This is a genomic window from Mangrovibacter plantisponsor (assembly GCF_003182475.1).
GTDB lineage: Bacteria > Pseudomonadota > Gammaproteobacteria > Enterobacterales > Enterobacteriaceae > Mangrovibacter > Mangrovibacter plantisponsor.
This window is the reverse complement of the sequence record NZ_QGTS01000001.1, coordinates 56,575-114,245: the sequence shown is the minus strand read 5'-3', so window position 1 is coordinate 114,245 and position 57,671 is coordinate 56,575. Positions and strand designations below refer to the sequence as shown.

Genomic DNA, 57,671 nt, shown 5'->3' with positions numbered 1-57,671 from the left:
CCCACCAGGCGGTGGGCAAAGTCAACTTATTGGTTAGGAATGAAAATCCCAGAATAAACAATTTACCTCCCTTTGTTGTTAAACAGGTTAAAACCAAAACCGGGGGCAGGTTTTAACCAGGACAGGTAAGTTAATTTGCTCTGGTGATGTATACCATAGCGGGGAATAGTGATGAGAAAACGGAGGAAATATGAATCTGCTTTATGGTGTTATATATTAGCCCCAATCATTTTTCAGAATTGGGGTGGGTTAAAAAGAATGTGTGAATTATTAATGCAGGGTGGCAATGTAAGAAAAGGGTGGAACCACTCAGCCATAATTTGCAATAGTTGTAAATCAGGAATTTATTTCCTGACTATTTATGCGGGCAATAAGTGCATTGGCATGGGTGATTGCGTGGCGAGCCTGAATATTATCAGCCGCGCAGGCCTGCAATAACTGGCAGGTGAGTTCCAGTGATTCAACCAGTTCCGGGGCCGAGAGGCAAAGTAAGGTATTGGCGGCTGTTCCCCCCCCGGGAAGCCCACTGGAAAAACCTTGTATCAGTACACAATTTCCACTGGCATCAGTCACTTTTCCTTCTTTGGTCAACGACCAGGGACCGGGTTGGTACAACATTGTTATATCTCCAGTAATATTTAATACAAGGGTGTTTTTTAAACGATAATGCTTTTGTACCGCATGGCTAATGTCTGCCAGTGGTATCCTTTCATCTGAAAAACTCGCCCGGAAAATTAGTTTGAGCGATAAACAGGTATTTTTGCGCCATGGCAAGTAAAGTGGTTAATGGCGATTCACTTTGTAAACGGTGTTGAGACAAATCTGTAAGGTGAAAGTTCACTGATGTTTGATAAAATGTTTTTTTGTTTGAAATAATTTTATAACTATTATTTCATTCATTTTTTCTTCATTGTTTCACCATTTTTCCTCGCTACTTTTCGGCTTCATGAAACTGTGAGTATTTCCTCTCTCGCCACCAATAAATAACTTTGCTGGCAGGTTGATTTGCTGTGTACAGAAAACCCATTGCTGGATAGTGAAGAGATTATGCAAATTAGGCATTACTGGCTTCTGAGTTTATTGTTGCCGACAATGACTGTCTGGGCTACAGAAGGCACCATCGTGAACGATATTCAGTTCACAGGATTACAGAGAGTAACGCCTGGAGCTGCATTACTGAGTATGCCTGTTCATCAGGGAGATGACGTCAGCAACCAGGACATCAGCAATGCGATTCGCGCGCTCTATGCGACCGGTTATTTTGAAGATGTATCCATCTCCCGCGATGGCAGTACCTTACTGGTGCAGGTGAAAGAGAAACCGACCATTGCCAGCATCAGTTTTGCCGGGAACAAGTCGGTTAAAGACGAGCTGTTGAAGCAAAATTTGGATGCATCGGGTATTACAGTTGGCAGTGCGCTTGACCGCAATACACTCTCTGATATGGAGCAGGCGTTGCAGTCGTTTTACTACAGTGTGGGGAAATACAGCGCAACAGTAAAAGCGGTGGTTACGCCGTTGCCCCGTAACCGGGTGGATTTGAAATTCGTGTTTCAGGAAGGGGTTTCAGCGAAAATAACCCAGATAAACCTGATTGGTAACCACGCTTTCAGCACGCAAACATTGCTGGATAATTTTCAGTTGCGTGACGACGTGCCCTGGTGGAACGTGCTGGCAGACCAGAAATACCAGAAAGAAAAACTGGCCGGTGATTTAGAGATATTGCGCAGTTATTACCTCGACCGTGGTTACGCCCGCTTTGCCATCGACAGCACCCAGGTCAGTATGACCCCGGATAAAAAATCACTCTATATCACCATTAACCTGCATGAAGGTGCCCGCTACCAGATTGGCAGCACCCAGCTGACAGGCAACCTGGCAGGGCATAGCAACGAAATTGAGAAGCTTGCCACCTTTCCCAAAGGTTCTTTATACAGTGGTGCGAAAATTACCCAGGCTGAAGAGGCCATTAAAAAACTGTTGGGGAAATATGGCTACGCTTCCCCTGTTGTCCGAACTCAGCCAGAGATTGATGACACCTCTCACCGGGTGGTGCTGCATATGCAAGTGGATGCCGGGCGGCGATTTACTGTGCGCCGTATCATTTTCAAAGGTAATGATATAACCCGCGATTCAGTGCTGCGCCGGGAAATGCGGCAAATGGAAGGTGGGTGGCTGAACAGCGAGAGTGTTGAACAGGGAAAAGCACGGCTCGACCGGACTGGCTTTTTCGAGAAAGTCGATACTGAAACTCGCCCGGTTCCTGGCACCGCAGACCAGGTGGACGTTATCTACACCGTGAAAGAGCGTAATACTGGCTCATTTAATGTGGGGCTGGGATATGGAACAGACAGCGGTGTGAGCTACCAACTGGGCGTGACCCAGGATAACTGGCTGGGTACAGGTAACACCGTGAGTTTTAATGGCACAAGAAACAGTTACCAGTCGTATGTCGAATTATCTGCTACTGACCCTTATTTTACTCCGGATGGCGTCAGCCTCGGCGGGAAGATTTTTTATAATAGCTACGATGCCTCTGATTCTGATGAAGCCAGTTATAACCTGCAAAGTTACGGCCTGGGCAGCAATCTGGGGTTTCCCATCAGTGAGAATAACCGCCTGAACCTGGGGCTGGATTATGTTCATAACCGTTTAACGAACATGGATCCGGAACTGACTATCTGGAATTACCTCAGTTCGCAAAATATTAACCCGAAGGTGGTGACAAAAGATGGCGACAGCGGGGCAAGTTATAGCGGCAATGATTACTTTGCCAGCCTTGGCTGGCAATACAACGATCTGAACCGGGGCTATTTCCCGCAGTCGGGTAATAAAACCAGCCTGACCGGTAAAGTGACAGTGCCGGGGTCTGATAACAGTTATTACAAACTGTCTTTTGATACTACTCAGTATGTCCCGTTATCCGCCAGTAAAACCTGGGTGTGGATGGAGCGGCTGCGTGCTGGTTACGCGGCGGGCCTGAATGGGCATGTTGTGCCGTTCTATGACAATTTCTATGCGGGTGGTTCGTCTTCTGTACGCGGGTTTTCTTCCAACACGATTGGGCCAAAGGCGGCTTATTACCGGTGTAATGGTTCCGAAAGTAGCTACAGTGCGTGCCCGCTTGATTCTTCATCAGATGCTGTGGGCGGCAATGCCATGGCTGTACTGAACACGGAATTGATTGTACCTACGCCATTTGTGAATGACCGTTACGCGGATTCCCTGCGTACCTCGCTATTTGTTGATGCCGGTTCGGTATGGAGTACCACCTGGAAAAATACCGCACAAACCGAAAGTGCCGGGATCCCGGATTACAGCGACCCGGGTGACATCCGTGTTTCTGCCGGGGTGGCGTTGCAATGGATGTCTCCGCTCGGGCCTTTGGTGTTTTCTTATGCCGAGCCGGTGAAAAAATACAGTGGCGATAAATCAGAGCAGTTCCAGTTTAACATCGGAAAAACCTGGTAATTATAGCGGGGGATACGTGATGAATAATGAGGAGAGTGCGATGACACGTTATGAACAACTTTATGCGTTTTTACGGGAACATCCTGCTTCTGATGCCCAGGCGATTAATCATGCTCTGGGTACGTCCGGCAAAGTTATTTATTACGAGATAAAAAAAGGGATGCAGTCGGGGGAAATTCAGGCTCGGAAAATTGCCGGGCGCTACCGTTACTCTACCCGGGCTGGGGTGTGTTTCGGTTGCGCTAACCCACTGACAGCACTCTTTAACCGCTACCTGATGACGGCGCGGCGCAATAGCACAGCGGCGTAAAAATTATACCTCTGCAGAGGAGTCGGGTTCACCACCAGACCAGGTCGTGATGCGGTTGCGGCCATCGCTTTTGCTTTGGTACAAAGCCTGGTCTGAGTGGTTAAGCAAATCCTCTTCGCCTGTATCCTGTTCCGGGGTGGTACAGGCTATACCAATGCTGATGGTAACGAACGGGCTTACCCGTGACGTGGCATGGGGAATTTTGAGTGCTTTTATGGCACTCAGAATGGCGCTGGCACGTTCCTGTGCTCCCGCGAGATCAGTCAAAGGCAGCAGGCAAGTGAACTCTTCGCCACCATAACGGAACACCATATCCATCGGGCGGCGCAGCGAACCTTTCAGTGCGACGGCAATCGCCCGCAGGCAGTCATCGCCTTTTTGGTGCCCATAGTTATCGTTAAAGCGTTTAAAAAAATCCACATCCAGCATAATAATAGCCAGAGGGCGCTGTTCACGGCGGCATAACAGCCAGTTTTGCTTTAACATTTCATCAAACCGCCGCCGGTTATACAGGCCGGTCAGCCCATCAAGCCAGGCTATTTCGCGCATATTATCCATATACAGCTTGAGCATCAGCTGTGTCATGACCCGTGCACGAACAATCGCCGGGTTAATGGGTTTGGCAATAAAATCGACCGCGCCAATTTCAAAACCGTATGCTTCCACATCGGCCTCAGTTTCGGCGGTGACAAAAATAATCGGGATCCATTCGGTAATGGGATCATTTTTTAGCCGCCGGCACACTTCATAGCCATCAATATCCGGCATGACGATATCCAGCAGGATCAGATCAGGTTTCTGGTTCAGCGCCAGGTGCAGTGCTTTTTCACCACTGGTAGCGACGATGACATCCAGTTCACCATGGAACACGGCGCTCAAGGTATGAATATTGACGGGCTGATCATCGACGATCAGGACGCGGGGTTTGTAGCCACGCAGGGCATATTCGTCCAGAACCTTATTCCACATGTGCCTGCTCCTGTATCTTTATTAAGAAGTGTTTTGCCTGTTCAAAATCCAGAGCATCTGTAGCCTGTATCAGTTGGTTAAGCTCCGGGATTAACTCCGGCTGTTCTGCCAGCGCATGGCGCAATAATTTCGCCACTTCCAGAGCTTCCATATTGCTGTTATCCAGGTGGCGGTGTAATAACTGAATTATCTCCCCGATTGGGAGCGTGGTTTCTGTATCGCTGTGACTGGCTTCTTTTTCCTGGGCAATAAGCGCAGTAATTTGCTCCATAAGTGCGGCATATTCACTTTGGGCACGTTGTTCAATTTCATCAGGCAGTGTGGCAAACAGGCTGGCTTTCCCGGCATTGTCAGCTGTTTTCAGCGCGGCTTCCTGCTCAACCAGCCAGGCCCACAGTTTATCCAGCCCGGCGGAACCACTGGTTCCTTTCATGGTGTGTATTACCACCATTGCTGCAGGCCAGTTCTCTGCCTGGCAGGCACTACGTAGCTCGTTCTGTAATGAAATAAACGATGGCATAAAGGCATTGAGCAATGTTTGATACATGCCCGTATTTCCGCCAGTGCGTTGCAAAAAACCTGGGGTGTTACCGGGTACTGCAAGGGGTAATGTGTTATCGCGCCCTAATACCCGGGAAAGCGTGGCAATAACGTTATTAAAATCCAGCGGTTTCCCGATGTGGTCATTCATGCCGGCATCAAGACAGTTTTGCCGGTCGGATGCGCTGACATTGGCAGTCATGGCAATAATCGGCAGGTTGGCGAAACGCGGGTTGGCGCGAATACGCCGGGTGGCTTCCAGGCCATCAATGTCTGGCATTTGGACATCCATCAGCACCACATCAAACGTTTTTCTTCCGGAAAGCACTGCACGCACACCATCTTCACCGCCACTGGCGATACGGGTGTGCGCACCTTCACTGGTTAAAAACTCACTGATAACCATTTGGTTAAACGGGTTATCTTCCACAACCAGAATATTTACACCGGCAAGGCGGTGCTTTTGGGGTTGTGTGATGGCATCTGCGTGTGTTCTGCCGACATTCATTGCATTAAACAGCTGTTCCGGTGTTAATGGCTTGGTCAGCACGTTATCCAGCATTGGGAAATTGTGGGTGTCGGGCAGATCAGCATGGTTCGCCGCACTGACCAGAATAAGCGTGGGAACTTTGGCCAGGTTCATTTGGTAGCGAATATGTTCCGCTAAAGCCAGACCATCCATTTCGGGCATGATCCAGTCCAGTAACACGGTGTCGAAGGGAGCGCCTTCCTGAGCTGCCTTAGCAATAAGCTGTATTGCTTCATCCGGGTTGTTGGTACTGGTTGCCGGAATCTGCATCGTGGTTAACTGGTGTTCCAGAAGTGCTCTGGCGACCGGGTTATCATCAACGACCAGGGTTTTGGGCGCCGGAGAAGGGAAGGTAAGTGGATGCCAATTTGTTTTATTTGAACGCGGCAGTGTCAGGCTGAATGAAAAGTCACTGCCTTTGCCCTCAGTACTTTGTACTGCCAGTTCGCCACCCATTTGCTCAACTAACCGGCGGCTGATTACCAGGCCTAACCCGGTGCCACCATAACGGCGGGATGTGGACGCTTCTGCCTGGGTAAACACATCAAAAATACGCGCCAGTTGGTTCTCGCTAATCCCTATACCGGTATCAGACACGTTGAACCGGAGTGTGACATCCTGCTGAGTCAGTGACAGCAGGTGTGTTTTCACTACCACTTCACCTTGCTCAGTAAATTTGATGGCATTACTGATCAGGTTGATTAGCACTTGTTGCAGGCGCATTTCATCGCCAGTCAGGTCGGGGGGCAATTGGTTATCGAGGTCGAAAAGTAACTCAATAGATTTGTTGTTAAGGTTACCTGACATCACAATGGCCAGGTGCTCCATCAGTTTGTTCAGGTTAAAAGGTTGGTTATCCAGCTCCAGTTTACCGGCATCTATTTTTGAATAGTCCAGAATATCGTTCAGTAAACCCAACAGCGATTTTGCAGCAATATGCGCTTTCTCGGCAAAATCGTGCTGGCGTGGCGCCAGTTGGGTTTTAAGTAACAGTTGCAGCATACCCAGCACCGCATTCATTGGTGTGCGTATTTCATGGCTCATATTGGCCAGAAACAGGGATTTAGCGGCATTTGCTGCATCCGCCTGTTCTTTGGCTTCAATCAGCTTGCCACGTAACATATGGTCTTCTGTTACATCGAGGTTTATTCCTGTCACCCGGGTTGCCTGGCCGTGATTGTCACGTTCGATATATGCGCCTGCCTGCAGGTAACGTACTTCGCCATCTTGCTGAACCACCCGAAATGCCGGGGTGTATTCCTGGTGCAAACTAACGGCATCATGCAATTGCTGGATAGCCATAACCCGGTCATCCGGGTGAATACGTGATTCCCAGTGGTTAAGTGATAACCCATTACCTTCCAGTGATGGCGGCAAGTCGTAAAAGCTGTACATCAGGTCATTCCACTCCAGCGAGTTGTCTGCCAGATTCCAGCGCCAGATACCAAGCCCCGCTGTTTTTGAGGCAGTCAGTAACGTTTGGGTGGTGCTGAGAAGTTGGTCTCTTGCCGTTTCAAGAGCCTGTTGTGCCTGGCGCTGCTGGGTAATATCCATGGAAATGCCCAGGTAACCGGTCAGTTCGCCATCGGCGTTGTGCATGGTTGTTACCACCAGGCGTACCGGAAAACGGCTGCCATCTTTGCGCACATAGGTCCACTCGCGTTGTTCAGGGAGCCCCCTGCGTGCGTGGTAAACGAAGGCGTCAAAGCCGTTAATTTTCTCGTGATGTTCTGCGCTGAGTTGTTGGCTGTAGTGTTCAACTTCTTCCGGTACATGAATAATTACTGGGGTAACTTTGCCAACAACCTCTGCTTCGCTGTAACCCAGCATACGTTCAGCGCCTTTGTTAAACAGCTGGATGGTGCCGTTTAAATCGGTCGCGATAATAGTAAATTCATAGGTGGCAGACATAACGGTACTGAGCAGGGTATTCAGCCCGGCCAGTTCCGCGGTGCGCTCACGCACCTGTTGTTCCAGGTTGTGGTTCAGTTCATGAATGCGTTTTTCATTCTCTTTTTGTTGCGAGATATCGCGCACTGTGGTCGAAGCACCAATAACGTCGCCGCCAGCATCCAGAATAGGGGACACCGTGGCAGATACCTGAAGCTCGCAACCATCTTTACGCCGCCGTACAGTTTCCAGATGATGAATGGTTTCTTTATTGACAACCCGCTTCAGGGTTGTCACTTCTTCATCCTGCAGGCGTATGGGGACAATCAAGTCTGCCAGGTAATGGCCTGTAGCTTCTTGCCGGGTGTAGCCAAACATGTGCTCTGCTCCGCTATTCCAGCTGATTATTTTGCCCGTGGTATCTTTACCAATAATCGCATCGGCCGAACTTTCCACTATCATGGTCAGTTTGCTTTGCTCTACAGATAACCGCCTGCGGTCACTGGTGCGCGAAACGGCAATATTGACCAGCAAGGCCAGAATCGCCGAAAACAGGGTACCAATTAAAGCAGTCCCAGGAATGGAAAAAAGATTAAGCCCATTGAGCCATGCAGGGGTTGCGGAAATGGAAAAGCGCCAGGTACGGCCCAGAATGTCACTATCCTGGTACCAGGTGTACAACCCGGTTTCAGTGCTGCTGTGGTAGAAAGTTTCGTGATTTTCCGGGTCTGTGACATCGCTTAGCGTGAGGATCAGGTTGGGGTCATGAAAGCGTTGCGACTGCATAATATCGGCAATGCTTAACGGCGCGAATGCCCAGCCAAAACACTGGTTAACCCGCTCATTTTCTGTTTTTGGAATGGTCGCTTCCAGGTAAATTGGGAGTAAAATCAGGAAGGAATTATGGTTCACACTATTGGAGTATTGCAGCGCCAGGGGCCGGGTGATCGCCGCATTGCCGGTTTTCATTGCTTTGATGGCCGCTTCCCGGCGTTGCGTTTCCGACGCAATATCCAGCCCGATAGCTTTGGCATTGGTGCTGACATGTTGCGGTTCTAAATATTCAATAATAAAGTGTTCACCCTGCCAGGGGGCAATGTAATTCACAGAGAAATCAGGCCAGGTTTCCCGGCGCTCTTCTTCGACAAAATCAGAAAGTGCGGCATGGGGAACCCGGCGCACAAAACCAAATCCACGCGCACCAGGAAAATTCTTTCCCAAATCCAGTGTTTTGGAAAATGCATAAAACCCAGAGCTTTCAACGTCTTTTCCACCACCACTCAGTACTGCTGTACGCGCTTCAAATAACCCATACTGGTAGCGGCTCATCGAGGCGATAACAGCACTGAACTCAGGCTGAGCACTGTTAATCAATGCCTGGCGGATATATTCCTGGTTGAGGTGATGCACAGTGACCGTAATGCCGGCCGTCAGCAACAGACTCACTAAAAAAGTGATAACGGTGGCGAATTGCAGATGCAACAATTTACTTACGTGCTGTGCCAGCATGCTGTCGTCCCGAGTTATGCGCAGTTGAAGGCGCGATACACCAAACAGCGATTACCCTGCATTTGTAGTAATACCTGCTGTATTACAGTATCGGCACTGTTACACATTTAATTTATGAATGACCTCCACGAATCCATTTACGCCACTGTTGATTTCACTCAGACTGCGGGACAGATCACTTATTTTGTCGTGCTCCGTTTTCAGGAACTGATTGATTTCATCCAGTTGGCGGTACATATCGGCAATCAGTGCGTTATTTTTTTCTACCACCTGGGTAATTTTGCGGGTGGCATCGGAAGTTGAAGCGGCCAGGCGGCGGACTTCTTCGGCAACCACCGAAAACCCGCGCCCGGATTCCCCTGCACGGGCCGCTTCAATGGCCGCATTCAGTGCCAGAATATTGGTTTGTGAAGCAATGGCATCAATTGTACCCACAATGGTGTTGATATCCTGGGCCGATTCCGTGAGCTGGCTGCCAATACGTGAGGCGGCCTGCACTTGCCCGGCAATGCGCTCGGAGTTCTCAACGGTTTCATCCAGTACCTGGTTGGCATTATGGGTAATTTGCGATGTTTGTTCTGATGTGGTAACAGCAATGTCTGCAATACGTTTGGCGTTCTCTACACGTGCAGTAATATTTGAGGCGAATTTAATGACTTTATACACCTCGCCATGGCTGTCGATGATTGGGTTATAACTGGCCTCCAGCCACACGCGCTCGCCATCAGCTGTTTTACGCTCAAAACGGCCGACAAAAGACTGGCCATTTTGCAAATTATCCCAAAAGTGTGGGTTTTCCTTATAAAAACTGTCATAGCAAAATAAGCGGTGATGTTTTCCCTGAAGGTCGTTTGCCTGGTACCCCATGGTTTTAAGGAAATTATTATTCGCCCAAAGAATATGTCCGTCAGGCGTGAACTCAATCACTGCCAGTGAACGGTGTAAGGCGGATATAATGGCTTCTTTATCTTCCAGTTCCTGGTGTTGCCCGGTAATATCCGAGGCCAGTTTTATCACCTTGATTACCACGCCCTGCTGATTTTTTACCGGGAAGTAAGTGGCGCGCAGGAAAAAAGGCTGGTGGTTTTTGTTGTAGCGTTCAAACGTTCCGTCTACAGCGTTGCCAGCCGCCAGCTGTTGCCAGAAAGCGCTATATTCTGGAGTCTGAGTGTAATCTTGCCGGCAGAACATACGGTGGTGGCGGCCCTGGATTTCACTCAGTGAATAGCCAGATACCGCCAGGAAAAGATCATTGGCATGTAAAATAGTGCCATCGGGCAGAAACTCTATCCAGGCAACGAAAGATTTAATTGCATTTAAGTCAAGAGATTGCAGGTTGCTTTTCAGCCCCGAAATGGCACCTTTTTTTAACCCCTGAGGCTTCGATAATCCAAACATAATTTTCTCCGCTGTGACAGTGGCGAATGTTTTTATTCTTTCTTTGTATAGGAAAGTATTAGCCTGGAGTTGCCCAAATAGCAGATATTCAGGTGGTTTATTTTTTTATTAAGCAGGGCTAATTATTATTTTTATCAATGGTTAATTATTGGCGGGGAATAACGGCCTGTTATTTGTGATTGTGGCAATAAATAATGCGCCATAAGTAAAAATAACAGATGGCGCATTGATTATTACCGGGTTTCAGGCAGCGCTGAAAACATGCTTTCCAGAACCTGTTCGCCAGCAGGCAGGCGGGTTAACAGGAAAGGTACCGCTGAGCGCGGTGACAGCAGGTTAGTGTGTGCCCGTACCGCAATGTGGGGGTCTTTGGCGTGGTCATCAAGGCTGGTTACCCGGGATTGCCCATTCTCACCGGCCAGTGCAATTTGTGCGCCGGTACCAGAGGTATTCACCAGGCAAGTATGCGCCTGATGCCATTGATGCATGGCAAACCCGGTTTCAGCCACCAGGGTGGGTTTATGCAGCATAAAGCGGTGCCGCCGGCGGCAATAGCCCTGCTCCAACACGGTAATCAGCGTTTCGACTTCAATATCACCAGCCAGCCAGAGGATTTGCATTGTATTCCCCTCAACCTGAACCGATTTATTGGTATGGCGCATGTGCCAGTGAATGCCGTTATCCTGGCTGAATGCGAGAATATTATCCCCTAAATTGAGCAGGTGGCCGTATGCAGTACTTTCCATCTCTGGCCCAAAGGCAGTGGAGTAGGCAAATTTATTGTATTTATCCCACTGGAATTTGGTTTCAATAAACCCGGCGAAATGCACAATGCTGTGGCCATTTACCCGTTGAGCAATGCTGTTGGCCGCTGGCATGGCAAATATTGGGCCGGGTGCACAAGCCGGGGCTTCTTCAGTAAGCCAGAATGGATGTGTTTCAGGTAACAGTAGTGGTAAAAAGGCTTTCATTGCCCACCAGGGCGAAGTGGGTGAATTGTACCATTCTGCCATGAGTAAGTTCGGATACCGGTAGCCCCGGGTTAACAAACCGCTTTCGCTGAATATCGGGCTGGGTTGCCAACTGCGGATATGGCGTGCCCACTGGCCTTTTACCTGGGCCATTTCGCGCTGTTCTAAAGGCAGCATGGCGGCGGCTCCCCAAAAACTGGCACTGGCGAAACGGTAACAGCCGGAACGCCCAACCGGCAGGGTTTCGCCGCTATCCGCAAACCAGGTGGAGAAGGGCACAATGAAATCCCGGGCATGCTGTACAAACAGTTGTGCATACTCTTGATTGGGGTTATCCAGCAGGCAGGCGTAAATCAACCCATAAAAATGCATGGCGAAGCCGCCATAGTGGTCAATTGCCTGGTCGTTACCATCACCGTACCAGCCTTCCCCCCGGTACCAGCCAGCAATTTGTTCCAGGTAGCGCTGGCGTAGTGCTTCGTCTACCAGGTCTTCCCGGCCAACCCTTGTGAGCCCGGCCTGCACCAGCAGGGTAAAAAACAGCCAGTTGTTTTGTGGCATAGCGTGGCGCTGGATACCGGCAAGCCAGGCCGCCAGTTGATTCTGTGTGGTGGTGGAAAGTGGTTGCCAGCCCTGTTCTGGCAACACCGCCAGCAAAAAACCAAAAGCAGCCATTTCCACACTGCGCTGATTGATATCACCCGTTGGCCCCCAGTAGCGGGGGTGTGCCGGGTCAACGCCTTCGCGAATCGCGTTATGCAACAGCGGCCACCAGGGAAACTCACCACCACCGAGTACCAGTGGAATAATTCCCCACAGCGGGCGAGCCACGCCTTCAAGCGCGCTTGCCTGCATATCGAAAATAGCGCCACCTTCATTGAGATCCAGCGCGGCTCCCTGGCAGGATAGGTAAGGAATAAGCGGAGTAAACAGGTCGAGTACCATCTGTTGAGCGTCCGCTCGAGTTTTTAGTGGGTTGTTCTTAAAGGGTAAGTAATATGCCATGGCGTGACTCCTTTCAGTTACAGGCCAAACAGCCCGGGTAGCCAGAGGGTAAAGAACGGGAACCAGGTAATAAGCAGCAGCCCCACCAGTTGCATGGCAAAAATTGGCAACAACGGGCGGATCACCCGGGTGACTTTCTCACCGGTGATACTGCAGGAAACAAACAACACGGTTCCGACTGGTGGGGTGACAATGCCAATTGCCAGGTTGTAGGTGAGCACAACACCGAACTGCACCGGGCTCATGCCCAGTTCTGTCACTACCGGGTACAGAATTGGGGTGAAAATCAGCATGGCCGGGGTCATATCCATAAATACGCCAACCACCAATAAAGTCAGGGTTATCAACAATAAAATAACGAATTTGTTGTCACTGACACTGATTAACAGTTCGCCAATGGTGTCGGGGATATTGGCAAAGGTCATTGACCAGCTCATTAACCCTGAACAGGCGATAAGAAACAAAATCACTGCGGAAGTGATTGCCGACTCTGCCAGTACTTTCACCAGCTTTTTCATGCTGAGAGTACGGTAGACAAGCCCCAGCATCAGGCTCCAGGCAACGGCCACACCGGCACCTTCTGTTGCGGTGAATACGCCGCCAATAATACCGCCAATAATCACAACAACCAGGGAAAGGCTGGGTAATGCCCGTATGAGCACCTGCGATATTTCCTGCCACACCCAGGGGGATTTATCTACCGGGTAGTTATGCCGCCGGGCCCAAATCCCGGCAACAATCATCACTGCCAGCCCCATCATGATGCCGGGCAAGTAACCGGCCAGGAACAGGGCGGCAATAGATGCGCTGCCACCGGTTATCAGGGAGTACATGATAAACACACCAGTGGGCGGGATAAGCATACCCGTGGGGGCTGAGCTGGCATTGACGGCAGTAGTAAAAGCCATGTCATAGCCTTTTTCTTTCGCCATGGGGGCGACAATGCCGCCAATTGCAGTGGAAGCCGCAATGGCGGAGCCTGACAATGAACCAAACAACATATTGGCGATGATATTTGACTGCCACAGGTTGCCAGGGATGCGTTTACCCAGCAATAACGCGAGGTCGAGCAGGCGGCGGGCAATACCGCCCTGGTTCATAATATTCCCTGCCAGAATAAAAAAGGGCAGTGCCAGAAAACCAAAGCTGTCCAGCCCGGAAAACATCTTTTCGCCGACGACTGCCAGCAGGTCTCCGGGGGCAATTTGCAGAGCCAGAGTGAATAAACCAGAGAGAGCCAGGCCAATGGCGATGGGGGTGTTCATTGCCAGAAACAGAAAGAATGTACTGAATAAAATCAGCAGTGAAGTGGCTTCCAGATGGTCGTAAACCAGTGATTCCCACAGTGATGTGGTGGCAAACTGGCTGATGGCGAACAGGATTACAGCCAGGCTTAGAGCACACACCAGGCTTTCCAGTAAGGTACGCCGTGAGCAGCCTAATTCGCGCAGGGCAAATAATCCACGGTGGATAATCATGAATGCCCCACACAGCACAACAGCACCATGCAGCATACCAACGGAAACTTTGAGCATGGGTGTCAGCATCTGGCCGTTTTTTTCCATTGCCAGCCAGCCGCCAGCCAGCAAAATCACCCCAAAGGCGATAACCAGCAGGTTATTAAATTGCATCATCCAGCGCTGGGTTGTGGCACCGGCCCGGTCAAATAGTATCGGCAGGCTGAGGTGACGAGTGCCGTTAAAACACAGCGCTGCGCCAATTAACCCCAGCCAGATAAGTGAAAAGCGCAGCAATTCTTCCGACAGGCTGCTGGGTGACTGAAAAAAATAGCGGGTAATAACACTGTAAATAATCAACAGGCTCATGGCGGCTAACAGGCACACCATAAAACAGCTGAGTACCCGCGACAATATTTGCTCAATACGTTGCAACCTGCTTGCAGCAAGCGACGCAGGCGGTACTGCCAGGCTCGGGGTCGTTGTCTGGTTCATGCGGTGGTCACTCATAGTAAGCCTGGCGTGCGTGGGGGACGCACGCCGGCCTGTCAGGTTAAACATCCAGTTCGCGGTCTTCTATAGCGAAAATACGTTCCAGTGCTTCACGTTTTTCCGGGGTTTGCATGGCATCGCGCCACAGCGGTTTCATGGCTTCAATCAGTGGAGCTTTGTCGATATCGGTAATCACGACGCCCATCTTCTCTTCTGCCAGTTTTTCGGATTGCTTGTGGGTTGCATCAATCAGGTTGATGGAGTACTCAGATGCCGCATGCATCGCAGTGCGCAGAACGGCCATGTCGTCATCAGAAATGGTTTTCATCGCGCGCTGGCTCAGAACAATAAAGTCTGTCAGGCGGGTTTGCTCACTGCGCACACCATATTTAGTGACCTCGCCAAATTTTATTTCCCACAGGCCTGCCAGGCTGCCTTCTGCGCCATCGACCATTCCTTGTTGCAGTGCGCCGTATGTTTCGGTGAACTCAAGTGGCACTGGAATCGCACCCATTGCCTGCAGCATCCGGATATAGGTGTCTGATGCCATCGTGCGGATCTTCAGGCCCCGGATATCTTCAATGTTGTAAATGGGTTTAGAAGCATGCAGGCTGCGAAAGCCATTGCTGATATAGCCTAAAACTTCAAAGCCATTTTTTTGGGTGGTTGCCAGCAATTCTTGGTGCATATAATCGCTGCTCATGACTTTGTGGTATTCCTCAAGGTCACGAAAAACATAAGGGAGGTTGATTACGCCAATTGCGGGTTGCAGGTTTTCCAGCATGCCGCTGTTCAGCATACCCATATCAATCACGCCGCTTTGTACTTGCGAAATGTACTGGGTCTGCCCGCCTAATGCGCCATTCCAGTAAACGCGAATATTTACCCGGTTGTCTGTACCGGTTTTTACTGCATCGACAAATTGTTTGATGACCAGGCCTGTAGGGCTGTCTGACGGGGTGTTGGTAGCCAGTTTGTAGGTACGGGCGTGGGCGCTGAATGACAGTACCGTAGCAAGCAGGGCAGTAATCAGAATATGGCTTTTCATTATGGTGTTCCTTTCTGATGCAGGGTAAGTGTTATTTCCAGAAGAAGTCGGTGTAGCCGTTGGCGCGCATAAGTGCTTCCAGGTAGTAGTAATCGCCATAAGGCAACATGTTGTTGCATAAGCCTTCTTTGACGTAAGACGCCCCTTCGCTCAGCAACCCTTCCGCCAGGGGATCACCAGACAGGCTGCATTGATCCTCAAGGCTTGCCAGCATGCTGGTTCCCGCCTGGTGGTAGTGTTCCTGTTGGATTTGGTCAGTACAGTGTTGGGCGATTAATAACAAACCCGCGGCGGTGATAGCGCCCGCAGAAGAATCGCGCCAGGGTGTTTCATGGGCAGGAAGGCGGTAATCCCACAGGGGAATGCCATCATGTGGCAAATGGGCAAGAGCGTAATCCGCCAGATTTATTGCTGTATCCAGCCACTGGGGATCGCCGGTATGCTCAAAGAGTTGTGCATAACCGTGAATGGCCCAGGCCTGGCCACGCGACCAGCAAGAGTCATCGGCATAACCCTGAAACGTTTCCCCGCGCAGCGGCTGCTGAGTTAATGGATCAAACAAGAAACAGTGCCAGGTGCTGTAATCTTCCCGGATAATATATTTTTTCAGTGTATGAGCATGGGCAAGGGCCGCTTCACGATAAACCGGGTTGGCAGTGGTCTCCGACGCCCAGAATAGTAATGACAGGTTTTGCAAAGAATCGATGATGGTACGGCCCAGGGTTTGCTCCAGCCCCAGCTCATGGTTTTCATTCCATGCCACCAGGTATTTCCCTACCCGACGAAACCGCCCGAGTAATGTATCTGCTGCTTTAAGTGCCATGGTTTTGCTGGTTTCGCAGCCGGTAAGCTTGTGCTGCGCCACACAGGAAAGTGAAAACTGAAAACCAAGATCGTGATCCATCCACTCGGGGTTATTCAAAAGAGTTTGGAAATAAGGCAGGCGCATGGCTGCACTGTTTCGTAAACGGCTTTCCCCGGTAACTTTGTATGCCAGCCATAGTTGCCCGGCCCAGAACCCACTCACCCAGTCTCTGGGCGGGCAAAAACGGTATTTGACGCTGTTATCCAGGCCTATTTTGGGATTCCGGTCGCCAATACGGCGGACATTATTCAGTACGGCACTGCATGCATTGTGTAATGCGTTTTCCAGTTTTTCATGAGGAATTTGTGCAGGTGTAAACAGAGCAGAGGTATCAAAAGCAGCAGACATAATGTGTTCCTGTAGTAAGTGAAGAGTCCATTTTTTCAGCACTGCCAGGGTAACACTTGCCTTCAGGATCGCGTCGTGATCGTTTTCTCAGTTTTGAAAAATTTCTTGTTTAGGAAAATTTTCCTGTAAGTTTTACCAATCAGTAAACAGTTAAAAGGGAATATTATTTAAAATAATGACAAAAATGACCGATTCGGGGTAGGATTCAATTCTGTAACACGGCAGGAAACGATATCATTTGGGAAAAATTTCCTTATGGCAGGAGAGTGAATAATGCAGCCAGAGAACAAAACAAAAAAACCAACGCTGGCCGATATCGAAGCGCTGACCGGGATTTCCAAAAGTACGATTTCACGGGTTCTCAACAACAGTAAATTTGTGACGCCCGAAATCACTACGAAAGTGATGGCAGCGATTGAAGAAACTGGCTACAAAAAGAATACCCCGAAGTTGCAAACGGGTATCACCATTAGCCGTATCACCCTGGTGGTGGGTGATTATGTTGGGTTGTCTACCGGGTTTTATTCTTACCTGATAAGCCATATCAAAGAGGAAGCACAGCGTATTCACCTGAATGTGGAACTGCTGGTATTGCACGATACCCTGAATGCCGACGCTGTTGCGAGCCAGGTGGCGGGGCAAGAAGCTATTTTGCTGCTGGGGCTGGATACGCCAACAGTGCTGGAGGTCATTCAGGCTCAGGGGATACCGGCAGTCATTATTAATGGCGCAGATTTAAATATGGTGTCTTCTTGTGTATCACCGGATTACACCCTTGGGGCAATGATGGCGACCCGGCATTTAATTGAGGCAGGTCACCGTGATATTCGTTTTATCACTGCGGGCTACCGGCACTCACTATTTCAGCGTAAGGCAGGTTTCATGCGGGCAATGGAACTGGCAGGGGCAGGTTTTGACGCCAGTTCACAGGTACTGACGCTGGAAGATTACGCCCGTAATCAGATGCAAAATGAAGCACTGGCTGCAGAAATAGAGGCCGACCGGGCTGGTGGTGATTTTGGGGCGGCACAGGTAATCCCTCATGCGTTGTCTCACGGTGTGCTGGCAGGGGCAACTGCGTTATTCTGTGTCAGTGATATGGTGGCGATTTCTGTTATGGACTGCCTGCGCCAGGCGGGCATTGCTGTACCGGGTTCCGTTTCTGTTGTCGGGTTTGATGACCTGGCTATCTCGTCTCTGACCACGCCTCCGCTCACAACTGTGCGGACAGACTTTGCTGCGTTAACCAAATCAGCCGTGCACCTGTTGGTAACTGAAACTGGCCAGCAACATGATTACAGTGTGCGGCTCAATACTCAGGTACATTTTGTGGCCCGCCAGTCTGTACAAACGTTGAAATAAGAGTGGCCGCGGCGCGGTAAATTAACTCTATGCCCCGGGTTGTGGCCCGGAGTATATATTGGTAAATGTTTTTTTGTTCTGGCAGATTTTCCCCGGTGTGGAGAGTCTGTGTGTACAGGGGGGCAGCAGGACTGGCTGTTTTGTAATCACTTGTAATGATTGCTCATTCAATGAAATGCCTTAAGCGTAGTATTCCAATAATTCCTTCTTTAGGATGAATACCACTTCTTATAATACAGCCCACTAAAAATGATAAAAAAATGATGATTTCCCGACAACCTGTTGCCGTTTTTGGACTGTTATTAATGCTATTGGCGGGCTGTAGTTCACAGCCTGTTCATCAGGGAAAAGATGCAAGTGATTTACAGGCTGATGATCAATTTGCCTCACATCAGCAACCTGATTTAATTAATGTTATTGCCGCTCTGCACGACCAAATGGGCGCATGGAAGGGAACACCTTATCATTGGGGGGGAACAACGCTAAAAGGTGTTGATTGCTCCGGGTTTGTCTGGCGCACTCTTAAAGATCGCTTCAATATTGATATTAACCGGGTAACGACTGCGCAATTAATTCATATGGGGCACAAGGTCAGCGAAGAGCAATTACAGCCGGGTGATTTAGTGTTTTTCCGCATTCACCATGAAATGCATGTCGGTTTTTATGATACCAAACACCATTTTCTGCACGCTTCCGCCAGTCGTGGGGTAATGCGCTCGTCATTAGATAATCCTTATTGGCAAAAAGTATATCTGGAAGGGCGGCGTTTGCCTGGGGAATATGGCGCGCAAATCTCTTTCAATTATGGCAATAATACTTCTGAAAAACTGGCAGACGAATAAAGGTAGTAATAGTGCAGCACAAGGTTCTGCTATATTTGCCGGGTGTAACGGGGCCGGTGTATGGTATGGGCCCAAAATGTTGCAGGGGCTGATTGCGCGCAGGGTTTTCGGGGGTGTTTCTGCGTAACCTGCAGCCCTGGAGCAGGCCAGGTCATCAAGATAAGTATGGTTTTGCCTGGCTGTCATCACTCCTGTTGGTGAAGGAGTGACCGGAGTTAGTCTGAAAATTAGCCCAGGCAGAGTACGAGCGGGTGGCAAAAAAGCCAGTCAGAACAGACAATAACCGCAGGCACATTTTCTCTCCTTTTTCTTTACAAAAAATATTATCTGCACACCATAGTCAAGGGCATTTTTGTCGGTTACTTTAGGCGCCGGAAAGACGTAGTCACTGGCAGGGATTATTTCCTTGTGGGAAAATAATTTCTGTGGACGTACCGCATAAAGACAGATGAAGAAATTCGTTTTTGCCTTACGCGTTACCAGTTTTAAACGCACTTTTATCAGGAAAAAACAAATGTCTTCAGGTTTCTGTCGTTCATTTCTCCATCCACGCTATTGGTCGCTCTGGTTTGGTCTGGGTGTCCTTTGGGCGCTGGTTCAGTTGCCATACCCTTTGCTGGTCAAAATAGGCAGCGCTTTGGGCCGTGCTTCCCGCCCATTTTTAAAACGCCGCGAGCGTATCGCCCGGCGCAATATTGAGTTGTGCTTCCCCAACATGGCTCAGGCTGAGCGCGAAAAACTGATTGAAGATAACTTTGTCTCTTTGGGCATGGGCCTGGTTGAAACCGGGATGGCGTGGTTTTGGTCAGATGCCCGTGTGCGCAAGTGGTTTGATGTGGAAGGTTATGGTCACTTAACTGCTGCACTGGGGAGTGGTAAAGGTGTCATGGCGGTGGGTGTGCACTTTATGTCTCTGGAGCTCGGTGGCCGGGTCATGGGGTTGTGCCGCCCAATGATGGCAACGTATCGCCCGCATAACTCTCCGGTAATGGAATGGGTGCAAACCAAAGGCCGCCTGCGTTCGAATAAAGCCATGATTGACCGGCATAATCTTAAAGGCCTGGTGGCTGCGCTGAAGAGCGGTGAAGCTGTGTGGTTTGCTCCGGATCAGGATTATGGCCCCAAGGGCAGCCTTTTTGCCCCGTTCTTCTCCGTGCCTGATGCCGCGACAACAAATGGTACTTATGTGCTGTCACGCTTGTCTGGCGCATCTATGCTTACCATTACCATGGTTCGTAAAGCTGCCGGGAAAGGCTACCGGTTGTATATCAGCCCAACCATGACAGACTACCCGCAGGAAGATCAGGCTGCAGCCAGTTATATGAACCGGGTTATTGAACAGGAAATACTGCGTGCGCCGGAGCAATATCTGTGGGTGCACCGCCGCTTTAAAACCCGCCCGGTTGGCGGTGGTTCTCTGTATTAGCCTGTATTGACAGTAGTCCTGGCTGGCTTGACTGGCAGATATAACAAACCCCGGCTGGCCCGGGGTTTCGTTTTTTCTTAGCCGTTTTCTAAGGCCTTGCTTATAACGCTCTTAACCGCTTCAGTAACGGCCCGGCTCCCTGAATAACAGCTTCTTTGGATGGCAGGCAGAAACATTCGAGTGATATTGCTCCCTGGTAACCCGCTCTTTGCAGCATGTTATAAATACTTTCTATTGGCAAATGACCATAACCAGGGAAATGCCGGTTGGAATCCGCCAGGTGAACATGCCGCAGACGCGACCCCATATGCGCAATCGCACTGGCGAAGTCCGGGTCTTCAATGTTGGCATGGAAAACATCCCATAATATACCGACGTTACCGGGCGCATCGCTTAATGCCATAAATTCCATCATATCGGTGGCGCTGTGTAGGTGGCTTATTTCATAGCGGTTAAGTGCCTCAACAATCAGTGGCACATTGCACTGGCGGGCGTAATCCACACAAGGCCGCATGGCTTCGGCCAGAGAATGAATATATTCCGTTTTGCTCATGGCGCGGTCTGGTGCTCGCAGCGAGCCCAGAGTGACCTGGCTGCCCAGCAGTGCTGCTGCTTCAATATGTTCACGTAAACGCTGCTGTGTTTTGTGTACTACGTTTGGGTCGCTGGATAATAACGACAGCCCGTTTCGTTTGCGGGCCTGCCCGGTGGCAATCGTGGTACAACCCAGCCCAAACTGGTCGAGCTGTTGTTTTAACTGGCGGACATCCAGCCCATCGTAATCATTAATGGTCAGTTCAGCCGCATCAAAGCCGCTGCTGGCAAGCCAGGCGAAACCTTGCTCCAGTTCGTGAGGCGCGAACGGTGAGAATATCGCGTCAAACCGGCAGGTCAGTGTTGCACTAAAGGTAATCATGTTGAGCCCGTATTTGGTCTGTGGAGCCCGGAACCATGAGACAACTGACTCCGGGCTGGCCGCTAAGTGAAAAACATGCGTTGCGTGCCTGTATCAACCCTGAATCTGTTGCAGCACGTCAGCCGGAATTTCTGCCAGGTACAGGGCGGGTTTGCCGTCTTTATCTGAACTGAACAGCACCTGTCTTTCATCGGGAGTAAACGAAGGGTGTGGGTGAGTGACCTGGCGGTCGCCATTCAGCACTTCCCATGAAGAACTGTGGCGGGCTACTTTGTGGTGCTGTTTTTTCCGCAGGTCAAATAACCATAAATAGGGATCAGTTGCCTCGCCATAACCTTCAGCATCTGCCATATCAATGGGTTTGCCTGAACCATCGCCAACGGCCAGCGTACCGTTGTCATTACTCATGACATGGGAGCAGGGCGGCATTGCCAGCAGTTTTTCATCCTGCCCGGTTTCACCATCGACCCGGCACAGGTAACGCACCGGGCTGTCTTTCAGGTAGGTTACGTACATTAACGAAGAGCCATCGGGCACCCAAAACTCATGGGTATAGCTTTCCCCCGCGGCAGGTTGTTTTGCTTTGCGGATGTTGGTGCCATCTTCATTCATCAACCACATCCGGGTTTCCACCTGGTCCAGCGGGCCTTCGTGGCAGAAGGCAACGGTGTTGTCGTCGAAGGGGCGGTAAATAGGATGGCCAAGCCACTGGTTGTCTTCAAGTAATGTGCTGCGTTCGCCGGTTTGCAGATCAATACGGATTACACGGCAGCGCGGGTTTTCTGCGTAAAATTCCTGAAATACCACCCAGTCGCTGATTGGGCGCCAACTGTCTCGGTGAATTTCGACGCCAACCAGTTTATCGCAGGCTGAATTTGCCACCCAGGTGCCATAGCCAACCCACTCTTCGGGTACCTGATATACCGATTCTTCTTCACAGGTAGCAAGATTTACGCGCCGCAGGTTGCGTTCGTTTTTCACATAATAGAGCCAGTGTTCATCCGGCGATAAAAAGCCGCCAAAGGTATTATCTCCCGGGCCTTCGGTTAACTGGGTTGCAGTTTGCCCGGCTAAATCCAGCAAATAGTAATTACGGTTACCGTCAAATTCAGCACCAAAAATTAATTTTCTCCCCTGGTCGAGAAAACATTTCTGATAAAAATAATTACGATGGCAGATAATATCTGGCGGTGTTAAGCGAATAACTTTAGCGCCCGTATCTTCATCCACATAGTGGTGGTAATCCAGTTGGATAGTCATTCCTTTTGCCATGTTTTATTTCTCCGTTAACTCAGTGTTGTGGCAGAGCCGCAGACCGGCAGTAGCTTGATTATTCAGACTGCGCCATGTTGTGTGGTGGCTCTGTAATTCAGTATTTGACGCACTGCACCTGGCTTATTACCATCCCGGTTGAATTTTGTTCAGGGATGTTCATGATGAATACGCCAGTGCCTCAACTATTATTGGAAATCAATTCGCCAGATATCTGGCACTGGCCCTTTTTTCTGGAAATGGCTCAGGTTGCCAGGGAATACTGTTTTCAGGGTATTGTCATCAACCAGCAGTCATTACTGGCACAACTTGCGGCACCTTCGCCACGTTGCCGCCCTGCTGATATCATTAATCTGTCTTTATCCCGTGACCATGCTTTGCGCCATTTGCAAAAAATTGGCGAGTATTGCGAGCGCCACCATTTACAGCTTTGGCTTCAGGGCGAAGCGACACCTGACTGCCCGTCACTGAAAATGAAGTTCCCCGAATTTTTCCTGGCAGATAACGACTTATCGGCGTTTATTGCCTGGTTCTTTTCCGAAAGCATCCCACAGATTCTTGCTGTGCTGCCCGCGGTGCGTGGGTTGCGTTTATCCCTTGCCACACCAGAAATTGCTGATGCTGACTGGCAGGCATCATTAATGGCGTTGTACCGTGGCGTGCGTGCCGCGGGGCGGCAACTGGTGCTACGCGACTACCGCGATACAACCTGGCCACGCCATATGCTGCGCGATGCCCTTGCTGGCCTGCCCGGTGATGTGCGTGCATCACTCAAAGCGACCGAACTGGATTACCGCCCGGGGTTTGCTGGTAACCCAAACTTGCTGAACCTGCCCACAAACCATAAATGGCTGGAGCTGGATTTATGGGGGCTGGACTATGGCTGGTCTTTGCTCCCCTGTTATTTGCTGGAAGAGTTCCGCCAGCGCTTATTGTGGCTAAGCCAGTACCCCGGGTGCTACCCGGAAGCGATCACCGTGCGTATCGACTGGGAGTGGCTCCCCGGCCTGCCGTTATCCGCATCGGTAAATGCACTGAACCTGTATGGCCTCTCTGGTGTGGTTCAGGATTTATCGCTATCGCCTGAACACATGGTTCACCAGTGGTTGCAACACCAGGCTGCCAGCCCTTTACCCGGGGCAGAACTGGGTGCCTTGAGCGATATACTGACCACGAGCTACGAGTGGAGTTGTAAAACCCCGAACCTGCTGGGGCGCGTTTTACAATGCCGCAGCCAGTTACCGCTGAACCTTGAACACGCACTGTCATTGCTGCACATGGATACGCGTAACGCTAACTGGGCCCAGTCTTTCCAGCCGCTTTTACCGGGCGATGACACCGCTCTTGGCCTGCAACAATGTGAGTTAATCAGCCTTGAGAACGAGCGCATTACATTCCTGGCCGAACGGATGCATTCCCGCGCTTTGCGCCTGCTGCCTGGTTGTGGTTTGCAGGAACCTGCCAGAGCGTGCATCACTGGCAGCATGGCCCGGGCGCAAAAGTATTCCCAGCTGTACACCGTATTCAAATATGCTCTGATGCTTAAATTGCGCCTGCGTAAATATGGCCAAAATCAGCCAGACATTCAGGCGTTGTTTCGCCGGGCGCTTGGCGATTTTCGCCAGTGCAACCAGTCTCTGGAGACCTGGTTTCAACACCATGGTGCTGAGCACCCACTGGCGTTTGCCTCGTTACTTAATACTCAACAAATTGCCGGGCTGATTTACAGCCTTGAGCACGATTAATCTGTGGCACAGCATGGCGGGATAAAACGCGGTTGTGAATTCCCGAATAGCTCAGTGAACTGGCGGAACCGGGGAAAACCCCAGGAAAGGTAATGTGCGTCACAAATTCAGCTAGTTCTGCGTGAATGCGATCACATTTTTTTCTGGTTTTTTTGTGAGCCAGAGCAGTTGTTGTGCTGTGAGTGAGGGAAAATGGCAGGAATGCGTGTAGCTGAACAGTTTGCCATTTATCCTGGCCTTACTCTGGTATCACCCTGAGTGTGGAAGAGATGCGCTATGCCCTGCATCCAACGTTGTGTGCCGCCATGCCTTACTGCGTCATGGGGCAGTGTTTCGAATGAACTTCGCCACTGGTTGTTGGCGCGGCTGCCTGCACAAACCAGTGTGGATGATGTGATGCAGGAAGTGTTTTTACGCGCACTTGCCACCCAGGAGGGGTTCTGCACCGTACAAAACCCGCGCGCCTGGTTTTATCAGGTTGCGCGCCATTACCTGGCCGATACATACCGGCGTGGCAGGCACTTTATCCCGCTGGAGCAGGTTGTGGAATGTGAACCCGCCGCCCCTGAAGCCGGGGACCTGGCGGTGATTGACCAACTGGCTCACCAGTGCCTGCCCCGGGTGCTCAGTGAACTGGCTGAAGCGGACAGCGATATAGTTCGCCAGTGTGACCTGCAAGGGATGACGGTTGCCGGGTATGCTGCCACACACCAGTTATCGCTCCCTGCTGCTAAATCCCGGTTGTTACGGGCCCGGCAGCGTTTGTACCAGTTGATGCGTAAAAAGTGCCAGGTACAGACTGGCCCAACTGGCGCTGTATGCCAGTTTGTTCCACGGGGCGCATCTTCTCCCGTCATAAAATAATCTGCATCCTTTTCTGCTCTGCTGCGTCTTCTTACCAGGAAGACAGAGTGAGGAGAAAAATATGTGCCATTCCGTGTTGTTCCAGCGTGCGCTGCTGCGCAGGCCTGCCGTTGTGTTGCTGGTGGGCGGTGTGCTGTGGGTGGCGCTGTATAGCCTGCTGTACCCGCTTTCAGTCGCACTGGTCTCGTTTTTGCCTGTTGACCAGAGCAGCCCGGCAGGGCAGGCGCTGCAATTTTTCCTCTATGACACACCCAAAGTGTTGCTGTTACTGACCGGGGTGGTGTTTGTGATGGGAATGGTGAACAGCTATTTCACGCCAGAGAGAACCCGGGCGGTGCTTGCAAGGCCCGGTGTGATTGGCTCACATATGCTTGCCGCCCTGCTGGGGGTGGTGACGCCTTTCTGCTCCTGTTCTGCGGTACCGCTGTTTATTGGGTTTGTGCAGGCGGGGATCCCACTTGGGGTGACATTTTCCTTTCTGATTGCCGCTCCCATGGTTAATGAAGTGGCGCTGGTTTTATTGTTTGGCCTGTTTGGCTGGCAAATTGCACTGCTGTATTTAGTGATGGGCCTGGCGGTTGCCATGGTTAGTGGCTGGGTTATTGGCAAGCTCAATATGACACTTTATCTCGAAGACTGGGTTCGGGAAATGCCACGCGTTGATGCCCACGTGGCCCGTGAAACATTCCTGCTGGTTGAATTGATTAAACAAGGAGCCCGGGCGGTGCGAGAAATCGTTGGGCGAGTCTGGCCTTTTATTTTAGTGGGGATAGCCGCGGGTGCTCTGATTCACGGCTATGTGCCAGAAAATATGATGGTAAGCATCATGGGGAAACAGGCCTGGTGGTCTGTTCCGCTCGCGGTAGCTGCGGGTGTGCCAATGTATGCCAATGCTGCCGGGATACTGCCCGTGGTTCAGGCATTACTCGCCAAAGGTGCGGCATTAGGCACGGTACTGGCTTTTATGATGAGTGTAACGGCCTTGTCACTTCCCGAAATGGTGATTTTACGCAAGGTGCTGAAACTGCGCTTAATTGCCACATTCACGGGCGTAGTTGCCTGCGGAATTGTGTTGGTCGGTTATGTATTTAATGCACTGTTTTAACAGGAGATAACAGATGAAGAACATCAAAGTATTAGGTTCCGGATGTGCTAATTGCCGTAAGACCTGGCAGGTAATTGAAGAGGTTGCCTTTGATGCCGGGGAAACTATCCAACTGGAGAAAGTGGATGCCATCGAGGAAATTGCCCGCTATGGCATTTTACGTACACCGGGTGTGGTGGTGGATGGCAAAGTGGTGCATAGCGGTGGTGTGCCTGAGCGTGAAAAAGTAGCGCAGTGGTTTACCCACCATTAGTACTGCAGGCGCGGCAGGGCAGTTGCCCGCTTCGCCTGCGTGTTATTACAACAGCGTTTTTAGTGCTTCGGCACACATGCTGGGTTCGAAGGCAGTAATTACTGTCTCTGTTAAGTTATTTTGGGAAAAGGGATCGTGTTGCAATCTTTCAAGGAGCAATTCTTTGCTGGCGCACTGCGCCAGAATAACACCGCCCACACGGGGAACCTGGCGGCCCGAGGCCAGAAACACCCCATCGGCATAGCCTTGTTTCAACCATTCAATATGAGCCGGAATAAGGGCATCAACCTCTTCCAGTGGTTTGATATATTTTAATGTCACAACATATATTGTCGGCATCGCTATTTCCCTGTTCTTTAATATAAAGCGTTTATCTTACTGCAAACTTAATAATTGGCACGGAGTATTTGTAGAAAACTGCCTGTTTTATATGGTTTTCATTTGTGGAAAACTTCAATGCATTAGGAAAATCTGATATAAACAATCCCCTTTAATGAACAATACCACTGGGGAAAAATAATGAAATTACGTCTTTTAGCGCTGATTCTGGGTGTGGCTGTCAGCGGCCAGGTACTTGCTGCTACTGCACTGGAAAAATTACAACAACAGGCAGAGCAGGGAGATGCTCAGGCTCAGTGCCAGTTGGGCCTGGCGTATGCAAAGGGTGAGGTGGGCAAGCCGGATATGAAACAGGCCGAAACCTTGCTGCAAAAAGCAGTGGACCAGAAAGCGACCTGTGGCTACCTGATACTGGGCGCATTCTATAGCGACGTACAGCATGATTATAAAAAAAGCCGCCCACTGCTTGAAAAAGCCGCCGCACAGAATTCAGCACCAGCTATGATTCAACTGGGCAATCTTTATGAATATGGCCAGGGTGTGGAAAAAGATTATAAAACTGCAACTCAGTGGTATGCGAAAGCAGCAAAACTGGGGAGTGAGGATGGTGAATACAAACTTGCACTGTCTTACTATTACGGTAAAGGTGTGGCGAAAGACGAGAAAAAGGCAAACCAAATGATGGACGGCTTGTGCAAAAAAGGTGCAGACAGTGCCTGTGAATTCTTGAAAGATTAATCGTATACAGCACTGCTATTCAGGCTGGGAAAATGGCGATATTTCCCCAGCCTGTGCTTTGTGCTTCGCCTCTGGTTTAACGTTATACAGGGAATAGTAAGCAGGGGGTTTTTATGGCAAGAGCTGAAATAACCGGTGCCAAAAAAGCGGATTTACCCGTGCTATGCCAGTTATTTAACTGTGCACGTGAAACCAGCGCGGTGTTTATCAAAAAACACCATACCGACAGTGAGTTTGCCCGGTTAATTGCCGGTGAACAGGTGTTTGTTGCACGCCTTTCTGGGGCGGTTGCCGGGTTTGCTGCTGTGTGGCTGCCGGATACTTTTCTTCATCATTTGTATGTTTCCCCCGCTTGCCAGCATATGGGGGTGGGAACTGCGTTACTGGAACACTGCTTGCGTGAAGTTGGTGAAAAACTTTCACTGAAATGCCTGGTGGCTAATACTGCCGCCTGCCAGTTTTACGAACAGCGGGGGTTTGTACCGCAAGGGAAAGGGGTAAGCCCCGAAGGCCGCTATATTCTGTATGCCAGAACACCGTTTGCGGCCATCAGGGGGCTCAGAGGGTAACCGGGTTATTCACTGACTTTATTTTTCAGCTTTTCCGCGCCGTCTTTGGTGGCATCCCACCCTTTTTCGGCACCATCTTTGGTTGCGTCCCAGCCTTTTTCGGTGGTGGCTTTGGTTTTATCCCAGCCTTTTTCCACACCTTCTTTAGTGGCATCCCACCCTTTCTCTGTGCCTTCTTTGGTTTTATTCCAGGCTTTTTGCGAACCTTCGCTGACTTTGCTGCTCAGCGTGCCACTTTTGCCTTCAGCGGCATGTTCGGATTTAAGCTTCAGTTCATCGCCCTTGTCTTGTGCCTGATGCAGTTTTTCCTTCGCGGTATCAGCACCTTCGTGCGCTACGGCAACGGTTTCGTCAGTTGCGTGTGTTGTTGCGGCAAAAACGGGAGTTGCCAGCAAAAGTGCAGAGAATGCCATTACTGTTTTTTTCATCATTTCCTCACTAAACAGGGTCAGTACATGAGTTGTAGTGAGTATGGCGTAATGAAATCTGTGATGCATTAGGAATAAACCCTAATTTAATCATTGGGTTTACTCAGTAAGAGAGTGGTGTTGTTGATGTGTCTTATAAAGTAAGACTGGCAACAGTTGAGCTGCCAAAGGGCTGACAGGGAAGAACCTTCAGGGTTAAAACGCAAATCAGAGCACACCTGCTGGCTGGTATTTTTCTGCTTTAGCACATTGCCGGCAAACCAGCCCTGGTGATTATTTTTTTGTGGGCGTATCTGCCGATTTAATTTTTTCTATAGCAACAATGTTATCTGCCATTGCTTCATTAAGCACTTCAACAGCCGTACTGGAATCGCGGTTCTTAATGGACATATAGACTTTTATATGTGCTTCCACGCTCTCCAGCGTGATGCCGAGAGCACGGTTAAGCTCTTCAAGATAATAGTAATAAATATCTTTAATGGAGCTCATTACGTTGTAAAACACGCTATTGTGCGATGCCCTGACAATTGCCAGGTGAAATGCGTAATCCGCTTCGGAATATTTTTTATAGTCGCCCTTGTTGATCAACATATTGTTCAGGGCTTCTTCGAGTTGGCGAATGTCATCTTCTGTGGCGTTTGTCACGGCCAGCTCCACACATTTGAATTCCACCGTCTGGCGAAAAATCATCATGTCGTGAAACTCTTCGCGGCTAAGATGCATGATTGGGCGGGAATCATTATTCAGCATCTGAGGTGTAAAACTTTCGCTGACGTAACTGCCACTGCCTTGCCGTGTGACCACAATTCCAAGGTCACGAAAGCGCTGTACCGCACTACGCACGCTCACCCGGCTGACATTAAAAGATGTTGTCAGTTCAGCTTCAGAGGGCAAACGGCTACCAGGCGCCCAGCTTCCGTCAAGCAGTTTGGCGCTGATCTGATCATAAATTTCATTTACAACGTTATGTTTTTGAATGGATTTTATGCTCAAGGTGGGTATCCGGTATGATGTAACAGAAGTGATTTATTGTATAATACTTCACATCCAGGAACCAAGCGCCCTGCCGGGCGCTTTTCATGACTAATCGAAACGAATGAGTACCTTAGCCGATACATTCTTATCTGTAGCGGTTATCAGCGCTTCTTCAATTTGCTGAGGAGGAAACTCCGCGCTGATAAGTGGGCGGGGGTCTACCCGGCCATCTTCAAGCCAGCGAACAGCAGTTTCAAACTCGCTAATAAAGCGGAATGAACCAGCCCAACTAATTTCTTTGACCAGCATTGACGAAACAGGCCAGTTTACCGGGCTCGCACCCATACCAACCTGCACCACGGTGCCGGCAGGGCGAGTAAAATCAACAGTTGAAGCGACAGCAGCCTGCGCCCCTGAAGCTTCAAAAACGACATCAAAATACCCCCTGTTTTGTTGATAATGGGCCACCTGTTGTTCATCAAGTGGGTTCATGGTTGCAGTTGCCCCCATTTGACGGGCCAGATCCAGGCAACGTGGGCTGAGATCAGATGCCACAAGTTCGGAGGCACCAGCACTGCGTGCAGCGGCCAGTATTAAACAGCCAATTGGCCCGGCCCCAATGACTAAAACGCGTTTACCAGTAAGCTGGCCTGCTACTTTCACCGCATGAATAGCTACAGCCAGTGGCTCAGAAAACGCCATTACATTTGCGGGTATAGTGCTGTCATAAGGAATACATTGCTCTGGTTTTACCACCACATATTCGGAAAAACCGCCGTTTACATGGGGATTAAACTGCGCACTTCCCATGAAACGCATACTGCTGCACAGGTTTTGATGACCCGAAAGACACATTTCACATTGGTTACACGGGCAGGATGGGTTTACTGCAACGGTTTGCCCGACTTTCAGTTGGCTGTTGGCTGGCACCTTGCTAATAACACCGACAAATTCATGGCCGATAACCATCGGATGTTTCAGAACCGACATTCCGGCACGCCCGTGCTGGTAGTAGTGAATATCAGAACCACAGATACCACCACTGCTGACTTTCACCAGCACTTCGTTCTCACCATGTTCTATTTCACGCGCTTCAAAACGAACATCTTTTTCTGCATGAGCCAGACAGGCATTACAGGTTATTTTTTCAGTTTTCATGATTACCTCTTTATTTGTTAGCTGTTGCCGGCTTAATTGCATTCTCGCTAAGGTTTTTGGTATTCTTTTTTTCGGGAATAATGACTTCAATTTTTCCGACAAGGAATATGTAGGCTAATAAACCAAGCCCGGCCACACCTGCGATATACCACATGGCATACTGGAAATTTTGAGTGCGTTGGAGAATAACGCCAATAACGATAGGGCTGACTATCCCTGAAAGATTTCCACAAATATTAAGGAAACCGCCCATGGTACCAAGGAAATTACGGGGAATAACATCACTCCAGACAACCCAACCCAGATTTGAAAAAGCATTGGCGAAGAATGCGATTGACAGAATAATGATGGCAATGACTGGCTGGTTTTCAAAGAAATTTACCAGGCCAATAATCATGGTGACACCCAGCCCAGCCATGATTGGTAATTTTCTGGCCAGTGTTCTGGATTTGCCTTTTTTAATCAGCATATCACTTAGTGTGCCACCACAGAGCACGCCAAACATTGCCATAATATAAGGAAGCATTGCACCAATACCGGCTTTTGAAACAGACAGGTGAAGGCCTTTTTCCAGGTAAACAATAAACCATGTCAGGAAAAAATAGAGTGTTGATGAGCAGGCGAATTGAGTAATAAATAAGCCCCAAACAGTCTTCTTGCTAAGGAAGAATTTAATGTCGTGCCAGCTAATCTTTTCACTCACAGTGGCCTGGTTGGTAGAGCCATAACCACCACCGGCCTTGATATAGTCGAGCTCTGCCCGATTGGCGGTTTTACTGTGCTGTGGATCGCGGTAATAAACCAGCCAGAACACACCAAACAGAATACCTGCTGCACCAGATAAATAGAATGACATTTCCCAACCATAGTTAGCCACAATAAACGACAGTGCAGGTGTTAATAATGCCAGACCAATATATTGGGCGCTGGAGTAAATCGCTGTGGCGCGTGCCCGTTCATGATCAGGAAACCAGGTGGCTATTATTTTTGTATTAGACGGAAATGAGGGGGATTCTGCAATACCGATCAGTGCCCGGCAGGACAGTAACATAATAAATGAAGCTGTAGCAGTGGCAAATAAATGATGTGACGAGAATCCCATCATGAATGTGAAAATACTCCACAAAATAATTGCGCTACCATAAAGAATACGTGAGCCGATACGATCAAGAACATAGCCTACCGGGATCTGACTTACAGCGTAGGCCCAGGTAAACATTGAAAATAACAGCCCAAGCTGGGTTGGCGACAAACTGAAATCATTTTGGATATTGGTACCTGCTACAGCAAGGTTGGCACGATCCATATAATTGATTGCAGTTACAATAAACAACAGTGTAAGGATAAAGAGTCGTGATCTTGAGGCCTTCATAATAATACCTGTATTATATCGGCATGCTCAGTATTGAAAACATGCCGTAAATTTTAAAGGCAAGTAGGTAGAGTACGTGGCTGTTTTATAAAACTGCGAGCCAACCACCATCGACGTAAATAATTTGCCCGTTGATATAATCTGATGCTTTTGATGATAAAAAGACGGCAGTACCGATTAACTCTTCCGGGTGGCCCCAACGCTGTGATGGGTTACTGCTTTTGACCCAGCTATCGAATTGTTTATCTTCGATAAGCGCAGTATTCATATCTGTCAGGATATAACCCGGCCCAATAGCGTTGGTTTGAATATTAAATTGTGCCCATTCTGCAGCCATTGAGCAGGTGAGCATTTTTATACCCCCTTTGGCTGCAGTATAAGGTGCCACGGTTGGCCTGGCGGCCTGGCTGGTTAATGAGCCAATATTGATTATTTTCCCTCCGTTGTTACGTGCAATCATGCGTTTTGCTGCGGCACGAGACACCAAAAAGGCACTGGTCAGGTTGGTATCAATCACTTTCTGCCAGTTTTCCAGTTCCAGCTCTACCATGGGTTTGCGATACTGAATACCGGCGTTATTGATCAGGATATCAACATGGATCCCTTGTTCATCAAGGTGAGAAAAAGCAGCTTCAATTGCTTGTTCATCGGTAACGTCGAAAGTAACACCATGGGCTTTGTAGCCTTTAGCTACCAGTTTCTCTACTGACTCAGCCAGCAACGTATCGCGAATATCATTCAGAATAATTTGTGCACCCGCAGCAGCAAGACCTTCGGCATAAGCAAAGCCAAGCCCACGTGCAGATCCTGTTACCAGCGCTGTTTTCCCTGTTAAGTCAAATAAAGCGGACATGTTATTTCCTCACTTGTGAAATTTGTATGACGACTGACTCATTTAAGGTGTGTTTTTGTGTGTATAAAATCAATGTTACGAGAAGGTATTTGCTACATTGATCACATTAAGTTTCATTTTTATTTTTGTGTTTATTTATCATTTCCATGTTTTTATTATATTTTTGTTGATTTTAATAAACAAAATCTGATCAGTGTCACATAACGTCACTCCCAAGAGTACGCATCATGATAAGCGTGATATAACACCACTAACTTGTAGGACAACTTACAACTTGTTGTGTGATCCTTTACGGCATGCCATGCCGTAGGTTCGCTGAATTGAGGAGTTAAAGTGAGTAAACTGAAAATCACCAACGTGAAAACGATCCTGACGGCGCCTGGCGGCATTGATTTGGCTGTAGTTAAAGTTGAAACCAATGAGCCGGGGTTATATGGCCTGGGTTGCGCGACATTTACCCAGCGTATCTTCGCGGTAAAAAGCGCAATTGATGAGTACATGGCCCCCTTTCTGATTGGTAAAGATCCGTCTCGTATTGATGATATCTGGCAATCGGCTGCGGTGAGCGGTTACTGGCGCAATGGTCCCATCATGAATAATGCCCTGTCTGGTGTGGATATGGCTTTATGGGATATTAAAGGCAAGCTGGCAGGTATGCCGGTTTATGACCTGCTGGGGGGCAAATGCCGCGACGGAATTCCGTTGTATTGCCACACAGATGGTGGGGATGAAGTTGAAGTAGAAGATAACATCCGCGCCAGAATGGAAGAAGGCTACCAGTATGTTCGTTGCCAAATGGGAATGTACGGCGGGGCTGGGACCGACGATCTTAAATTGATTGCCACTCATTTAGCTCGTGCTAAAAACATTCAACCCAAGCGTTCACCTCGTAACAAAACTCCGGGGATTTATTTTGATCCGGAAGCTTACGCGAAAAGTGTTCCACGTTTATTTGAGCACTTGCGTAATAAACTGGGCTTTGGAATCGAATTTATACACGATGTACATGAGCGAGTGACCCCAGTAACAGCGATTAACCTGGCAAAAACTCTTGAGCAGTATCAGCTCTTTTATCTTGAAGACCCTGTGGCGCCAGAAAATATCGACTGGCTGAAAATGTTGCGCCAACAATCTTCCACACCAGTGTCTATGGGGGAATTGTTTGTGAACGTCAATGACTGGAAACCGCTCATTGACAACAAACTGATTGATTATATTCGCTGCCATGTCAGCACTATTGGCGGGATTACTCCGGCGAAGAAACTTGCTGTATACAGTGAGCTGAATGGGGTGCGTACCGCATGGCACGGACCGGGAGACATTTCCCCTGTTGGTGTTTGCGCTAACATGCACCTGGATTTAAGTTCACCGAACTTTGGTATTCAGGAATACACGCCAATGAATGACGCGTTACGCGACGTGTTCCCGGGTTGCCCGGAGATAGACAATGGCTATGCCTATTTGAATGACAAGCCAGGCCTGGGGATAGATATTGACGAAGCCAAAGCAGCGCAATACCCATGTGAAGGTGGCATTCCTTCCTGGACCATGGCGCGCACACCAGATGGTACTGCGTCACGTCCCTGAATGATGCAAGCCCGGTTACTGTAACCGGGCTTTTTCTGGTAAGGGTTAAACAGATTTAGCAATAACCTGCCAGCGTTATTCATCAGCATGACATTCTGTGAAGGTATTGGGCTGGCTCTGGTTTTACGCCTGCCACTTTGCACAGAATGCTTCAATATTTTCACTCTGAAAGTCTGCCAGACGTTCAATAATGGTATCCAGCGGCCAGTTCCACCAGGCTATTTGCTGTAACTGCTGTGCCGTTTTCGGGGCAAAGCGTGGGCGAATTACTCTGGCAGGAACACCACCCACGACGGTGTAAGCCGCTACATCTTTGCTGACCACCGCTCCGGCGGCAATAACCGCACCATCACCAATAGTGACACCCGGCAGCACAATGGCGCCATGACCAATCCAGACATCGTTACCAATAGTGACTGTAGCGGCACGGCGACGGGCAAAGAATGCATGGTCTCGTGCTGCATGCTGGGAATAGTACTCCGGGCAGTAGGTGATACGGTGCTGAGCTGGCCTGGACATTGGGTGATTGGGCGCGCCAATCCGTACCTGGTTGGCAATAGCCGTGAATTTCCCGATAGTGGCATCGGCAACGGTACAGTACTCACCAATATATGAAAAATCCCCCAATGTGCTGTATTCCATGGCGGTTGCAGCCAGAATTTCGCATTGCCGGCCGGTCTGGCATTCACGCATGCGTACACTGGGGTCAATAAAAGTTGCTGCGAGTTTAACGGGGTTCATGGCGGGGCTCTTGCCTGCGAAAATTGTCTGTGAAAATACCAGCGTAACCGGTATCTGTGTCTGTGAAATGACAGGGGGTTAATCGCAGGGCACTGAGCGCGCTTCCGGGTTTTTGGCCCGGGAAGCGCACGGTTGTGTCGTTAGCGCAATGCCAGCCAGGTGGTTTTCAGCCTGGTGAACTTATCAAAAGCATGTAAAGAGAGATCACGGCCAAACCCTGACTGCCGGTTGCCACCAAAAGGTACAGTGACATCAAGCGCATCAACGGTATTAACGGATACGGTGCCCGCATTAAGCTTGCGGGAAACCCGGTGAGCCTGATTCAGGTCGTCAGTCCAGACCGATGCGGCAAGGGCATAAATATGATTGTTGGCAGACTGAATTGCCTCTGGCTCTTCGTCAAACACTTTTACTGCCAGCACCGGCCCGAATACTTCCTCGCGCCATAAAGCGGCATTTTCATCGCTGATCTTAATTACTGTGGGCGAGATGTAATTTCCTGATACTTCGATTTCACAAGCAGTGCCACCAGTGAGCAGTTCGCCGCCTTGCTCCAGAGCTGTAGCAATAAAACCCAGCACTTTCTCTTTATGGGCAGATGAAACCATGGCACCCATTCTGGCTTGTGAGTCCAGTGGGTGCATGGGTTGCCAGGCGTGCAGTTTGCTGAGCAGGGCTTCAATAAAGGCCGGGTAGACTGAGCGTTCAACCAGCAACCGGGAGTTGGCAGAGCACACTTCCCCCTGATTAAAACAGATACCAAACGCGGCTTTTTCTGCCGCTTCATCCAAATTACGGCAATTGGCAAAAATAATATTGGCACTTTTACCACCACATTCGAGCCATACCTGTTTCAGGTTAGACTCACCTGAGTATGCCATGAATGCTTTGCCAACCGAGGTCGAACCGGTGAAGGTGACCACATCGATATCATGATGTTTGCCAAGTGCGGCCCCGGCTTCAATGCCTGTGCCTGTGACAACATTCAGAACGCCCGGAGGCAACCCGGCTTCCAGTGCCAGTTCAGCCAGCCTGATGGCGGTGAACGGGGAGTTTTCTGAAGGTTTCAGAATAACGCTGTTACCTGCTGCCAGCGCCGGGCCAACTTTCCATGCGGCAATATCCAGCGGGAAGTTCCACGGCACAATGGCGGCAACCACTCCAATGGGTTCGCGGGTGATAGTGGCGAGCGAGCCGGGCGGTGTGGGGGCAACTTCACCGTAAATTTTATCGATGCTTTCGGCATACCAGGCAATCACATGAGCCGCACCGGGGATATCTCCGTTCAGTGCATCCATTACCGGTTTCCCCATACTGGCGCTTTCCAGCAGCGCCAGCTCTTCTTTATGCTCAAGAATCAGTTGTGATAGCCGCAGCAATGCTGCCTTACGCACCTGCAATGGTTGCTCAGACCAAATGCCTGAATCAAATGTACGCCGGGCCGAATGCACCGCTTCATCAATATCTGCTTCCTGGCATGCAGTTACCTCTGCCAGGACTGAACAGGTAGCAGGGTTGATGACCGGCAACTTTCCGCCATCTTTGGCAAAGTAACGCTCACCGTTAATCACTGACCAGGAACAAAACTGTTGATTGTTCAGGCGGTTTTCCCAGCTTTGTCTGTCATGCATACGCTTGCTCCTCGTGGGCGACATCTTGCGGTGCTGTGGTTGCGTTAAGGATCATATGTGCGGCGCGCTCGCCAATCATGATTGAAGGCGCATTGGTATTGCCGCTGATAAGGTCCGGCATAATAGATGCGTCGGCAACCCGCAAATTAGCAATGCCATACACCCTGAGTGTTTCAGGGGAAACGACACTCATGGCATCATTTCCCATTTTGCAGGTGCCAACCGGGTGGAATACGGTGGCACAGTTTTCTTTCACGTACTGCAGCAGTTGCTCATCCGTCTGTATCTGTTTACCGGGCAGCATCTCCTTGCCGCAAAATGCGGAAAACTCAGGCTGGGCAAGGATATTTCTGGCGGCTTTTATCCCTTCGACCAGCACGCTGGCATCGGATGGATCTGCAAGGAAGTTAAAATCAATTTCAGGCTGTTTTTCCGGCGTAAGGCGCAGCGCACCGACAGATTTCGGGCGCAGAACACAGGTATGAATGGCATAACCATGCCCCCATTCAAACAGGCGACCTCGGTGGCTGCGGTAACCCGGCACAAAGTGGAACTGGATATCCGGGTGATGGTTGGTGAAGCGGGTAGAGGCAAACCCACCGGCTTCGACGTAGTTGGTGGTCAGCCAGCCTTTGCGCCGGAACAGATAGCGGAATGGCGAGGTGAGAATAGGTTTCCATGCCGCCAGTGAGAAGCCGAGCGTTAACGGATTGCGGGTTCGTACTGTAACCAGGCCATCCAGGTGATCCTGCAAATTTTGCCCAACCCCCGGGAGGTCGTGGGCAACGGCAACACCGGCAGGCTCCAGTGACGCACGCGGGCCAATACCCGATTTCATGAGAATATGTGGGGAACCAATAGAACCGGCACACAGCACCACTTCACGGCGGCACATCAGCTCAGTTGGCGCATCACTTCCTGGCAAAATGACTTTGACACCAGCAACAGCTTTTCCTTTGAGAATCAATGTATCTACTGTGCAGCCCGTTATGACTGTCAGGTTGGGGCGGCTCAGGCAGGGGTGCAGAAATGCGCGGTAGCTTGATAACCGTTTGCCATCTTTCTGGGTCACATTATAGATACCAACACCGGGCTGTGATGCGCCGTTAAAATCACTATTTTCCGGCAAGCCCGCCCGCACACCTGCAGAGACAAACAGAGCAGACACCGGGTTGGTGTCCCGCGGTTTATCAACCAGTAATTCGCCATTAAACCCGTGGTATTCGGGAGACTGATTGAGCAGATTTTTCTCTGAGCGCTTAAACCAGGGCAGAACATCCTGCCAGCCCCAGCCTGGGCAACCTTTCTGTTCCCAGCGGTCATAATCTGAGGGTAACCCTCTGATATAAATCATGCTGTTCATGGATGATGAACCACCCAGCGCTTTCCCGCGCGGAACATGAATTTGCCGGCCACCCAGCCTCTTTTGTGGTGTGGAGTAGTAATTCCAGCTGTATTTCTGGCTCTTATACAGCGTGATGGTTCCGGCCGGTGTCTGGATGCGTGGCGTGGCATCGTTGCTGCCCGCTTCAACCAGGCAAACACTCAACTCGCTGTGCTCTGAAAGCCGTGCGGCAAGTACTGAACCTGCAGAGCCACCGCCAATAATGATGTAATCAAATTCGCTTTTAGTCATTGCTGGCTCTCTCAGGATTTAACGGATGATACTTGTACGGCAGGCTGAGTGCGGCACAGCAGGTAATAAACCGGTGACACTACCGCCAGGCCGATTATCCAGGAAATATCTGCGCCACCTAACATTGTGGCTGCCGGGCCGGTATAAATGGCCGTAGACATAAATGGGACTTCAACAATAATGCCCAGCAGGTAGCAGAAAATAGCTTTTGAATTGAAGTAGCCATAAATGCCGCCATCCCGGCGGAAAAACGAGGCAACATCATAATTACCGTGTGCGACCAGGTAGTAATCCACCAGGTTAATGGCAGTCCATGGCACCAGTACATAGAGCAGCATCAGAATAAAGTTGGTGTAATTGACCAGGAAGTTTTCCTGCCCATAGATAGCAATTAAAACTTCAATGAGCACAGTCACAATGGATACGGCAATGCGTGCACCAGAAAGGGGGGACCATTTAGGGAAAAAAGTCTGGCCCAGTGTGAGTGTACACAGCACACCGCAGTACAGGTTCATGGCATTAGTTGCGGCAATACCAACAGCAAACACGATGATAACGGTTGACGACAGCCCGCCTGTCATATTGACAATGCCGTTGATTAAATCGCCATCGCCAATACAGACAGAAACCAGAATACCGAGGATCATGGGGAACAGGGAGCCCAGCACACACCCCAGGTAGCTGCACCAGAAGACACTTTTTTCACTGATATCTTTCGGCATATAGCGCGAGTAATCAGAGACATATGGGGCATAAGCCAGCTGCCATAATGCGGCAATAGAAACGGCACCCAGGAAACCACTCAAATTGAAATCACCGCGTGCCAGAAAATTGGCCGGTAACCCGGTGACAAAAATTATCCACACAAAGGCGGCGACCAGGATAAAACCTGAAACCCACGACATCACTTTGGTATAGGCGTGGATCAGGTTGTAGCCAAATGCGCAGGCAACCAGGCTCAGCAGTGCGGAAACGATAATCCCCATATTGATGGACACGGGCGCATAGATGGCATGCAGAGACTGGCCGCCCAGCACTAAATTAGAGGCCAGAAAGCCGATATACATGATGACAACCAGTGCCACGACCAGCACAGAACCATATGAGCCGAACTGACCACGGGTTTGCACCATTTGCGGCACGCCTAACTGCGGCCCCTGTGCAGAGTGGAGTGCCATAAACAAACCACCGGCAAGGTTGCCAATCAATACTGCAACGGTTGCCCACAAAAACGATAAATGGAAGATACTGACAGCCAGTGCCCCGGTGATTACCGTGAGCAGCATGATGTTAGAACCAAACCAGATGGTAAACAGATTCTGTGGTTTACCGTGGCGCTCATTGAGTGGAATAGGCTGAATAGTGCTTAACTCAATGGTTGTGGTACTGGCACTGTCTACAGGTTTATTTGTCATCATTGTTATCTCATAAATGAATCAGCAGGTTTTCGCCCGGCCAGAGTTTTTCACCCTGAATTAGGGAAAACGTTACAATAACGTTGACCTGATGTTGCAACAGGTAACGCATGATATAAATGATGAAAAATGTGGGTAGTGCCTATAAAAAAATGAGGCAACATGAATATGTGGTTAATTGCACTATTATGGATCGGTAAATAGTATTTTTTATAAATAATGCGTTTTTATATTTTATTGTTTTTTAATGGTTTTTGTTGTTTTATCTGGTTTTTAAGGTATTAATCTGCATCAGATGAGTGCAAGTTAGTTAGAGAAAATTATGTATTCGAAAGGCGTGTTTCAGGTGAGAGCGATGAACGCTGTACATTTTTCTATTACGGGCATGTGTGGGTTTACTGGCTAGCTATTATATTTCCAGGTAATAGTTTTAATATACTTTCACTACGTTATTAATCGCCTTTATTTTCCCATGTTTGGCTCTTTTTTACCTGTATTTCTGGTAGAAATAACGCTGTTTTCAGATGTTGTTAATATACCCGCAGTTTTACCGCCACTCACGCTGTTGTTGGTGTGGTATTTCAGCCCTGTCCTGCTCTACCCTTGGGCTAACTTATCTGGCGGAAGGCCTGCGTACTTACTTGAATTTATTTGCGATAGCATCAGTTACCGCTATGGGGATTACTGTACACTGAGGGCCATACTTGCCAACGGACGCTATCCTATGAAAGATACAAAAATGATTTCTATCGACCAGTTCAATGCCGATGAACGCCTGGTGGTTGAGGAAACGCTGCAAGGGTTGATACAGAAATACCGTGAACGCACCGGCAAAGAGCCGGATGGCAAAAAAGAGAAAGAACTGACTGCCGAGGCCCGGCAACAAGTGATGTCTGTAAAGCTTGAAAAAGAGAAAGCACAGGCTGAAAAAACGAAGAAAAAACCGGTGCGCCGCAAGAAACCTGAATCACTGAAGGAGAGTGAAGTCAGTGATTTTAACTGGACTGCTTCCGTGGCGAAGGGAAGGCGCCGGTAGTATTGCCCCCGGCGAGTAACCCCTGCTGCAATCTGTACTGCACAGCCTGCCTGTATGTGGAAATGCTCAGTGCAGGCCAGCAGATGATTACCGCTATGCAAGAGCAGGAAGACTCACCCGAGCGCGGGGGGGGCTGCTTGCCGTGTAAGCCAGTACCGCAGCCCTGTAATGGCAGAGGTGGGCTGCGGCTGTGGCATGTTACTCAGGCTTGCTATTCGCCCGTAAGCCACATATCTGCTTCTTCAAACATTTCCTGTACCACCCGGCTTATTTGTTCTTTCTCGTGCTTGCTGGCGTCTGTGTTGATTGCTGGCAGTGTCATCATTGGTTTAACCCGAACTTCTGCATCCGGAAAGATACGCTGCATTCTTTTGCTTAACTCGCCCAGGATGATATCCCTGGCGCCCGGCAAACCATCAAAATTCCTTTTGTCATAAACGAGTTCCACAAACATGTTTTAAGTCCTCTTTACTGTGTGTTTTCACAGTATATACTGTATGCATAACCAGTATCAACGTAAGTGAGTTTATTATGCGGTTTTATTCACCAAATGAACTGCGCCAGGCGGTTTCAGTCCCTTTATTTAGCGATATGGTTCAATGTGGCTTTCCGTCTCCAGCGGCAGACTATATAGAACAACGTATTGATCTGAATGAGTTACTGGTGGTGCACCCGAGCGCCACGTATTTTGTGAAAGCCAGTGGCGACTCAATGGTTGAAGGGGGAATTAGCGACGGTGACTTGCTTGTGGTAGACAGTTCACGCACAGCCGCGCACGGTGACATCGTTATAGCCGCAGTGGAAGGTGAATTTACTGTTAAACGGCTACAGCTTCGGCCCACTGTGCAGCTTAACCCAATGAATAGCGCCTATTCACCCATTGTTCCAGGCAGTGAAGAGATCCTCGATATCTTTGGTGTGGTGACCTTTATTGTGAAAGTGGCGAGCTAAGCTATGTTTGCGCTCTGCGATGTTAACTCCTTCTATGCATCTTGCGAGACGGTATTCAGGCCAGACCTGAAAGGGAAGCCAGTGGTTGTGCTTTCAAATAACGATGGCTGTGTTATTTCCCGCAGTGCGGAAGCGAAGGCGTTCGTTGTGATGGGGGAGCCCTATTTCAGGCAAAAGGAGGCTTTTCGGCGGCACGGTGTTACGGCGTTCAGCAGCAATTATGAGCTGTACGCTGATATGTCTGACCGGGTGATGACAACACTGGAAGAAATGAGCCCCTGCGTGGAAATCTATAGTATTGATGAAGCATTTTGCGACCTGAGCGGGGTCCGTAACTGCAAGGATCTCACTGAATTTGGCAAAGAAATTCGTTCTACCGTGCTGAAGCGCACTCACCTTACTGTTGGGGTGGGCATTGCGCAGACGAAGACTCTCGCCAAGCTGGCGAACCACGCAGCAAAAAAGTGGCAGCGGCAAACGGGGGGCGTTGTTGATTTGTCGAATGTTGACCGCCAGCGGCGGTTGCTGGCCGTGGTCCCAGTGGAAGATGTATGGGGTGTTGGCAGGCGTATCAGTCGAAAGCTGAACGCTATGGGCATCAAAACCGCCCTGGATTTGTCAGAACAAAGCACCTGGGTTATTCGCAAACACTTCAACGTAGTTCTGGAGCGCACAGTGCGCGAACTGCGCGGTGAGCCCTGCTTTGAACTGGATGAGTTTGCCCCAGAAAAGCAGGAGATAGTTTGTTCTCGTTCTTTCGGTGATCGCGTTACGGAGTACGAGCAGATGCGGCAGGCCATATGCTATTACGCTGCGCGCGCAGCGGAGAAATTGCGTGGGGAACACCAGCACTGCCGCTTTATTTCAGCATTCGTTAAGACATCGCCGTTTTCCCTGAATGAGCCATATTACGGCAATAGTGCTTCAGTGAAGCTGCTGACACCAACACAGGACAGCAGGGATATTATTAATGCCGCGTCAAAATGCCTGAGCCGTATCTGGAAAGAAGGGCACAGGTACCAAAAAGCTGGAGTAATGCTGGGTGATTTTTTTAGCCAGGGCGTTGCTCAACTCGACCTGTTCGACGAAAACGCGCCCCGCAAAAACAGCGGGCTGTTAATGGACATACTTGATCAGTTGAATGCAAAAAGCGGGAAGGGCACACTTTATTTTGCCGGGCAGGGTATTAAGCCGCAATGGCAGATGAAGCGCGAGATGCTTTCACCACGGTACACCACGAGGTATTGTGATTTGTTGTTGGTGAGGTGAAAGGCCTGAGTAGGGGGCTGGTGGTTGAAAGTATGGAAAGCTTAAAAAGTGTGTGGAAGTAAAAGAGGTATGCTTACAAAGGCACCGAGCCCCATCATAGTTCGCTGCTTTGTTGCCGGACGTTGATAACGGAAACGCCAGAGCTTTTTCCCGCTTGTTTTTACTATCAGGAAAAGTCCATCGCCATCATGCAGCGTTAAATCCTTCTCTAACGCTTTAGCGCGCAGAACTTCGGTGTTGGTCAGGGGGCGTGTTGTCCGTGCCACTGTGGCTGCTCCTTCATGAATTGGTATACGCTTTTAGGTATACATCCTACCGTATACCTAAAAGCGTATACCAATAATCGCCGGATTTAGCCGGATGTTCTCGGACAATGATAGACACAAAAAAGCCCGCAGGGCTTGTGCCATGCGGGCTTTCAGGATTTCCCCGGACGTATCCGGAAGAACAAGTGGTGGGCTGGCGGAGTCTGAATTGGATGTGTAACTTATTGTTTGATAAGTTTTAATCTTCAATTCAATTTGCAACTTGGTCCCATTGTTGGTCCTAAAAGAAAATGTAAGGTTTTTTGCAGGGGAGGGGAGGTTACAGCAGGAGCCTCTTTGTCTGTGAGACTAGCATTTTGCTTTCCTTTAGTCTGCTCTGTATTTAAGCGTTTATTTCACGTCATTTTTTAGCAAGCCGGTAGAACGCCTTGCTTGCAAAATATCTACTGCGGAAATATACGGGGTCTGCTCTTACCACGAAAATCCATTCCGATAAAACGCACTAGTTCGTACTTATCCACCAGAAAGTTGACTGCATCAGTCAAGGTGATACCAGCATAAATATGTTCCTTAATAACAGTTTCATCACTGAATGGCGTATCGTTCAGGGTCAGACCATAGTGTTTTTCTAGTAGCTGTGTAAGAAGCATTTGCCAGACTGCAACGGGCGACAGACAGGGCTTCGCCGCCCGCGAAGTTGTAACAGGTAGAGTTTTCATGTTTGCTCTCGTGAAATTCGTTAGCGTTTAGTTGGATAAATGGCGATATATACGTAGCCGCAACTACCAAGGGTATCGGCTTCGCAGGTGAAACCATTGTGGTACAGGGTGACACAGTGGGCATGGCGAGGATTCATTTCACCAGTGGTCAGCATTGATTCCATCTGACTGATAAAATGCGAGAATGCGACATCCAACTTCAGACACTCGGCATCACTAAACTTATCGGTGATATTTGCCCGCTCAGCCAGATAGTGCAGCCGGTTCCCCTCCTGCACCAGACGGGCTCCCAGGCGTGGCGTAATGTCCCGCTGCAGGCCCCATGTGATGTTACTCATTTATAGCCTCCTTTATTGTCAGTTCAGGGTAATACTCATTAGGCAGGCATACGGCCCGTTGCGGTCCTGGCGACGTTCGGCGTATACCGCCAGCACGCCGGGAATGTCAGGAACTACCTGACCGGTGTAATGACAGACACTGCCGCGCCACTGGTATCTGCCGGTTCAGTAGCGAAAAATACGGGAGGCCGGATGCTGACGGTAAATCGTCATCGCCCGGCGTTTACTGATAATTTTCATGTAATACCTCAAAGCAGACCGTGTTCAGCGAACGACAATACCTGCGTGCCACCGACGATAAGGTGATCAGGCACACGGATATCAACGAGCTGGAGCGCCTGCACCAGACGCTGCGTGACAGCTTTATCGGCCTGACTGGGTGTGGTGTCACCGGAAGGGTGGTTGTGCGCAAATAACACTGCTGCCGCATTAAAGTACAGAGCCCGCTTGACCACTTCACGGGGATGTACCTCGGTGCTGCTAATGGAACCGGCAAACAGGGTTTCGTGGGCAATCAACTGGTTCTGCTGATTGAGATAAAGCACCATAAACTCCTCTCGCTCAAGCCCGGCCATTTTCAACCGCAGCCAGTCGCGGGCGGCCTGTGTGGAGGTAAACGCCACGCCAGTTTCGCGCAGGTGGCGGTCAAGCAGGGCCAGGGCATGTTGCACAGTGCGTTGTGCGCTTAGTGGGAGTACCGGAGCCAGTGGGGAGATTGACTGTTCCATCATGAGTATCCTCAATCAATAATGCGCAGAATGGTGCTGGATTCAGGGTGCTGCAGGGCATAATCCCGCAGTCGGTAATAGTGCTCAGTCATGGCATCGCATTCGGTGCGACAGGCGTGATGGCTGTATTCAATCAGGCAGGCAGCGATACCGGCGGCTTCCGCGCTCATTTCCGCATCATTGCCGTTCATGCTGTTGAGCAGATGCCATTTATCATCACTGTCAGCATCGGGAGCCATAAACGCGCCGCCATTGCTGAGCGTGTAAAAGGACCAGATACCGCCGTTGTACTCATCACAGAAGCGGTCCATCCAGGCGAAAATGCGTGGTTCCAGCGTTATCCACTGCGGGATAGTGCCAAAGTACAGCGGCCAGAAATCGAGACGCTGTTCGTCAGGTACTGGTGTTGCAGTAAGGTCAAATTGAGGTTCATTAGCGGGCACCAATTCGCATTGCTTTTGTGTCGTCATGGATTTTCTCCGTCAATAAAAAACGCCAGCGGCGATGCCTGGCGTATGAGGTAATAAAGCGCATTTGGGAAGGTGAAATGTTGCTGTTAAATGATTCGGAGTCAGCGGAGGGAAGGTGTCGGTGTGGATGCCTGTCCTGCGGTTATAGCGGCTAAGACCTTCACCGGCATCCGGTTAAAAGTTCCATGCCCATCAACTATCCGACCTTCGGCATCACGAATTATCAGGCGGACGTGACTGCCCTGGTCGTTTTCAATGTTAATGCCGGTGATACCGGCAGATACCAGTGGCCCTGCTACGCAATCAGCCGATGCCCACTGCGGCAGACCAGAAAGCGTTTGTTAAAATGACTACCAACCTTCAGAGTTGCTCATTACTACTTCCCAGAAAAATAATAAAAAAGCGGCAGAATCGTGAGATTCTGCCGTTAATCGGGTATGTTCATAGAAATGATATATATCTGAATGCTTTTATATTGCTGATAGGCACATTCTGTGCCAAAGCGGACATTTGTATGCAGAAGGGCTAGCGCCTGGTAACGCACTTCTATTTCGAAGATTATTCTGCCCTTACCTTATTCACTGCCTCAAGTGAGGTTTTTGTCTTACTCTCACACAGGGATAGTTCCGATTACCAGTGCTGCGATGAGCGCGCAAACGCTCATGATCCAGACTTTCGTCATAGAGTGTCTGATATGTTCATCAACGCGTAAATTGAGCAGACTCAGTCCGAGATGCGTGGCCGGTATAACCGGACTCAGCAGCAAGCCAATCTGTTCAGTAATGAGCATGGCAATCGTAACGTGCAGAGGCGACACGGCGAAGCTCTGGCCAAGGCCGACCGCGAGAGGTAACAGAGCAAAATAGAAAGCATCGGAACCTATCAGAATAACGATTGGCACGCTGAAGGCCGCGAGAATAAGATACAGATAGGGACCCAGGCTGGTGGGGAAGATTTCGGCGATCTCACTCACTAATACTTTAATAATGCCGGTATTTTGCAGAATGCCAACAAACACACCGATGGTTAAAAATATAACGATCACGGGAAATATTGTCAGGGCATATTCTTTTATTTTTTGTTGGGCTTTCTTTGCGTCAGGATAATTGATAATAACCGCTAGCGAAAAAGCAATCATAAACAGATAATTGCCAGCAACCAGGCCTGATACCAGTATAACAATGGTGGCAATAACTAATGCGAAGTTCAGTTTCAGCAACCAGGGATTATGAGCTGTTTTGCAGGTGAGCATATCGGCGCGCATATGATGAAAATCATCCGGTGAAATACCTGAGCCGCTTCTGTTTTCGATCTTCGCCATAAACCAACACAGCATCACGCCCAGCACAAACAGAATTGCCTGGAGCGGGATTAGGCGGTAATAGACATCCAGAATATCCAGATGCGTCACCGCGATTGCTCTGTTAAGCGATCCGCCCCAGGGGGTGATCCCGGTGACGCCTACACCCACAGTGATCAAGAGTAACAACGTCTTTTTGCTGATGTTCATCTTCTCATAGATTGGCAGCAGGGCGGGTACTGTCACCAGCAGAGTCGCATACGCGTTACCATCCAGACTGCAAATGGATGCAATTACGAGGGTCGCGATTAACACCGAAAATGTGGAGGGCATAATGAAGCGCAGGATAAAGCGAACAATTACGTCGAATACCCCGGCCTCTTTCATCAGGGTAAAAAACATGGCGCTGAAGGCAACGAGCGTTGCTGTGCCCACCACAGATTTCAAACCTTGGGCAACATAGTCGCCTAACTCTTTGAAACCGAAGCCACACACTAATGCCGCAGCAGTTGGCAGGACAATAAATAAGATACTGGGAGGGAATATGTTTTTCAGGAGACACCAGGTTAATATGACAAACATAACTATCCCGGTGATAAGCATAAGAGACATAGATGGCCTTATTATAATTTGGGTGACACAGGCAGGGTAAACCCTGCGTAATATATTACGCAGAGGCTTTCAGTTGTTATTTACTTCATATTAAATGTGGCGTTGAGTTCGTCGACATTTTCCTGGGTCAGAGTATTCATACCAAAAGGCTTAAGCATGAAATAAAGTTTTGCCGTCTCCTCTAATTCTTCGGCATTAAATACCGCCTCACGGATATCTTTTCCAGAAATAATAGGGCCGTGATTGGCCAGAAGAATGGAATTATGTTCCGCCGCCAGTTTTTCAACATGCTCCGCAATCAGCGGTGAACCCGGACGAATATAAGGCACAACGGGAAGTTTACCCACGCGCATTACGTAATAGGGGGTAATCGGGGGTAGGGCATTTTCAGGATCGATACCTGGCAGGCACGACAGGGCGGTTAGCCAGGGAGAGTGCAGGTGAACGATGCCGCCGCATTGCGGGCGCTGGCGGTACATGGCAAGATGCATCAGCACCTCTTTTGAAGCTTTCTGCCCGGACAGGAGCTCACCCTGCATGGTGACTTTACTCAGCGCGTCCGCATCAAGATCGCCAAAGCTTGAGTTAGTTGGGGTCGCCAGAATATTGCCGTCCGGAAGCTTCAGACTGATATTACCCGCGCCGCCGCTGCTGTATCCGCGTTCAAACATGGAACGTGCATAGCGAACCATATCCTCTCTAAACTGTTTTTCACTCATGATAATGTTCCTGTGCTTTCTGGAAGAAATCCTGGCTACCAAAGTTCCCGGATTTGAGAATGACCCACTGCTGTTTGTTGAGAACCTGGGTCCAGGGCACGCCCGGCGCGACCGGCTCGCCAATGACCATCCCCTCAATGTTTAAACCCTGCGTTACCGCGCCGGAGGTTTCGCCTCCCGCGACAATAAACTTATTAAAACCTGCCCGGGTCAGCGACTTGGCCAGCGAAGAGAAGAAGGTCTCGATCCGGTCGCTGATGTATTCAGCGCCGTAGTGCTTCTGAATCAGCTCGATGATTTGCGGTGGCTGGGTGGCATAAACCATCGGCGCCAGGTGATCACTGGCGTGGGCGATCACCCATTGCGACACAAACTCCAGGTAAGCGGGATCCTGAATGATTTTTTCCACGTCCAGCGCCAGCGAGGAGGCGCGCTGCTGATAGAAATCGACCTGCTGATTGGTCATAGCCGAGCAGCTGCCTGAGAGCACGACGCTGGCCCCGCGGGCATCAATGTGCATGGCCTGTTTTCCGGACAGCGCGCGGTGTTCGTCCAGAGCGGCGATGGCGTAACCCAGTCCGGCGGCACCGGTCACCAGCGGGAAGTGCGCCGTAACCCGGGCGACAGTCAACAGATCCTGATTATCAAGAACGTCGAAGATGAAATAACGGGCCTTGTTCGCCAGCTGAGTTTCAATCTCACGCGCTAGCTCGTCCGGGTGGTTTTTCACTTTATCGAGATTAATCATACCGCACAGCCCCACCGACTGCGCCTCCATCAGCTTTTTCAGGGAAGAATGCTTCATTGGCGTGACGGGATGGTGCTCCATGCCGCTTTCATTAAGCAGTTCTCCCTTAACGAACAGATGGCCATGCACAATGGTGCGGCCATTATCCGGAACCGCCGGGCAGACGAGGGTTGCAGGGGTATTCAGGAACTTCATCAGCGCATCGGTCACCGGGCCGATGTTGCCCTGAGCAGTCGAGTCAAAGGTTGAGCAATACTTAAAAAGCTGTCGCTGGCATCCCTGTGCCTGCAGCCACGCCGAAGCCGATAAAGACAGTTCCACCGCCTCATTGACCGGGATGGAACGGCTTTTCAGGGCAATCACAATGGCATCGGTATCCTGCGCGTCGAATGCTTCCGAAGGCACGCCATTAAAAAGCACCACTTTCCAGCCTGCATTGACCATAAAACTGGCAATGTCGGTGGCTCCGGTAAAGTCATCGGCGATAACACCTAACTTAGTCATGTTCACTCCTCACAAACACGTTGATGCCGCTATACTGCTTTTATACGTCTATAAATGCAAATTCGCGGTTTGTTAAAACGTGGTTAAGATCACATTTTTTGCCGCTAATTAAAAAGCCCATCCGCCTGTGGCGTGAATGGCCCTGAGTTAGCAGTTTCAGGCGATTTAAGACGTAAGAATTTGCTATTTGCAAGTGCATGAAAGGTAAACGAAATGCTAAATCCAAAAAGATTTATCAGATAAACGTGATCTCCATCACCTTACCTTGCATGCATTTATTGATATAAAAATGCAATCTAAAGCAAACAACCTATTGGAGTTTTTATGCGCATTCTGGTTCTTCCATGTGACGGTATCGGTCCTGAAATCACCTCAGCAGCAGTAACGGTGCTGAATTCACTGGATAAAGCCTTCGGCCTGGGTTTTGAGTTTGATTACGAAGACGTAGGCTTTAAGAGCCTGGAAAAATATGGCACCACGCTTCGTCAGGAGTCTTTAGACAAAGCGAAAACCTATGATGGCATCATCCTCGGCACTCAGTCCCACGCGGACTATCCCGTTCCTGAAAAGGGTGGCCGTAACGTCTCGGCGGGCTTCCGTATCGGTCTGGATCTTTATGCGAACGTGCGTCCGGCACGCACGCGTCCGTTCCTGACGTCGAACATGAAAGAGGGCAAAACCATGGATCTGGTGATCATGCGTGAAGCCACGGAAGGTTTTTATCCGGATCGTAATATGACCCGCGGCTGGGGCGAAGTGATGCCGAGCCCGGATATGGCGCTGTCCACCCGCAAAATCACCCGTCATTGCTCCGAGCGTATCGCGCGTAAAGCCTTTGAGCTGGCGATGCAGCGCAAGAAAAAAGTGACGGCTATCCACAAAGCCAACAGCTTCCATATGACGGATGGTCTGTTCCTCGAAGCCGTGCGCACTGTGGCGAAAGAGTTCCCGGAAGTGCAGCTGGATGACCTGCTGGTGGATGCCTCCACCGCGCACCTGGTGCGTAACCCGGAACGTTTCGACGTGCTGGTAGCCACCAACTTCTACGGCGACATCATCAGCGATCTGGCAAGCGAACTCTCCGGCAGCCTGGGCCTGGCGGGCTCCATTATGGCCAGTGACACCCACTGCTGTGCCCAGGCGCAGCACGGTTCCGCGCCGGATATCCAGAATCAGGACAAAGCCAACCCGGTCTCAATGATCCTCTCTGCGGCGATGATGCTGGCCTGGTATGCCGAAAAGCATAACCAGCCGAAATTCCTGAAAGCAGCCGATGAAATCAACCGTGCGGTGGATGAAGTGCTGGAGAACCCGGCTACCCGCACCCCAGATCTGGGCGGCACCTGCGGCACTAAGGCATTTGCGGAAAAAGTGGCAGCGGCTATTCGCTCCTGAGTTGGGGTTGTGGCTGCCCGAATACGGGCAGCCTGTTATCTGGAGAGAGCCATGAGCCAACGTATCGTCCTGATCCACGCCACCCCGCTGGCTGTGGCACCGATCAATGACACTTTTAAACTGCTGTGGCCGGAAGTTGAAGTCAGCAATCTTCTGGACGGCGCCCTGAGCGTGGATCGCGCGAAAGAGGCCACGCTTACCCCGCGTCTGTATCAGCGTATCGATGCCTTAGTGGACTATGCCCTCAGCATTGATGCCGCCGCGGTGCTGTTTACCTGTTCGGCCTTCGGTGCCGCTATAGAGGCCAGCGCGCAAGGTAAAACCTTACCTGTGCTCAAGCCTAATGAAGCCATGTTCGAGGATGCGCTTGGAAAAGGGCGCAATATCGTCATGCTCGCCACCTTTGGGCCTGCCGTGAAAGGAATGGAGGAGGAGTTCAGGGAGCTGGCTGCGGCGCGTCAGGTTGATGCCACGCTGACCAGCTACGTGGTGCCGGGCGCCCGTGATGCCCTGAATGCCGGTAACGCCCACCTGCATAACCAGCTGATTGTCGAAGCGGCCATGCAGCACCAGCACGCCGACGCCATTCTGCTGGCGCATTTCTCGATGGAGATCGCTTACCCGCAGGTCAGTTCCGCCGTCTCCTGTGCGGTGTTAAGTAGCCCGCAGTCCGCGGTAAATAAGTTAAAGCGGGTGATGAATTAACGTGTTGCGTGAGAAACCAGGGGCAGAGTGTAAATACAGCCATGTGGCGTCTCTGCCCGAAGTCGTATTACCCGCGAATAGTTGTGACTGCCACCATCATATTTTTGACCGGCGTTTTCCCTATGCGCCGGACGATAAGCGCAATTTACCCGATGCCACTGTCAGTGATTATCGCGTGTTTAAACACTGGCTGGGTTTTACGCGTCACGTGCTGGTTCAGCCTTCCTCGTACGGTGCAGATAACCGCTGTTTGATCGATGCGCTGCAGTCTTTTGGTCCGGTGGTGCGCGGCGAAGCCGTGGTCACCGATACCGTCAGTGACGCTGAGCTGGACAGCCTCGCGGCAGCGGGGGTGACCGGGATCCGCTTCAATTTTGGCGCGGGCAGTATCACCACGAAAGAGATGCTGCTACCGCTGGCATCCCGGGTGGCTGAACGTGGATGGCATGTGCAGATCCATGCCACTGCTGACCAGTTGTGGGCCCTGCGCGCCTTGTTGAAACAGATCCCCGGCAGGCTGGTCGTCGACCATTTCTTTCGACTGCCGCAGCCGGAACCGATGTCCCATGCCGCCTGGCAACTTGCCTGGGACTTAATAGGGACAGGGCGCTGCTGGGTAAAATTGTCAGCCCTTTACCATCAGTCGCAACGGGATGATGTGTTTGATATGGCTGATGTGATGAAAGGTTTTTTGCATGAAGCCACCGAACGCGTGCTGTGGGGAAGCGACTGGCCGCACCCAAACCTTATTAGCGCAAATAAGAACATGCCAGATGATGCCCTGATTCTCTCCAGAATCTTTCACTGGGCAAGTAATGACCGGGTCCGGCAGAGATTATTTGTCGATAACCCGTCTGAACTCTATGGATTTAACTCTTCGTCTTCATGATAAGGCTGAAAAGAATGACAACTCCTGACTCTGCTCCAACAAAAAAGAGACCCACACATTATCGCTATATGATTTTGCTGATGGTGTTCTTCAGTATCGCCTTAAACCACGGCGATCGCGCCACGTTCTCCATTGCCGGAACCGATATGGTCAAAGCCGCTGGCCTGGACATTGTGGCGCTGGGTTATCTGATTTCCACCTTTACCTGGGCGTACGTGCTTGGGCAGTATCCGGGCGGCTGGTTACTCGATCGTTTTGGTTCAAAAAGGGTGCTGGTTACCGGGGTCTTTACGTGGTCACTTTTTGTCTTTCTGGTGGGGTTCAGCACCTCTTTTGACAACGTCTGGGTTACCCGCGTCATGATTTTCGGGTTTATTTTTATGATGGGGTTGATTGAAGCACCGACCCTGCCTGCTAACTCGCGCTTTCTTGCCGCCTGGTTCCCGGCGCGCGAACGCGGCAAAGCGTCCGGCTTTACTACGGCCGCGCAGTACTTCGCGCTGGTGGTCTTTTTACCCCTAATGGGATGGTTCTCCTACAGCTACGGTTGGGAATCGGTGTTCTGGTTTATGGGCGGGCTGGGGATCCTGGTCTCACTCCTGATGCACAGAGTGCTTGCCGATACCCCGAAGGTCCATCCGCTGGTCAACAGTGAAGAGCTGGATTACATCCAGTCGGGCGGCGGCCTGACCAACCTGAAGGCCAGCAAAAAGGGCGATACTGCGGGCAAGGGCTACACCCGAAAATTACTGACCAACCGGCTGGCGCTTGGGGTCTATATGGGGCAGTTCTTCTTTACCGTGCTCTCGTACTTCTTCCTGACCTGGTTCCCGGTCTATCTGGTTCACGATCGCGGGATGACCATTCTGAAAGCCGGTTTCGTCGCCTCGTTACCTGCGCTGTGCGGCTGCGCCGGGGCGCTGCTGGGGGGCGTGCTGTCCGATTATATGCTCTCCCGTGGCTTTAGCCTCTCCGCGGCCCGCAAAACGCCGATTGTGATTGGTATGCTGCTGGCCGTTAGTATGGTGATTTGCAACTATGTCGACTCTGCCTGGATTGTGGTGGCGATTATGTCTCTGGCCTTCTTCGGCAAAGGATTCGGGGCGATGGGATGGTGCGTGGTATCCGACTTCTCCCCGAAAGAGGCGATCGGCTTAAGCGGCGGGCTGTTTAATATGATTGGTAATATCTCGGGGATATTCACGCCGATTATCATTGCCTACATTATTAAAAACACCGGCTCATTTAACGGCGCGCTGATTTTCGTTGGGGTCTGCGCTTTCCTGAATTTGTGCTGTTATTTATTCGTCGCCGGTAAAATTCAGCGTCTGAGTTTTGACACCAGCCAGCATGATCACAACCGTATTCCGGAGGAACCCCATGTCACGCAGTGAACCCTTACGTTTCGCCATCAATCTGGGCAACGCCGTACTGGCGAAAGCGTTGCCAGACGGCAGTCCGGGCGGCATTACCGTGAAACTGGCGCATAAAATCGCGGCGGAATGGGGCAGAGAGGCGCAGTTTGAAACCTATCCGACTGCCGGAAAGGTGGTGGATGACGCACAGAAGGGGCTTTGGGATATCGCGTTCCTAGCGGTCGATCCCCAGCGTGAAGAGGTGCTGCACTTTACCCAGTCCTATATCCAAATCCAGGGAACTGTTCTGGTTAATGACAGCAGCCCCTGGCAGAGCGTGGCGCAGATGGACAACATTGGAGTGGTGATTAATGTCGGTAAAGGGGCGGCCTACGACCTTCATCTTACCCGGCAGCTAAAAAACGCCACGCTGAATCGGCTCGCCTCATCTCAGGCCGCTATCGATGCGTTTCTGAATGGCGAAGGGGATATGGCTGCCGGTATTCGCCAGCCTCTGGAGCGTGCAGCCGCAGAACATCCCGGATACCGGGTGCTGCCGGACAATTTTGGGCAGATAAACCAGGCTATCTGCGTTCCGCGGGGTAATGAAAAACGCTACCATGATCTCGTTGCGCTCCTGACCCGATGGCAGGCAGACGGCAGCGTACAGCAGATTATTGACAGAGAATTAGCCGTTTTGTGACTCCCCTCTTAGCGTTCTCGATAAGAGAACGCTATCTTATCAAAAGTTCAATTTTCACCCCATCCCGGGCATGGCAACGTTATCCACTCAGGAACATAACAATACTGCTGTGACGGAAGGTTCTATGACATCACCCCTGGCTCTCGAACGTTCAGAACTGATGATTGATCATCAGCACTATCATTTTGTGGATCTCACACGGCTGCTGCCCCTGGAGCAGTTGCAGACCCTGCCTTTCAGCCTGCGCGTGCTGCTGGAAAACGTCGCCCTGCATTCTCCGCACGCACTGCCGCGGTTTTTGCAGATGCTGGCCGGAACGGCGGACAAAGGCGAGGTGGAGTTCTTTCCCGATCGGCTGATGTTCCATGACACTACCTGTCTGCCAGCGCTGGCTGATTTCGCGGCGATGCGCGATCTCACCACCGAGTTGGGCGGTGATGCCACGGCGATTAACCCGCGCATTCCGGCGGTGCTGACCATCGATCACTCGGTAATAGTCGAAAGCTATGCCACCGCCTCGGCGCTGGAAGATAACCTGCAGTTTGATTTTCGCCGCAATGCGGAGCGCTACCGCTTTATCCGCTGGGCTGAAAAGAGTCTGGACAATTTCCGCGTCATCCCGCCGGGCACCGGGATCATCCATCTGATGAACCTTGAGGCCATTGCTGAAGTGGTGACGGTGGATACTACCGCGCCCGTGCCGCTTCTGCATGCGGACTGCATGATTGCTACCGATAGCCATACCCCGATGATCAACGCCCTTGGCATTCTGGGATGGGGCGTAGGCGGGCTTGAAGGGCAGGCTGCGCTGGTGGGGGAGCCCGTCACCCTGAGCTTCCCTGAGGTGATTGGCATTTCGGTATCAGGCGCGCTTTCACCTGACGTCAGCGACAGCGATCTGGCCCTGCATATCACTCGCCTGCTGCGCGAAACCGGCGTGGTCGGTAAATTCGTTGAGTTTACAGGGCCGGCATTAGCCAGCATGTCCGTTGAATCCCGGGCCACTATCGCCAACATGGCCCCGGAATACGGCGCGACGGTAGTGTTCTTTCCATTTGACGAACGCAGCGCGGAATACGTAGCCTTAACTGGGCGTAGCGAAGAGAAACAGGCATTAATCAGAGCGTACATGCAGGCGCAACACCTGTGGCGCACAGCAGATGCGCCGCAGCCTGTATTCAGCCAGCTCATTGCGCTCGATCTCTCCACCATCGAGCCATGTATGGCCGGGCCGGTTAATCCCCATCAACAGATCCCGCTGGGCCAGGCGGCCAGCAGTTTCGACGACACGCTCAGTCCGCAAGCAAGGGAACGCTACTGGATTCGGCCGGAATACCCGGAGCCGATCCATCAGGGTGCCGTAGCCATCGCCGCCATTACCAGCTGCACCACCACCGCTAACCCCTGGCTTATCATTCAGGCGGCACTCTTTGCGCGTAATGCCGCGAAACATGGTCTGAGGCCAAAGCCATGGGTCAAAACCTCGTTCTCGCCAGGTTCCAGGGCGGTCACCGACTACCTTAGCGCGTCGGGTTTACTGACCGAACTGGAAAAAGTGGGTTTTGACGTCACCGGCTACGGCTGCATGACCTGTATTGGCAGCTCCGGCGCTCTGCAACCGGCCATGGAGGCGCTGGTCAGTGAGGGGCTGCAGGCGGTATGCGTTCTGTCCGGCAACCGTAACTTCCCCCGTCGCGTCAATCCCTCTCTCGGACACGGTTACCTGACCTCTCCGGCGCTGGTGATTGCCTGGGCACTCGCCGGGCATATCGCCCATGACCTGGTAAATGACCCGTTGGGCGTTGACGAGGCCGGACGTCCACTCACCATGCGCGATTTAATGCCCTCCCGAGAGGAGGTAGAAATGTGGCTCGGCCGGGTAATGAAACCGGAACACTACATAAAACGCCGGGACATTATCTGGCAGGGAACTCCACACTGGCAGCAGATTGAAGCCCCGGGCAGCGTGCATTATCCCTGGGAGGCGACGTCCACCTATTTGCGCCGTCCGGGTTACCTGGAACGCTTACCCCGCGATCCCGCCGCGCCGCTAACCCTCTCTGGCGCGCATCCCTTCCTGTGGTTAGGGGATGATGTCACCACCGACCACATCTCTCCAGCCGGGGCAATTCCGCTCGCGAGTCTGGCGGGGCAGTGGCTGATTGAACATCATGAGGATCCGCAGGACCTGAACTTATACTCGACGCGCCGTAGCAATCACGAGGTAATGGTTCGCGGGGCCTTCACCAATACCGCGCTGGTCAATCGTCTGCTCCCGGCAGCGCAGCGCAGCGGCGGCGGCAAGGCCTGGGATGCGCAGCATCAGCAGATCCTGCCGGCGTATGAAGCGGCACAAAGCTGGCTCCGGCGTGAGACGCCGCTGGTGATCTTTGCCGGGGAGCGTTATGGCGCAGGCTCCAGCAGGGACTGGGCCGCCAAAGCTCAGGCGTTGCTGGGCGTTAAAGCGGTGGTGGCGCACAGTTTTGAACGTATCCATCGTACCAACCTGATCGGGATGGGGATTTTGCCTTTGCATATCGCTCCCGAGGATGCGGCGGATTTACCAGAGATGGATGGGCGCGAGGAGATTGACGTTGACGGGCTGGATAATGTACAGACGGGCTGCACGCCTCTGAGGATGCGTATCCGGCGCGGTGCGGCGCTGCTGGGCGAATTCAGTCTGACGCTGAGCCTCGATTCGCAGCAGGAGCTGCGTTATCTCCGGCACGGGGGCATTCTGCCTTATGTTATTCAGCAAACACTGCAGCTCTAACTATGGATACAACGATGCGCTTTGATCTGGTCTCTTTATCTCTCTTCGTGGCGGTCGCGGAAACGCAAAATCTCACCCATGCAGCCCGCAGGAAGCATACCGCAGTATCTGCGGTCAGCAAGCGTATTGCCGAGCTGGAGCAGCAGGTGGGCACCCAACTGA

Annotated in this window: 49 protein-coding genes and 6 pseudogenes (1 of these 55 running past the window's edge); 22 read left to right on the top strand and 33 right to left on the bottom strand. The window is 50.6% G+C overall.

All coding sequences use genetic code 11. The features are described from left to right. Positions 1-336: 336 nt before the first annotated feature. Positions 337-618: a hypothetical protein gene (locus tag DES37_RS00560; RefSeq protein WP_110024484.1), complete on the bottom strand. Its 282-nt coding sequence runs from the start codon at positions 616-618 to the stop codon at positions 337-339. Positions 619-1,047: 429 nt separating this feature from the next. Between DES37_RS00560 and bamA the strand changes: the two genes are divergently transcribed. Next, positions 1,048-3,471, top strand: a complete 2,424-nt coding sequence (gene bamA, locus DES37_RS00555) for an outer membrane protein assembly factor BamA (RefSeq protein ID WP_110024483.1) — start codon at positions 1,048-1,050, stop codon at positions 3,469-3,471. 40 nt (positions 3,472-3,511) lie between these two features. Further along, positions 3,512-3,781: a hypothetical protein gene (locus tag DES37_RS00550; RefSeq protein ID WP_036103897.1), complete on the top strand. Its 270-nt coding sequence runs from the start codon at positions 3,512-3,514 to the stop codon at positions 3,779-3,781. Positions 3,782-3,784: 3 nt separating this feature from the next. On the opposite strand, the gene DES37_RS00545 is transcribed toward DES37_RS00550, so the two are convergent. The 9 genes and pseudogenes from DES37_RS00545 to DES37_RS00515 all read right to left on the bottom strand — a co-directional run bounded on the left by DES37_RS00545 (position 3,785) and on the right by DES37_RS00515 (position 16,802). Beyond that, positions 3,785-4,750, bottom strand: coding sequence for a diguanylate cyclase domain-containing protein (locus tag DES37_RS00545; protein ID WP_110024482.1), 966 nt, complete (start codon positions 4,748-4,750; stop codon positions 3,785-3,787). Beyond that, entirely contained in the window at positions 4,740-9,218 is a 4,479-nt protein-coding gene (locus DES37_RS00540) for a PAS domain S-box protein (protein ID WP_110024481.1), read from the bottom strand. Before DES37_RS00540 ends, DES37_RS00545 begins: the two co-directional genes overlap by 11 nt. A 99-nt stretch (positions 9,219-9,317) precedes the next feature. Beyond that, positions 9,318-9,716 (bottom strand): methyl-accepting chemotaxis protein, encoded by a 399-nt coding sequence (locus tag DES37_RS26130; protein ID WP_425451680.1) that lies wholly within the window; start codon positions 9,714-9,716, stop codon positions 9,318-9,320. 123 nt (positions 9,717-9,839) lie between these two features. Beyond that, positions 9,840-10,616: pseudogene (locus tag DES37_RS26125) on the bottom strand (PAS domain-containing protein); the annotation flags it as partial. Positions 10,617-10,849: 233 nt separating this feature from the next. Beyond that, entirely contained in the window at positions 10,850-12,592 is a 1,743-nt protein-coding gene (locus tag DES37_RS00530; protein ID WP_110024479.1) for a DUF2264 domain-containing protein, read from the bottom strand. Between the two features lie 17 nt (positions 12,593-12,609). Then, complete coding sequence (locus DES37_RS25785; RefSeq protein ID WP_425451679.1) at positions 12,610-13,911, bottom strand: TRAP transporter large permease; 1,302 nt, start codon at positions 13,909-13,911, stop codon at positions 12,610-12,612. A 159-nt stretch (positions 13,912-14,070) separates the two neighbouring features. Further along, positions 14,071-14,418 (bottom strand): annotated as a pseudogene (locus DES37_RS25780) (TRAP transporter small permease); the annotation flags it as partial. A 184-nt stretch (positions 14,419-14,602) separates the two neighbouring features. After that, the gene (gene dctP / locus DES37_RS00520; RefSeq protein ID WP_110024478.1) at positions 14,603-15,589 is read right to left on the bottom strand and encodes a TRAP transporter substrate-binding protein DctP; all 987 of its coding nucleotides are present in this window, start codon (positions 15,587-15,589) and stop codon (positions 14,603-14,605) included. A 31-nt stretch (positions 15,590-15,620) separates the two neighbouring features. After that, entirely contained in the window at positions 15,621-16,802 is a 1,182-nt protein-coding gene (locus tag DES37_RS00515) for a YyaL domain-containing protein (protein WP_110024477.1), read from the bottom strand. 273 nt (positions 16,803-17,075) lie between these two features. Here DES37_RS00515 and DES37_RS00510 point away from each other — a divergent pair, with 273 nt between their 5' ends. From DES37_RS00510 to lpxP, 3 genes are all read left to right on the top strand, one after another. Next, on the top strand, positions 17,076-18,164 hold the full coding sequence (locus tag DES37_RS00510; RefSeq protein ID WP_036103907.1) for a LacI family DNA-binding transcriptional regulator: 1,089 nt from the start codon (positions 17,076-17,078) through the stop codon (positions 18,162-18,164). A 260-nt stretch (positions 18,165-18,424) separates the two neighbouring features. Continuing rightward, entirely contained in the window at positions 18,425-19,006 is a 582-nt protein-coding gene (locus DES37_RS00505; protein WP_425451667.1) for an NlpC/P60 family protein, read from the top strand. Between the two features lie 514 nt (positions 19,007-19,520). Continuing rightward, positions 19,521-20,432, top strand: coding sequence for a kdo(2)-lipid IV(A) palmitoleoyltransferase (gene lpxP / locus DES37_RS00500; RefSeq protein WP_036103910.1), 912 nt, complete (start codon positions 19,521-19,523; stop codon positions 20,430-20,432). 100 nt (positions 20,433-20,532) lie between these two features. On the opposite strand, the gene DES37_RS00495 is transcribed toward lpxP, so the two are convergent. Together DES37_RS00495 and DES37_RS00490 are read right to left on the bottom strand one after the other, a co-directional pair. After that, positions 20,533-21,348, bottom strand: coding sequence for a sugar phosphate isomerase/epimerase family protein (locus DES37_RS00495; RefSeq protein ID WP_110024476.1), 816 nt, complete (start codon positions 21,346-21,348; stop codon positions 20,533-20,535). A 93-nt stretch (positions 21,349-21,441) separates the two neighbouring features. Next, a complete protein-coding gene (locus DES37_RS00490; protein ID WP_110024475.1) occupies positions 21,442-22,620 on the bottom strand; it encodes an oligogalacturonate lyase family protein in 1,179 nt (392 codons plus the stop codon). Positions 22,621-22,781: 161 nt separating this feature from the next. On the opposite strand from DES37_RS00490, the gene DES37_RS00485 reads away from it, so the two are divergent. The 4 genes from DES37_RS00485 (at position 22,782) to DES37_RS00470 (ending at position 26,587) form a co-directional block, all read left to right on the top strand. Next, positions 22,782-24,365: a hypothetical protein gene (locus DES37_RS00485; RefSeq protein ID WP_146211482.1), complete on the top strand. Its 1,584-nt coding sequence runs from the start codon at positions 22,782-22,784 to the stop codon at positions 24,363-24,365. Between the two features lie 276 nt (positions 24,366-24,641). Beyond that, complete coding sequence (locus DES37_RS00480; protein ID WP_110024473.1) at positions 24,642-25,229, top strand: sigma-70 family RNA polymerase sigma factor; 588 nt, start codon at positions 24,642-24,644, stop codon at positions 25,227-25,229. Positions 25,230-25,290: 61 nt separating this feature from the next. Then, positions 25,291-26,334, top strand: coding sequence for a permease (locus DES37_RS00475; protein ID WP_110024472.1), 1,044 nt, complete (start codon positions 25,291-25,293; stop codon positions 26,332-26,334). A gap of 13 nt (positions 26,335-26,347) precedes the next feature. Further along, positions 26,348-26,587, top strand: coding sequence for a thioredoxin family protein (locus tag DES37_RS00470; protein WP_110024471.1), 240 nt, complete (start codon positions 26,348-26,350; stop codon positions 26,585-26,587). 45 nt (positions 26,588-26,632) lie between these two features. On the opposite strand, the gene DES37_RS00465 is transcribed toward DES37_RS00470, so the two are convergent. Next, on the bottom strand, positions 26,633-26,926 hold the full coding sequence (locus DES37_RS00465; RefSeq protein ID WP_036103926.1) for a YciI family protein: 294 nt from the start codon (positions 26,924-26,926) through the stop codon (positions 26,633-26,635). Positions 26,927-27,106: 180 nt separating this feature from the next. Between DES37_RS00465 and DES37_RS00460 the strand changes: the two genes are divergently transcribed. Both DES37_RS00460 and DES37_RS00455 read left to right on the top strand, forming a co-directional pair. Then, the gene (locus DES37_RS00460) at positions 27,107-27,664 is read left to right on the top strand and encodes a tetratricopeptide repeat protein (protein WP_110024470.1); all 558 of its coding nucleotides are present in this window, start codon (positions 27,107-27,109) and stop codon (positions 27,662-27,664) included. A 113-nt stretch (positions 27,665-27,777) separates the two neighbouring features. Next, complete coding sequence (locus tag DES37_RS00455; RefSeq protein ID WP_110024469.1) at positions 27,778-28,233, top strand: GNAT family N-acetyltransferase; 456 nt, start codon at positions 27,778-27,780, stop codon at positions 28,231-28,233. A 5-nt stretch (positions 28,234-28,238) separates the two neighbouring features. Here DES37_RS00455 and DES37_RS00450 read toward each other — a convergent pair whose 3' ends face one another. The 5 genes from DES37_RS00450 to DES37_RS00430 form a co-directional block, all read right to left on the bottom strand. Further along, positions 28,239-28,661, bottom strand: coding sequence for a hypothetical protein (locus DES37_RS00450; protein ID WP_110024468.1), 423 nt, complete (start codon positions 28,659-28,661; stop codon positions 28,239-28,241). 273 nt (positions 28,662-28,934) lie between these two features. Then, positions 28,935-29,654 (bottom strand): FadR/GntR family transcriptional regulator, encoded by a 720-nt coding sequence (locus tag DES37_RS00445; RefSeq protein ID WP_036103934.1) that lies wholly within the window; start codon positions 29,652-29,654, stop codon positions 28,935-28,937. Between the two features lie 90 nt (positions 29,655-29,744). Continuing rightward, positions 29,745-30,794: an L-idonate 5-dehydrogenase gene (idnD, locus tag DES37_RS00440; RefSeq protein ID WP_110024467.1), complete on the bottom strand. Its 1,050-nt coding sequence runs from the start codon at positions 30,792-30,794 to the stop codon at positions 29,745-29,747. A gap of 10 nt (positions 30,795-30,804) precedes the next feature. Beyond that, positions 30,805-32,166: an MFS transporter gene (locus tag DES37_RS00435; protein WP_110024466.1), complete on the bottom strand. Its 1,362-nt coding sequence runs from the start codon at positions 32,164-32,166 to the stop codon at positions 30,805-30,807. Between the two features lie 85 nt (positions 32,167-32,251). Then, positions 32,252-33,019, bottom strand: coding sequence for an SDR family oxidoreductase (locus tag DES37_RS00430; RefSeq protein ID WP_110024465.1), 768 nt, complete (start codon positions 33,017-33,019; stop codon positions 32,252-32,254). A gap of 333 nt (positions 33,020-33,352) precedes the next feature. On the opposite strand from DES37_RS00430, the gene DES37_RS00425 reads away from it, so the two are divergent. Continuing rightward, positions 33,353-34,606, top strand: a complete 1,254-nt coding sequence (locus DES37_RS00425) for an enolase C-terminal domain-like protein (protein ID WP_110024464.1) — start codon at positions 33,353-33,355, stop codon at positions 34,604-34,606. Positions 34,607-34,729: 123 nt separating this feature from the next. Here the strand turns inward: DES37_RS00425 and DES37_RS00420 are convergent, their stop codons facing one another. The 4 genes from DES37_RS00420 to DES37_RS00405 all read right to left on the bottom strand — a co-directional run bounded on the left by DES37_RS00420 (position 34,730) and on the right by DES37_RS00405 (position 40,032). Next, positions 34,730-35,347 (bottom strand): DapH/DapD/GlmU-related protein, encoded by a 618-nt coding sequence (locus tag DES37_RS00420; RefSeq protein ID WP_110024463.1) that lies wholly within the window; start codon positions 35,345-35,347, stop codon positions 34,730-34,732. Positions 35,348-35,487: 140 nt separating this feature from the next. Then, entirely contained in the window at positions 35,488-36,978 is a 1,491-nt protein-coding gene (locus tag DES37_RS00415; protein ID WP_110024462.1) for an aldehyde dehydrogenase, read from the bottom strand. Continuing rightward, positions 36,971-38,614 (bottom strand): GMC family oxidoreductase, encoded by a 1,644-nt coding sequence (locus DES37_RS00410; RefSeq protein WP_110024461.1) that lies wholly within the window; start codon positions 38,612-38,614, stop codon positions 36,971-36,973. Before DES37_RS00410 ends, DES37_RS00415 begins: the two co-directional genes overlap by 8 nt. A gap of 11 nt (positions 38,615-38,625) precedes the next feature. Next, positions 38,626-40,032, bottom strand: a complete 1,407-nt coding sequence (locus DES37_RS00405; RefSeq protein ID WP_110024460.1) for a purine-cytosine permease family protein — start codon at positions 40,030-40,032, stop codon at positions 38,626-38,628. 721 nt (positions 40,033-40,753) lie between these two features. Between DES37_RS00405 and DES37_RS00400 the strand changes: the two genes are divergently transcribed. Further along, complete coding sequence (locus DES37_RS00400) at positions 40,754-41,065, top strand: hypothetical protein (protein ID WP_036103961.1); 312 nt, start codon at positions 40,754-40,756, stop codon at positions 41,063-41,065. Positions 41,066-41,276: 211 nt separating this feature from the next. Here DES37_RS00400 and DES37_RS00395 read toward each other — a convergent pair whose 3' ends face one another. Beyond that, a complete protein-coding gene (locus tag DES37_RS00395; RefSeq protein WP_036103963.1) occupies positions 41,277-41,519 on the bottom strand; it encodes a DinI family protein in 243 nt (80 codons plus the stop codon). Between the two features lie 77 nt (positions 41,520-41,596). Here DES37_RS00395 and DES37_RS00390 point away from each other — a divergent pair, with 77 nt between their 5' ends. Beyond that, the gene (locus tag DES37_RS00390; protein ID WP_036103965.1) at positions 41,597-42,016 is read left to right on the top strand and encodes a translesion error-prone DNA polymerase V autoproteolytic subunit; all 420 of its coding nucleotides are present in this window, start codon (positions 41,597-41,599) and stop codon (positions 42,014-42,016) included. 3 nt (positions 42,017-42,019) lie between these two features. Beyond that, entirely contained in the window at positions 42,020-43,285 is a 1,266-nt protein-coding gene (locus DES37_RS00385; RefSeq protein WP_110024459.1) for a Y-family DNA polymerase, read from the top strand. A gap of 62 nt (positions 43,286-43,347) precedes the next feature. On the opposite strand, the pseudogene DES37_RS00380 reads toward DES37_RS00385, so the two are convergent. The 10 genes and pseudogenes from DES37_RS00380 to otnK form a co-directional block, all read right to left on the bottom strand. After that, a pseudogene (locus tag DES37_RS00380) lies at positions 43,348-43,551 on the bottom strand (integrase arm-type DNA-binding domain-containing protein); the annotation flags it as partial. 390 nt (positions 43,552-43,941) lie between these two features. Continuing rightward, positions 43,942-44,270, bottom strand: a pseudogene (locus DES37_RS00375) (TA system toxin CbtA family protein). A 20-nt stretch (positions 44,271-44,290) separates the two neighbouring features. Beyond that, positions 44,291-44,608 carry a type IV toxin-antitoxin system YeeU family antitoxin gene (locus tag DES37_RS00370; RefSeq protein WP_110024458.1) on the bottom strand — a complete coding sequence of 106 codons (318 nt, stop codon included), beginning with the start codon at positions 44,606-44,608 and terminating at the stop codon, positions 44,291-44,293. 18 nt (positions 44,609-44,626) lie between these two features. Next, positions 44,627-44,848, bottom strand: a pseudogene (locus DES37_RS00365) (DUF987 domain-containing protein). An 8-nt stretch (positions 44,849-44,856) separates the two neighbouring features. Beyond that, on the bottom strand, positions 44,857-45,339 hold the full coding sequence (locus tag DES37_RS00360; protein WP_110024457.1) for a JAB domain-containing protein: 483 nt from the start codon (positions 45,337-45,339) through the stop codon (positions 44,857-44,859). Positions 45,340-45,347: 8 nt separating this feature from the next. Continuing rightward, a complete protein-coding gene (locus DES37_RS00355) occupies positions 45,348-45,806 on the bottom strand; it encodes an antirestriction protein (protein WP_110024456.1) in 459 nt (152 codons plus the stop codon). Between the two features lie 114 nt (positions 45,807-45,920). Then, positions 45,921-46,093 (bottom strand): annotated as a pseudogene (locus tag DES37_RS25560) (DUF905 family protein); the annotation flags it as partial. Between the two features lie 323 nt (positions 46,094-46,416). Next, positions 46,417-47,733, bottom strand: a complete 1,317-nt coding sequence (locus DES37_RS00340; RefSeq protein ID WP_342768385.1) for an SLC13 family permease — start codon at positions 47,731-47,733, stop codon at positions 46,417-46,419. A gap of 65 nt (positions 47,734-47,798) precedes the next feature. Next, a complete protein-coding gene (gene otnC / locus DES37_RS00335; protein WP_103792989.1) occupies positions 47,799-48,437 on the bottom strand; it encodes a 3-oxo-tetronate 4-phosphate decarboxylase in 639 nt (212 codons plus the stop codon). Next, positions 48,430-49,689, bottom strand: a complete 1,260-nt coding sequence (gene otnK / locus DES37_RS00330) for a 3-oxo-tetronate kinase (protein WP_110024453.1) — start codon at positions 49,687-49,689, stop codon at positions 48,430-48,432. The genes otnC and otnK overlap by 8 nt, the downstream gene beginning before the upstream one ends. Before the next feature lie 324 nt (positions 49,690-50,013). Here otnK and DES37_RS00325 point away from each other — a divergent pair, with 324 nt between their 5' ends. The 7 genes from DES37_RS00325 to DES37_RS00295 all read left to right on the top strand — a co-directional run. After that, entirely contained in the window at positions 50,014-51,084 is a 1,071-nt protein-coding gene (locus DES37_RS00325) for an isocitrate/isopropylmalate dehydrogenase family protein (RefSeq protein ID WP_110024452.1), read from the top strand. 51 nt (positions 51,085-51,135) lie between these two features. Further along, entirely contained in the window at positions 51,136-51,789 is a 654-nt protein-coding gene (locus tag DES37_RS00320; RefSeq protein ID WP_103792986.1) for an arylsulfatase, read from the top strand. A 1-nt stretch (position 51,790) separates the two neighbouring features. Next, the gene (locus tag DES37_RS00315; RefSeq protein ID WP_110024451.1) at positions 51,791-52,678 is read left to right on the top strand and encodes an amidohydrolase family protein; all 888 of its coding nucleotides are present in this window, start codon (positions 51,791-51,793) and stop codon (positions 52,676-52,678) included. A 14-nt stretch (positions 52,679-52,692) separates the two neighbouring features. Continuing rightward, positions 52,693-54,072 carry an MFS transporter gene (locus tag DES37_RS00310; protein ID WP_110024450.1) on the top strand — a complete coding sequence of 460 codons (1,380 nt, stop codon included), beginning with the start codon at positions 52,693-52,695 and terminating at the stop codon, positions 54,070-54,072. Continuing rightward, complete coding sequence (locus tag DES37_RS00305) at positions 54,059-54,736, top strand: transporter substrate-binding domain-containing protein (protein WP_110024449.1); 678 nt, start codon at positions 54,059-54,061, stop codon at positions 54,734-54,736. The genes DES37_RS00310 and DES37_RS00305 overlap by 14 nt, the downstream gene beginning before the upstream one ends. 124 nt (positions 54,737-54,860) lie before the next feature. Continuing rightward, complete coding sequence (acnA, locus tag DES37_RS00300; RefSeq protein ID WP_110024448.1) at positions 54,861-57,509, top strand: aconitate hydratase; 2,649 nt, start codon at positions 54,861-54,863, stop codon at positions 57,507-57,509. Positions 57,510-57,523: 14 nt separating this feature from the next. After that, a protein-coding gene (locus DES37_RS00295) for a LysR substrate-binding domain-containing protein (protein WP_245929912.1) crosses the window boundary here: on the top strand, positions 57,524-57,671 show its beginning. Its footprint extends 791 nt past the window's final position; 148 of the gene's 939 nt are visible here — the first part of the coding sequence; the start codon lies at positions 57,524-57,526; its stop codon lies beyond the right edge, outside the window.

Coding starts and splice junctions, on each gene's coding strand:
- DES37_RS00310 (WP_110024450.1), top strand. CDS start 52,693: ATGACAACTCCTGACTCTGCTCCAACAAAAAAGAGACCCACACATTAT.
- DES37_RS00560 (WP_110024484.1), bottom strand. CDS start 618: ATGTTGTACCAACCCGGTCCCTGGTCGTTGACCAAAGAAGGAAAAGTG.
- DES37_RS00455 (WP_110024469.1), top strand. CDS start 27,778: ATGGCAAGAGCTGAAATAACCGGTGCCAAAAAAGCGGATTTACCCGTG.
- DES37_RS00370 (WP_110024458.1), bottom strand. CDS start 44,608: ATGAGTAACATCACATGGGGCCTGCAGCGGGACATTACGCCACGCCTG.
- DES37_RS00545 (WP_110024482.1), bottom strand. CDS start 4,750: ATGTGGAATAAGGTTCTGGACGAATATGCCCTGCGTGGCTACAAACCC.
- DES37_RS00550 (WP_036103897.1), top strand. CDS start 3,512: ATGACACGTTATGAACAACTTTATGCGTTTTTACGGGAACATCCTGCT.
- DES37_RS00395 (WP_036103963.1), bottom strand. CDS start 41,519: ATGTTTGTGGAACTCGTTTATGACAAAAGGAATTTTGATGGTTTGCCG.
- DES37_RS00540 (WP_110024481.1), bottom strand. CDS start 9,218: ATGCTGGCACAGCACGTAAGTAAATTGTTGCATCTGCAATTCGCCACC.
- lpxP (WP_036103910.1), top strand. CDS start 19,521: ATGTCTTCAGGTTTCTGTCGTTCATTTCTCCATCCACGCTATTGGTCG.
- DES37_RS00530 (WP_110024479.1), bottom strand. CDS start 12,592: ATGGCATATTACTTACCCTTTAAGAACAACCCACTAAAAACTCGAGCG.
- DES37_RS00495 (WP_110024476.1), bottom strand. CDS start 21,348: ATGATTACCTTTAGTGCAACACTGACCTGCCGGTTTGACGCGATATTC.
- DES37_RS00305 (WP_110024449.1), top strand. CDS start 54,059: ATGTCACGCAGTGAACCCTTACGTTTCGCCATCAATCTGGGCAACGCC.
- DES37_RS00325 (WP_110024452.1), top strand. CDS start 50,014: ATGCGCATTCTGGTTCTTCCATGTGACGGTATCGGTCCTGAAATCACC.
- DES37_RS00405 (WP_110024460.1), bottom strand. CDS start 40,032: ATGATGACAAATAAACCTGTAGACAGTGCCAGTACCACAACCATTGAG.
- DES37_RS00460 (WP_110024470.1), top strand. CDS start 27,107: ATGAAATTACGTCTTTTAGCGCTGATTCTGGGTGTGGCTGTCAGCGGC.
- DES37_RS00320 (WP_103792986.1), top strand. CDS start 51,136: ATGAGCCAACGTATCGTCCTGATCCACGCCACCCCGCTGGCTGTGGCA.
- DES37_RS00415 (WP_110024462.1), bottom strand. CDS start 36,978: ATGCATGACAGACAAAGCTGGGAAAACCGCCTGAACAATCAACAGTTT.
- DES37_RS00430 (WP_110024465.1), bottom strand. CDS start 33,019: ATGTCCGCTTTATTTGACTTAACAGGGAAAACAGCGCTGGTAACAGGA.
- DES37_RS00400 (WP_036103961.1), top strand. CDS start 40,754: ATGAAAGATACAAAAATGATTTCTATCGACCAGTTCAATGCCGATGAA.
- DES37_RS00470 (WP_110024471.1), top strand. CDS start 26,348: ATGAAGAACATCAAAGTATTAGGTTCCGGATGTGCTAATTGCCGTAAG.
- DES37_RS00420 (WP_110024463.1), bottom strand. CDS start 35,347: ATGAACCCCGTTAAACTCGCAGCAACTTTTATTGACCCCAGTGTACGC.
- DES37_RS00355 (WP_110024456.1), bottom strand. CDS start 45,806: ATGACGACACAAAAGCAATGCGAATTGGTGCCCGCTAATGAACCTCAA.
- DES37_RS00485 (WP_146211482.1), top strand. CDS start 22,782: ATGATGAATACGCCAGTGCCTCAACTATTATTGGAAATCAATTCGCCA.
- DES37_RS00480 (WP_110024473.1), top strand. CDS start 24,642: ATGCCCTGCATCCAACGTTGTGTGCCGCCATGCCTTACTGCGTCATGG.
- DES37_RS00390 (WP_036103965.1), top strand. CDS start 41,597: ATGCGGTTTTATTCACCAAATGAACTGCGCCAGGCGGTTTCAGTCCCT.
- idnD (WP_110024467.1), bottom strand. CDS start 30,794: ATGAAAACTGAAAAAATAACCTGTAATGCCTGTCTGGCTCATGCAGAA.
- DES37_RS00435 (WP_110024466.1), bottom strand. CDS start 32,166: ATGAAGGCCTCAAGATCACGACTCTTTATCCTTACACTGTTGTTTATT.
- DES37_RS00385 (WP_110024459.1), top strand. CDS start 42,020: ATGTTTGCGCTCTGCGATGTTAACTCCTTCTATGCATCTTGCGAGACG.
- DES37_RS00465 (WP_036103926.1), bottom strand. CDS start 26,926: ATGCCGACAATATATGTTGTGACATTAAAATATATCAAACCACTGGAA.
- DES37_RS00360 (WP_110024457.1), bottom strand. CDS start 45,339: ATGATGGAACAGTCAATCTCCCCACTGGCTCCGGTACTCCCACTAAGC.
- acnA (WP_110024448.1), top strand. CDS start 54,861: ATGACATCACCCCTGGCTCTCGAACGTTCAGAACTGATGATTGATCAT.
- DES37_RS00510 (WP_036103907.1), top strand. CDS start 17,076: ATGCAGCCAGAGAACAAAACAAAAAAACCAACGCTGGCCGATATCGAA.
- DES37_RS00515 (WP_110024477.1), bottom strand. CDS start 16,802: ATGTCTGCTGCTTTTGATACCTCTGCTCTGTTTACACCTGCACAAATT.
- DES37_RS00410 (WP_110024461.1), bottom strand. CDS start 38,614: ATGACTAAAAGCGAATTTGATTACATCATTATTGGCGGTGGCTCTGCA.
- DES37_RS00505 (WP_425451667.1), top strand. CDS start 18,425: ATGATGATTTCCCGACAACCTGTTGCCGTTTTTGGACTGTTATTAATG.
- DES37_RS00475 (WP_110024472.1), top strand. CDS start 25,291: ATGTGCCATTCCGTGTTGTTCCAGCGTGCGCTGCTGCGCAGGCCTGCC.
- DES37_RS00450 (WP_110024468.1), bottom strand. CDS start 28,661: ATGAAAAAAACAGTAATGGCATTCTCTGCACTTTTGCTGGCAACTCCC.
- otnK (WP_110024453.1), bottom strand. CDS start 49,689: ATGACTAAGTTAGGTGTTATCGCCGATGACTTTACCGGAGCCACCGAC.
- otnC (WP_103792989.1), bottom strand. CDS start 48,437: ATGAGTGAAAAACAGTTTAGAGAGGATATGGTTCGCTATGCACGTTCC.
- bamA (WP_110024483.1), top strand. CDS start 1,048: ATGCAAATTAGGCATTACTGGCTTCTGAGTTTATTGTTGCCGACAATG.
- dctP (WP_110024478.1), bottom strand. CDS start 15,589: ATGAAAAGCCATATTCTGATTACTGCCCTGCTTGCTACGGTACTGTCA.
- DES37_RS00490 (WP_110024475.1), bottom strand. CDS start 22,620: ATGGCAAAAGGAATGACTATCCAACTGGATTACCACCACTATGTGGAT.